The sequence below is a fragment of the Pseudomonas sp. GW822-FHT02D10 genome (assembly GCF_058802345.1).
In genome coordinates, this window is sequence record NZ_JBXAOB010000012.1 from 110,401 (window position 1) to 158,953 (window position 48,553).

General features: G+C 57.1%; 48 protein-coding genes, 2 tRNA genes and 6 pseudogenes (1 of these 56 cut by a window edge). 26 read left to right on the forward strand and 30 right to left on the reverse strand.

From position 1 onward, the window contains the following. On the reverse strand, positions 1-856 hold the start of the coding sequence (emhB, locus tag AC1RPZ_RS19440) for an efflux RND transporter permease subunit EmhB (protein ID WP_493138548.1). The gene continues 2,309 nt to the left of window position 1, outside the view; only the first 856 of its 3,165 coding nucleotides appear in the window; it begins with the start codon at positions 854-856; its stop codon lies off the left edge, out of view. A 3-nt stretch (positions 857-859) separates the two neighbouring features. Next, positions 860-2,017 carry an efflux RND transporter periplasmic adaptor subunit EmhA gene (emhA, locus tag AC1RPZ_RS19445; RefSeq protein WP_493138549.1) on the reverse strand — a complete coding sequence of 386 codons (1,158 nt, stop codon included), beginning with the start codon at positions 2,015-2,017 and terminating at the stop codon, positions 860-862. A gap of 266 nt (positions 2,018-2,283) precedes the next feature. On the opposite strand from emhA, the gene emhR reads away from it, so the two are divergent. Next, a complete protein-coding gene (gene emhR / locus AC1RPZ_RS19450; RefSeq protein WP_493138550.1) occupies positions 2,284-2,916 on the forward strand; it encodes an efflux system transcriptional repressor EmhR in 633 nt (210 codons plus the stop codon). A 213-nt stretch (positions 2,917-3,129) separates the two neighbouring features. Here emhR and AC1RPZ_RS19455 read toward each other — a convergent pair. Further along, positions 3,130-3,318 (reverse strand): annotated as a pseudogene (locus AC1RPZ_RS19455) (IS481 family transposase); the annotation flags it as partial. Between the two features lie 235 nt (positions 3,319-3,553). Between AC1RPZ_RS19455 and tam the strand changes: the two are divergent. After that, a complete protein-coding gene (gene tam / locus AC1RPZ_RS19460) occupies positions 3,554-4,324 on the forward strand; it encodes a trans-aconitate 2-methyltransferase (protein ID WP_493138551.1) in 771 nt (256 codons plus the stop codon). A gap of 36 nt (positions 4,325-4,360) precedes the next feature. On the opposite strand, the gene AC1RPZ_RS19465 is transcribed toward tam, so the two are convergent. The 4 genes and pseudogenes from AC1RPZ_RS19465 to AC1RPZ_RS19480 all read right to left on the reverse strand — a co-directional run. Further along, entirely contained in the window at positions 4,361-4,768 is a 408-nt protein-coding gene (locus tag AC1RPZ_RS19465; protein ID WP_493138552.1) for a type II toxin-antitoxin system HicB family antitoxin, read from the reverse strand. A gap of 31 nt (positions 4,769-4,799) precedes the next feature. After that, positions 4,800-4,982 (reverse strand): type II toxin-antitoxin system HicA family toxin, encoded by a 183-nt coding sequence (locus AC1RPZ_RS19470; protein ID WP_493138553.1) that lies wholly within the window; start codon positions 4,980-4,982, stop codon positions 4,800-4,802. A 288-nt stretch (positions 4,983-5,270) separates the two neighbouring features. Beyond that, positions 5,271-5,609 (reverse strand): hypothetical protein, encoded by a 339-nt coding sequence (locus AC1RPZ_RS19475; RefSeq protein ID WP_493138554.1) that lies wholly within the window; start codon positions 5,607-5,609, stop codon positions 5,271-5,273. Between the two features lie 134 nt (positions 5,610-5,743). Further along, positions 5,744-5,959, reverse strand: a pseudogene (locus tag AC1RPZ_RS19480) (IS5/IS1182 family transposase); the annotation flags it as partial. A gap of 148 nt (positions 5,960-6,107) precedes the next feature. Here AC1RPZ_RS19480 and AC1RPZ_RS19485 point away from each other — a divergent pair. The 5 genes from AC1RPZ_RS19485 to AC1RPZ_RS19505 are packed head-to-tail and all read left to right on the forward strand — an operon-like array spanning position 6,108 to position 11,164. Continuing rightward, positions 6,108-7,586 (forward strand): c-type cytochrome, encoded by a 1,479-nt coding sequence (locus AC1RPZ_RS19485; protein ID WP_493138555.1) that lies wholly within the window; start codon positions 6,108-6,110, stop codon positions 7,584-7,586. A 42-nt stretch (positions 7,587-7,628) separates the two neighbouring features. Then, the gene (gene ctaD, locus AC1RPZ_RS19490) at positions 7,629-9,404 is read left to right on the forward strand and encodes a cytochrome c oxidase subunit I (RefSeq protein ID WP_493138625.1); all 1,776 of its coding nucleotides are present in this window, start codon (positions 7,629-7,631) and stop codon (positions 9,402-9,404) included. Continuing rightward, the gene (locus AC1RPZ_RS19495; RefSeq protein ID WP_493138556.1) at positions 9,401-10,093 is read left to right on the forward strand and encodes a cytochrome c oxidase subunit 3; all 693 of its coding nucleotides are present in this window, start codon (positions 9,401-9,403) and stop codon (positions 10,091-10,093) included. Before ctaD ends, AC1RPZ_RS19495 begins: the two co-directional genes overlap by 4 nt. Positions 10,094-10,099: 6 nt before the next feature. Then, positions 10,100-10,813 (forward strand): heme-copper oxidase subunit III family protein, encoded by a 714-nt coding sequence (locus AC1RPZ_RS19500; RefSeq protein WP_493138557.1) that lies wholly within the window; start codon positions 10,100-10,102, stop codon positions 10,811-10,813. A 33-nt stretch (positions 10,814-10,846) separates the two neighbouring features. Then, positions 10,847-11,164 (forward strand): cytochrome C oxidase subunit IV family protein, encoded by a 318-nt coding sequence (locus tag AC1RPZ_RS19505; protein WP_493063506.1) that lies wholly within the window; start codon positions 10,847-10,849, stop codon positions 11,162-11,164. A gap of 52 nt (positions 11,165-11,216) precedes the next feature. Here AC1RPZ_RS19505 and AC1RPZ_RS19510 read toward each other — a convergent pair whose 3' ends face one another. The 7 genes and pseudogenes from AC1RPZ_RS19510 to AC1RPZ_RS19540 form a co-directional block, all read right to left on the reverse strand. Further along, positions 11,217-11,771, reverse strand: coding sequence for a magnesium transporter (locus tag AC1RPZ_RS19510; RefSeq protein ID WP_493138558.1), 555 nt, complete (start codon positions 11,769-11,771; stop codon positions 11,217-11,219). 492 nt (positions 11,772-12,263) lie between these two features. Continuing rightward, positions 12,264-12,467 (reverse strand): annotated as a pseudogene (locus AC1RPZ_RS19515) (short-chain dehydrogenase); the annotation flags it as partial. Next, positions 12,403-14,017 (reverse strand): annotated as a pseudogene (locus AC1RPZ_RS19520) (Fic family protein). The pseudogenes AC1RPZ_RS19520 and AC1RPZ_RS19515, both read right to left, overlap by 65 nt. Positions 14,018-14,345: 328 nt before the next feature. Next, a tRNA-Gly gene (locus AC1RPZ_RS19525) sits at positions 14,346-14,419 on the reverse strand. Between the two features lie 249 nt (positions 14,420-14,668). Continuing rightward, positions 14,669-15,553: an alpha/beta fold hydrolase gene (locus tag AC1RPZ_RS19530; RefSeq protein ID WP_493138559.1), complete on the reverse strand. Its 885-nt coding sequence runs from the start codon at positions 15,551-15,553 to the stop codon at positions 14,669-14,671. A 313-nt stretch (positions 15,554-15,866) separates the two neighbouring features. Further along, positions 15,867-16,559: a 16S rRNA pseudouridine(516) synthase gene (locus AC1RPZ_RS19535; protein WP_493138560.1), complete on the reverse strand. Its 693-nt coding sequence runs from the start codon at positions 16,557-16,559 to the stop codon at positions 15,867-15,869. Positions 16,560-16,603: 44 nt separating this feature from the next. Then, on the reverse strand, positions 16,604-16,810 hold the full coding sequence (locus AC1RPZ_RS19540) for a cysteine-rich CWC family protein (protein ID WP_493138561.1): 207 nt from the start codon (positions 16,808-16,810) through the stop codon (positions 16,604-16,606). Positions 16,811-17,049: 239 nt separating this feature from the next. Here AC1RPZ_RS19540 and AC1RPZ_RS19545 point away from each other — a divergent pair, with 239 nt between their 5' ends. Both AC1RPZ_RS19545 and AC1RPZ_RS19550 read left to right on the forward strand, forming a co-directional pair. Continuing rightward, positions 17,050-17,286, forward strand: coding sequence for a hypothetical protein (locus tag AC1RPZ_RS19545; protein WP_493138562.1), 237 nt, complete (start codon positions 17,050-17,052; stop codon positions 17,284-17,286). Positions 17,287-17,535: 249 nt separating this feature from the next. Further along, on the forward strand, positions 17,536-17,970 hold the full coding sequence (locus tag AC1RPZ_RS19550; protein ID WP_493138563.1) for a hypothetical protein: 435 nt from the start codon (positions 17,536-17,538) through the stop codon (positions 17,968-17,970). A gap of 54 nt (positions 17,971-18,024) precedes the next feature. Here the strand turns inward: AC1RPZ_RS19550 and dspII are convergent, their stop codons facing one another. Next, positions 18,025-19,137, reverse strand: coding sequence for an enoyl-CoA hydratase/isomerase DspII (dspII, locus tag AC1RPZ_RS19555; RefSeq protein ID WP_493138564.1), 1,113 nt, complete (start codon positions 19,135-19,137; stop codon positions 18,025-18,027). Between the two features lie 131 nt (positions 19,138-19,268). Between dspII and ung the strand changes: the two genes are divergently transcribed. Then, a complete protein-coding gene (gene ung, locus AC1RPZ_RS19560; protein WP_123428115.1) occupies positions 19,269-19,961 on the forward strand; it encodes a uracil-DNA glycosylase in 693 nt (230 codons plus the stop codon). A gap of 96 nt (positions 19,962-20,057) precedes the next feature. Here the strand turns inward: ung and AC1RPZ_RS19565 are convergent, their stop codons facing one another. From AC1RPZ_RS19565 to AC1RPZ_RS19580, 4 genes are read right to left on the reverse strand one after another with little or no spacing between them, the layout of a single operon-like run. Next, complete coding sequence (locus AC1RPZ_RS19565) at positions 20,058-21,095, reverse strand: AbrB family transcriptional regulator (protein ID WP_493138565.1); 1,038 nt, start codon at positions 21,093-21,095, stop codon at positions 20,058-20,060. Then, positions 21,088-22,602 carry a tripartite tricarboxylate transporter permease gene (locus tag AC1RPZ_RS19570; protein ID WP_493138566.1) on the reverse strand — a complete coding sequence of 505 codons (1,515 nt, stop codon included), beginning with the start codon at positions 22,600-22,602 and terminating at the stop codon, positions 21,088-21,090. Before AC1RPZ_RS19570 ends, AC1RPZ_RS19565 begins: the two co-directional genes overlap by 8 nt. Before the next feature lies 1 nt (position 22,603). Beyond that, positions 22,604-23,062, reverse strand: a complete 459-nt coding sequence (locus AC1RPZ_RS19575) for a tripartite tricarboxylate transporter TctB family protein (protein ID WP_493138567.1) — start codon at positions 23,060-23,062, stop codon at positions 22,604-22,606. Between the two features lie 57 nt (positions 23,063-23,119). Then, entirely contained in the window at positions 23,120-24,109 is a 990-nt protein-coding gene (locus AC1RPZ_RS19580) for a Bug family tripartite tricarboxylate transporter substrate binding protein (RefSeq protein WP_493138568.1), read from the reverse strand. 231 nt (positions 24,110-24,340) lie between these two features. On the opposite strand from AC1RPZ_RS19580, the gene AC1RPZ_RS19585 reads away from it, so the two are divergent. Both AC1RPZ_RS19585 and AC1RPZ_RS19590 read left to right on the forward strand, forming a co-directional pair. Continuing rightward, positions 24,341-25,012 (forward strand): response regulator, encoded by a 672-nt coding sequence (locus AC1RPZ_RS19585; protein WP_493138569.1) that lies wholly within the window; start codon positions 24,341-24,343, stop codon positions 25,010-25,012. Further along, entirely contained in the window at positions 25,005-26,390 is a 1,386-nt protein-coding gene (locus AC1RPZ_RS19590; RefSeq protein WP_493138570.1) for a sensor histidine kinase, read from the forward strand. The genes AC1RPZ_RS19585 and AC1RPZ_RS19590 overlap by 8 nt, the downstream gene beginning before the upstream one ends. A 119-nt stretch (positions 26,391-26,509) precedes the next feature. On the opposite strand, the gene AC1RPZ_RS19595 is transcribed toward AC1RPZ_RS19590, so the two are convergent. Together AC1RPZ_RS19595 and ygfZ are read right to left on the reverse strand one after the other, a co-directional pair. Then, entirely contained in the window at positions 26,510-27,331 is an 822-nt protein-coding gene (locus AC1RPZ_RS19595; RefSeq protein WP_493138571.1) for an HDOD domain-containing protein, read from the reverse strand. 36 nt (positions 27,332-27,367) lie between these two features. After that, positions 27,368-28,309, reverse strand: coding sequence for a CAF17-like 4Fe-4S cluster assembly/insertion protein YgfZ (ygfZ, locus tag AC1RPZ_RS19600; RefSeq protein ID WP_493138572.1), 942 nt, complete (start codon positions 28,307-28,309; stop codon positions 27,368-27,370). A 149-nt stretch (positions 28,310-28,458) separates the two neighbouring features. Here ygfZ and AC1RPZ_RS19605 point away from each other — a divergent pair, with 149 nt between their 5' ends. After that, complete coding sequence (locus tag AC1RPZ_RS19605; RefSeq protein ID WP_019692540.1) at positions 28,459-28,713, forward strand: FAD assembly factor SdhE; 255 nt, start codon at positions 28,459-28,461, stop codon at positions 28,711-28,713. Beyond that, positions 28,697-29,149 (forward strand): protein YgfX, encoded by a 453-nt coding sequence (locus AC1RPZ_RS19610; protein WP_493138573.1) that lies wholly within the window; start codon positions 28,697-28,699, stop codon positions 29,147-29,149. Before AC1RPZ_RS19605 ends, AC1RPZ_RS19610 begins: the two co-directional genes overlap by 17 nt. Here the strand turns inward: AC1RPZ_RS19610 and nadB are convergent. Further along, complete coding sequence (nadB, locus tag AC1RPZ_RS19615) at positions 29,118-30,734, reverse strand: L-aspartate oxidase (protein WP_493138575.1); 1,617 nt, start codon at positions 30,732-30,734, stop codon at positions 29,118-29,120. The two genes, AC1RPZ_RS19610 and nadB, sit on opposite strands and share 32 nt — an antisense overlap. Positions 30,735-31,291: 557 nt before the next feature. Between nadB and rpoE the strand changes: the two genes are divergently transcribed. The 4 genes from rpoE to AC1RPZ_RS19635 all read left to right on the forward strand — a co-directional run bounded on the left by rpoE (position 31,292) and on the right by AC1RPZ_RS19635 (position 35,134). Beyond that, positions 31,292-31,873 (forward strand): RNA polymerase sigma factor RpoE/AlgU, encoded by a 582-nt coding sequence (rpoE, locus tag AC1RPZ_RS19620; protein ID WP_493138577.1) that lies wholly within the window; start codon positions 31,292-31,294, stop codon positions 31,871-31,873. Positions 31,874-31,904: 31 nt separating this feature from the next. Further along, positions 31,905-32,492: a sigma-E factor negative regulatory protein gene (locus AC1RPZ_RS19625; RefSeq protein ID WP_493138578.1), complete on the forward strand. Its 588-nt coding sequence runs from the start codon at positions 31,905-31,907 to the stop codon at positions 32,490-32,492. Positions 32,493-32,500: 8 nt separating this feature from the next. Further along, positions 32,501-33,457: a MucB/RseB C-terminal domain-containing protein gene (locus tag AC1RPZ_RS19630; protein ID WP_493138579.1), complete on the forward strand. Its 957-nt coding sequence runs from the start codon at positions 32,501-32,503 to the stop codon at positions 33,455-33,457. A gap of 246 nt (positions 33,458-33,703) precedes the next feature. Then, positions 33,704-35,134 carry a DegQ family serine endoprotease gene (locus AC1RPZ_RS19635; RefSeq protein WP_493138581.1) on the forward strand — a complete coding sequence of 477 codons (1,431 nt, stop codon included), beginning with the start codon at positions 33,704-33,706 and terminating at the stop codon, positions 35,132-35,134. Between the two features lie 64 nt (positions 35,135-35,198). Here the strand turns inward: AC1RPZ_RS19635 and AC1RPZ_RS19640 are convergent, their stop codons facing one another. After that, positions 35,199-36,632 carry a M48 family metalloprotease gene (locus tag AC1RPZ_RS19640; protein ID WP_493138583.1) on the reverse strand — a complete coding sequence of 478 codons (1,434 nt, stop codon included), beginning with the start codon at positions 36,630-36,632 and terminating at the stop codon, positions 35,199-35,201. A 97-nt stretch (positions 36,633-36,729) separates the two neighbouring features. Here AC1RPZ_RS19640 and AC1RPZ_RS19645 point away from each other — a divergent pair, with 97 nt between their 5' ends. After that, positions 36,730-36,969 (forward strand): sulfurtransferase TusA family protein, encoded by a 240-nt coding sequence (locus AC1RPZ_RS19645; RefSeq protein ID WP_071551439.1) that lies wholly within the window; start codon positions 36,730-36,732, stop codon positions 36,967-36,969. A gap of 31 nt (positions 36,970-37,000) precedes the next feature. Beyond that, the gene (locus AC1RPZ_RS19650) at positions 37,001-38,071 is read left to right on the forward strand and encodes an AI-2E family transporter (RefSeq protein ID WP_493138585.1); all 1,071 of its coding nucleotides are present in this window, start codon (positions 37,001-37,003) and stop codon (positions 38,069-38,071) included. A gap of 25 nt (positions 38,072-38,096) precedes the next feature. Here the strand turns inward: AC1RPZ_RS19650 and AC1RPZ_RS19655 are convergent, their stop codons facing one another. Together AC1RPZ_RS19655 and AC1RPZ_RS19660 are read right to left on the reverse strand one after the other, a co-directional pair. Further along, entirely contained in the window at positions 38,097-38,570 is a 474-nt protein-coding gene (locus AC1RPZ_RS19655) for a peroxiredoxin (RefSeq protein ID WP_493138587.1), read from the reverse strand. 10 nt (positions 38,571-38,580) lie between these two features. After that, positions 38,581-39,141, reverse strand: a complete 561-nt coding sequence (locus tag AC1RPZ_RS19660) for a glycine cleavage system transcriptional repressor (RefSeq protein WP_493138589.1) — start codon at positions 39,139-39,141, stop codon at positions 38,581-38,583. Positions 39,142-39,469: 328 nt separating this feature from the next. Here AC1RPZ_RS19660 and dapA point away from each other — a divergent pair, with 328 nt between their 5' ends. The 6 genes from dapA (at position 39,470) to AC1RPZ_RS19690 (ending at position 44,239) form a co-directional block, all read left to right on the forward strand. Beyond that, the gene (dapA, locus tag AC1RPZ_RS19665; RefSeq protein ID WP_123428074.1) at positions 39,470-40,348 is read left to right on the forward strand and encodes a 4-hydroxy-tetrahydrodipicolinate synthase; all 879 of its coding nucleotides are present in this window, start codon (positions 39,470-39,472) and stop codon (positions 40,346-40,348) included. 17 nt (positions 40,349-40,365) lie between these two features. Next, a complete protein-coding gene (bamC, locus tag AC1RPZ_RS19670) occupies positions 40,366-41,481 on the forward strand; it encodes an NlpB/DapX family lipoprotein (protein WP_493138591.1) in 1,116 nt (371 codons plus the stop codon). A gap of 4 nt (positions 41,482-41,485) precedes the next feature. Beyond that, positions 41,486-42,244: an MBL fold metallo-hydrolase gene (locus tag AC1RPZ_RS19675; RefSeq protein ID WP_493138593.1), complete on the forward strand. Its 759-nt coding sequence runs from the start codon at positions 41,486-41,488 to the stop codon at positions 42,242-42,244. A 28-nt stretch (positions 42,245-42,272) separates the two neighbouring features. Continuing rightward, complete coding sequence (purC, locus tag AC1RPZ_RS19680; RefSeq protein WP_493138595.1) at positions 42,273-42,986, forward strand: phosphoribosylaminoimidazolesuccinocarboxamide synthase; 714 nt, start codon at positions 42,273-42,275, stop codon at positions 42,984-42,986. A gap of 84 nt (positions 42,987-43,070) precedes the next feature. After that, positions 43,071-43,160 (forward strand) — tRNA-Ser (locus AC1RPZ_RS19685). Positions 43,161-43,915: 755 nt separating this feature from the next. Further along, complete coding sequence (locus AC1RPZ_RS19690; RefSeq protein WP_493138597.1) at positions 43,916-44,239, forward strand: AAA family ATPase; 324 nt, start codon at positions 43,916-43,918, stop codon at positions 44,237-44,239. 264 nt (positions 44,240-44,503) lie between these two features. On the opposite strand, the gene AC1RPZ_RS19695 is transcribed toward AC1RPZ_RS19690, so the two are convergent. From AC1RPZ_RS19695 to AC1RPZ_RS19715, 5 genes and pseudogenes are all read right to left on the reverse strand, one after another. Further along, positions 44,504-44,830, reverse strand: coding sequence for a hypothetical protein (locus AC1RPZ_RS19695; protein ID WP_493138599.1), 327 nt, complete (start codon positions 44,828-44,830; stop codon positions 44,504-44,506). A 50-nt stretch (positions 44,831-44,880) separates the two neighbouring features. After that, positions 44,881-45,330: a hypothetical protein gene (locus AC1RPZ_RS19700; RefSeq protein ID WP_493138601.1), complete on the reverse strand. Its 450-nt coding sequence runs from the start codon at positions 45,328-45,330 to the stop codon at positions 44,881-44,883. 254 nt (positions 45,331-45,584) lie between these two features. Next, a complete protein-coding gene (locus tag AC1RPZ_RS19705; RefSeq protein WP_493138605.1) occupies positions 45,585-45,977 on the reverse strand; it encodes a hypothetical protein in 393 nt (130 codons plus the stop codon). Between the two features lie 494 nt (positions 45,978-46,471). After that, a pseudogene (locus tag AC1RPZ_RS19710) lies at positions 46,472-46,603 on the reverse strand (transposase); the annotation flags it as partial. 188 nt (positions 46,604-46,791) lie between these two features. Beyond that, a pseudogene (locus AC1RPZ_RS19715) lies at positions 46,792-47,964 on the reverse strand (IS3 family transposase). Positions 47,965-48,553 lie beyond the last annotated feature (589 nt).

Genomic DNA, 48,553 nt, shown 5'->3' on the forward strand with positions numbered 1-48,553 from the left:
CCGGCTTGCCGTTGAACTGAGCGCTGATGCTGTAGTTCTCGCCGCCCAGGCCAACATCGGCGACGTCTTTCAGGCGAACCTGCGAGCCGTCCTTGTTGACCCGGAGCAGGATTTCCTTGAATTGCTCGGCTGTCTGCAAGCGGGTTTTGCCGATAATCGTCGCGTTCAGCTGCGTACCAGCCAGGGCGGGCAGGCCGCCGAGTTGACCCGAGGAGACCTGAATGTTTTGTGCAGCAATGGCGGCTTTGACATCGACCGGGGTCAGGTTGAAGTTGTTCAACTTGGCCGGGTCGAGCCAGATACGCATGGCGTACTGGGCACCGAACACCTGGAAGTCACCGACACCGGCCGTCCGCGAGATCGGGTCCTGCATGTTGGAGACGATGTAGTTCGCCAGGTCGTCGCGGGTCATGCTGCCATCTTGCGAGACCACGCCGATGACCATCAGGAAGTTTTTCACGGACTTGGTCACGCGGATACCCTGTTGCTGCACTTCTTGCGGCAGCAGCGGGGTGGCCAGGTTCAGTTTGTTCTGGACCTGAACCTGCGCGGTGTCGGAGCTGGTGCCCTGCTCGAAGGTCGCGGTAATGGTCATGCTGCCGTCGGAGTTACTTTCCGAGGACACATAACGCAGGTTATCGATACCGTTGAGCTGCTGCTCGATCACCTGCACCACGGTGTCCTGCACGGTTTGTGCGGAAGCACCTGGGTAGGTGACGGAGATGGCGATCGCCGGCGGGGCGATGCTCGGGTACTGGTTGATCGGCAATTTGAGGATCGATAGAGCTCCGACCAACATGATCACCAGGGCAATTACCCAGGCGAAAATCGGACGGTCGATAAAAAATTTCGACATGGTTTACTCCGCTTTGCCGCCCGCTACTTTGTTTGTTGCCTGCGCAGGGGCCGGGTTTTTCGCTGCTACGTTAGTCGCGTCGCTGACTTTGACTACAACACCCGGTCTGACGAATTGCAGACCTTCGGTGATCAGACGATCGCCAGCCTTGAGGCCGTCTTCAATCAGCCATTGGCTGCCAACCGTGCGGCTGGCCTTGAGCTGACGCAGTTCGACCTTGTTGTCCGCACCGACCACCAGAGCGGTTGGCATACCTTTGAGGTCACGGGTCACACCTTGTTGCGGGGCAAGAATCGCCGCCGCATTCACGCCGGCTTGCAGTTGTGCATGAACGAACATGCCTGGCAGCAAAGTGTGATCAGGGTTCGGGAACACTGCGCGCAAGGTCACGGAACCGGTGGTCTGGTCAACCGACACTTCGGAGAACTCAAGCTTGCCCTGTTGTTTGTACTGGCTGCCGTCTTCGAGGGTCAGCTTGACCATGGCGGCATTCTCGCCAGCCTTTTGCAGGCGACCGCTTTCCAGTTCGCGGCGCAGTTCCAGCAGCTCGACCGAGGACTGGGTCACGTCGACGTAGATCGGGTCCAGTTGCTGGATGACCGCCATGGCATCGGTCTGGCCATTGCTGACCAGCGCGCCTTCGGTGACCGAAGAGCGGCCGATGCGACCGGAAATCGGCGCGTAAACCTTGGTGTAGCGCACATTGATCTGCGCGCTTTGCAGGGCGGCTTCCGATTGCAACCGGTTGGCCACGGCCGTGTCGTATTCCTGACGGCTGACGGCTTGCTCGTTGACCAGTTGTTTGTAGCGATCAGAAATCGATTTGGTCGATTGCAGGTTGGCTTGCGCACTGTTCAGCGTGGCCTGATAGATCGAAGGATCGATCTGGTAAAGCTGCTGGCCTTCCTTGACTTCGCCGCCTTCTTTGAACAGGCGCTTGAGAATGATGCCATTGACCTGTGGGCGAACTTCCGCGATGCGGTAGGCCGTGGTGCGGCCCGGCAGTTCGGATGTCAGGGTAAAGGCTTGAGGTTGAAGGGTTACGACGCCGACCTGAGGGGCTGGAGCGGCAGGGGCCGCTTCTTCCTTTTTACATCCGCTGAGCAGCGATGCCAGGGCGACGGCAGTAACCAGAGCGGTAACAGCTGGCTTGAATTGCATGAAGATCCTCGGGTCAGGCGCGCAAATTGCGCACAAGAAAAGTGGAAAGGTAAAAAAACTGTGCTGACTGGATAAGTAGCTTGCTAATGAATATACTTACGTTCATGGTTGTTTGTAAATAGCCTGGCCAAGTAACTATCCGGTTACAAAAGTCGATGCAAGGTATGAATTGTAGGCCGGGGACGAAACCCCAGATAGCTCACCCCACATTTGTTCAGGCGGTGTACGGACATCGCTGAAGCATTCTTGATTGAGGTTTTACTGCCATGGTCCGTCGCACCAAAGAGGAAGCTCAAGAAACCCGAAGCCAGATACTCGAAGCGGCAGAGAAAGCCTTTTACGAACGAGGCGTGGCGCGTACGACGCTGGCGGATATCGCCACCCAGGCCGGCGTTACGCGCGGAGCCATCTACTGGCATTTCAGCAATAAGGCGGATCTGGTTCAGGCCATGCTCGACAGCTTGCATGAGCCGCTGGATGAGATGGCCAGGGCGAGCGAAAGTGAAGAGGAAGACGACCCGCTGGGCTGCATGCGCAAGCTGCTGATTCATTTGTTTCATCAAGTTGCCCTGGACCCGAAAACCCGACGCATCAATGAGATTCTGTTTCACAAGTGCGAATTCACTGATGAAATGTGTGACCTGCGCCAGCAGCGCCGCGCGGTCAGCCTGGATTGCAATGTGCGAATCGCCCTGGCCCTGAGTAATGCGGTGAATCGGGGGCAGATGCCGGAAAACCTGGACACTGCCCGCGCGGCCATCAGCCTGCATGCTTACGTCGATGGCATCCTGTATCAGTGGCTGTTGGCCCCCGACAGCTTTCAACTGCACACCGAAGCCGAGCGTTGGGTCGATACAGGGTTGGACATGCTGCGCTTGAGCCCTAGCCTGCGTAAATGAAACAAAATGCGTAATTGGATCTGATTATGTCAACAGGTGAGTCGCGTGACAGCTGCTTTTATATACGTATGCTCGCCAGGTTGATAGGTAGCGAGCTACGTATTTTGTAGGGATTTTGTTTCGAGTGTGTGAACGTCTGTAATCGTCACAGCGCTCATGAAGGGATCAACCACATAGGTAACAAATCAGTTCAAGCACATAGGTAACACCCGATCACTTACTTCTGATTACTTTGAGTGTTACATAAGCATCCTTGGCATCCTTGGCATCCTTTTCATCGATACGACCCAACACTGCCGGCCCAAAAACGATGTCCCAAACACCCCCACTTATACTCTCCAACCCGACTATTTCATGCTTAAGCACATAACCCACATAATTCCTGAGCCGGCCTTTGTTCATCTCGATCAGTAGTGCGAAGCCCAGGGATAGCGGTCTTTATCACGCTCCGTAGATGTTTTGAGTCATGGAGCATTTCTCATTGATCGTGGTGTATTCGGCGGCGGCGCGGTCCAGTTGTTTCAACCGGTTACCGAGTCTTGACGAAGTTGACGAGGTCGTCGCTTACTGGCGCCCCATGAGCGAAGCGCAGAGTCTAGCGCGTCGCTCACATCCTGACCCGTCACAGGAGTACGCGATGAGCTGGTCCGCCAAACAGTATGTGGCTTTCGAAGATGAGCGCACGCGCCCGGCGCGTGATTTGCTCGCTGCTGTCCCCAACACCGATGCGCGTTCGGTGATCGACGTCGGTTGCGGCCCCGGCAACTCCACCGAATTGCTCGTGCAGCGTTTTGCCAATGCCACGGTGCGTGGGCTGGACAGCTCGGCCGACATGATCGACGCCGCCCGCAAACGCTTGCCGGACGTACGTTTTGACACCGACGATATCGCCACTTGGAGCGAGCCCGGCCCATTCGACGTGATCTTCGCCAACGCGGTGTTCCAGTGGTTGCCCGACCACGCCACGCTGTTGCCGTCGTTGGTGGCCAAGCTCGGTCCGGGTGGCAGCCTGGCAATTCAAATGCCCGACAACCTCGATCAACCGTCGCATCGGATGATGCGTGAAGTCGCCAGCAGTGGTCCTTGGGCCAACAAACTGGCGGACGTCGCCGGGCAACGGACGAGCCTGGACGATGCCAATACTTACTACCAGATGCTGTGTTCGTGCTGTTCGCGGGTCGATGTATGGCGCACTACGTACCATCATCCGCTGGCGGGCGGTCCTGCGGCTGTGGTTGAGTGGTTCAAGGGCAGCGGTTTGCGGCCGTTTCTTGAACCGCTCGACGAGGTGGAAAAGGCGCAGTACCTTGAGCAGTATCTGGCAGCGTTAGAACCGTTCTTCCCGGTATTGGCCGATGGTTCGGTGCTGCTGCCGTTCCCGCGTTTGTTCATTGTCGCAACCCGCTAAGAACCATTGTTGCATTAGTCCTTGAGACCGCTGCTTTCAGCCCTGTTGCAACACTTTCAATGCTGCCGAGGCCAGAAAGCCAGAGCGGCTTTTCTCCTCCGGGTGATGCAGCACGTATTCGTCAATACGGGTCAGCAAATAGCCGGGCAGGGTGATGTTGAGTTTCTGCGCCTTGCCCAGGTACTTGGTGACATCGATGTCCACCAGTGCCCATGTGACACCAGCGTACTGCGGATTGGCCGCGTGCACGGTGACTTTGTTGGCGGGCGGAATCGCCGAGCCGTCTTCGGCGAGTATCTCGAAATGGCCTTCGATGGCTTCGCGCGTCATGGCGATTGCATCGTCCAGGTCTTCGCCGGCCGAAAAGCAGCCCGGAATATCCGGCACTTCCACGCCCCAGGCGTGTTCGTCATCGCCCATTGAAATCGCAATTGGGTAAAGCATGTTCGTTGTCCTCTGGGTGCTGTGCGCCGATTCAATACAGCAGGGCCTGTTGCAAGATGCTGATGGCAGTCTTGGTCAGTAAATCCTTTTTCGGGTGCGGGACGGTAACCAGACCGGGCTTCGTTGGATGCTTGAAGTGGTGGTGACTGCCTCTGACCCGTACCAGGTACCAGCCGTCTGCGACGATTTGGGTTATCAAATATCGGCTATTCACATCACTTCCCTGTGCTGTGTAGGTGGTTACTATACCTACTGAAATTATATTATCAACACTATAACCACCGCTGGCAGCGCCAGAATGGATGAGTGGTAGGGAACAGTGTAGAAACCGCCGCAAGGCGCAGCGTTCGGGAACAGCGCGGGAGTGTTTCTGATTCCTTCAAGACCCGCGCAACGCATGTTTTTGCTAAAAAACGCACATAAAAAAACCGGCCACTGAGGACCGGTTTTTTGTGTCTCTGCATCCGAGACCGCGGTGTTCAAGCCGAGAATCACGTAGTCGCTACTCAAGCAGCTGATCAATCAAAACCGCGTTGGTATAGATCAAGCTTCCATCGCTCGCTCGATGCCCGACCAGATGGAACTGACCGCGCTCGTCGTGCAAATAGACGCGCATTTGGCAGTCGGACAAAGGGCCGTATCCCTCAGGCAGGATCAAACCCATTGAGCTCATGTCGACATCGACCATGGCTTCAGGCTCATGGGTCTTCTGTAGGTGTTCTTCAGCTTCCTCCAGGCGCAGATGGAGGGGGGCAGCGACGTCAAAATGGATCTCTCCCACCGGGGTGGACTTTTGGTTGCCGCTGATTTTGCACCAGCCTTCGATCGTCAGGGCACTCATAGCGGAGCCTCCAGTTTATCGATTGCAATGCCGTCACTTATCTTGACCACTACGCTTAGGCAGGGTTCGTCTTTTGGGGCCGCTTCTGGCCGATCTCTGCCGTCCGTAATCAGAAATTAAGTATAGCTGGCGACCGGGCCTCGCTTGCCGTCCTTATTTTGGGTCGAGCTCGGCGCATTGATAAGTGTGGCGTCGACGATGATGCCCTGGCGCAGCGACAGCCCGCGATCGCCCAAGTCGCCGTTGATCACCGCCAGAACTCCGCCCGCCTACTCGTGCTTCTCCAGCAAACGGCGGAAGTTGAGGAGGGTGGTTTCGTCCGGGGCGCGCTCCAGGCTCAGCCCGGCGTATCCACTATACTTCTTGCTGATGTTGCCATCAGGATGGCTGATGTTTGTCTACCCTGCTTGGGCGTCGGATTAATATTAATTTGACGATGCTGTTGAATGGCGATGCTTTTGAATAACCAACGAGTAACAGGAATAGGATGAAGAGAAAATGGCAGTAGCAATTATCTTGATTCTAATCGTTGTTGCATCAGTGCTGTTCAACATACTAGCGCCTTGGCAGGCGACACCGGCAGCTTCCAACTGGGGGTCAATAGACACCACCCAGTTCATCACCCTGATCATGAGTGGAATATTTTTCATCGTCATCACGGTATTTATGGCGGTAGCCGTGATGCGTTATCGTCACAAGGAGGGGGCCAAGGCGGACTACCAGCCAGGAAATAAAAAGTTGGAATTATGGTTAATTATCGTTACCTCGGTAGGTATTGCCTTGATGTTGGCGCCAGGTCTGGTTGTTTACAGTGATTTTGTCCGGGTACCGAAAAAAGCTTATGAACTTGAAGTGGTCGCCCAGCAGTGGCAGTGGGCCTTTCGTTTTCCCGGCCAGGACGGGAAGCTGGGCAGGTCGGATATCAAGTATGTTGATTCCACCAACCCCTTCGGCCTTGACCCCAAGGATCCTGCTGGGCAGGACGATGTGCTGATACTAAATAGTGAAGTTCACATTCCGCTCAATCAGCCGGTAAAAGTTTTACTGCGCTCTAAAGATGTGTTGCACGATTTCGATGTACCGCAAATGCGCGGCAAGATGGATATGGTGCCAGGGATGGTGTCGTACTTTTGGTTTACGCCGACTAAAACCGGGAAGTATGAAATCCTTTGCGCTGAATATTGTGGCGTAGGGCATTACAACATGCGCGGCCATATGATCGTGGAAGAACAGAACGTCTTCGATCAATGGCTGAGCAGCCAACCGACTTTTGCGCAGACATTAGCGACAGCTGCCAAGCCCAGCCGGGACAGCGTGCTGGAAAAAGGCCGCCTGTTGGTCGAAAAGCTCGGCTGCAGTGCCTGCCATAGCCAGGACGGCAGTGCCAGTCTCGGTCCGGGATGGAAGGGGCTATTCGGCCGCACCGAACAGCTTGCCGATGGCACCGGTGTGCTGGTCGATGAGGCCTACCTGAAAGCGGCGATCCTCGATCCGAAGGCCCGGCGGGTACAGGGCTACCCACCGGTCATGGTGGCCTATACTCTCAATGACGATGAACTGGGTGCTCTCGTCGCGCTGATCAAATCTCTGGGTACTACGCGCCAAGGCGATGAACTTTCTGCCGGCGAAACGTCGGGCCCAGGTGACGACCTGGCGGCGCAAGGACAGCAGCTGGCCAAGTCGTTCGGCTGTCTGGCCTGCCACAGTGTCGATGGCAGCAAGGGCGTCGGCCCCAGCTGGCAGGGCCTGTATGGCAAGACAGAAACCCTTGACGACGGTACGAGGATAAAGGTCGATGAGGACTATATAAAAGAATCGGTTCTTAAGCCTAACGCCAAAATCGTCAAGGGCTACGCAGCCATCATGCCTACCTTTACGCCGAGTGATAAGGAGTTGAGCGCACTGATCGCTTTTATCAAATCCAAAGCGAATGCCGACGCTGATGCGAGCAAGGCGGAGCCAGGAAAGCAGCCGTAAGCAGCCAGCAATACACCGAAACTTCAGTAGGAGGATGACGTGATGGCCTATGCGGAGCAAGCCGAAACAGAAGCACTGCACGAGCCCAAAAGTTTCCTGACCAAATATATCTGGAGTCAGGACCACAAGGTCATCGCCATTCAGTATTCCTTGACGGCTATATTCGTGGGCATCATCGCCGTGGTGTTGTCCGATTTGATGCGCTTGCAGATAGGCTTCCCCGGTAGTTTGGGGTTCATGGACGCCAGTACGTACTATCAGGCGATGACCATGCACGGCATGATCATGGTCATTTATTTGCTGACGGCCTTGTTTCTGGGTGGCTTCGGCAACTATCTGATCCCACTGATGGTGGGTGCCCGCGACATGGTCTTCCCCTACGTCAACATGCTGAGTTACTGGACCTACCTGCTAGCGGTCCTGGTGTTGCTCGCCGCTTTTTTTGTCCCCGGCGGCCCTACGGGTGCGGGCTGGACGCTCTATCCGCCACAGTCCATTACCAAGGGGACACCGGGGACCGACTGGGGCATCGTACTGATGCTTGTCTCACTGGCGATTTTTATTGTCGCAACCACCATGGGCGGGTTGAACTACGTCACCACGGTGCTGCAGGCGCGCACGCACGGCATGACATTGTTTCGCATGCCGCTCTCCGTATGGGGAATCTTCATGGCCTCGATCATGGCCTTGCTGGCTTTCCCGGCGTTGTTTGTCAGTGCGATCATGACGCTGTTTGACAAGCTGTTGGGCACCAGCTTCTTTATGCCGGCGATCATCTCGCTGGGGCAGCAGCTCGATCACCAGGGTGGCAGCCCAATATTATTCCAGCATCTGTTCTGGTTCTTCGGCCACCCGGAAGTCTATATCGTTGCTCTCCCCGCGTTTGGTCTGGTCTCCGACTTGATCAGCACACATGCGCGTAAAAGTATCTTCGGTTACCGAATGATGGTGTGGGCCATTATTGCGATTGGCGTACTCAGCTTTGTAGTCTGGGCGCACCATATGTATGTCAGCGGAATGAACCCGTACTTTGGCTTTTTCTTCGCCACCACCACCTTGATCATCGCGGTGCCGACCGCACTGAAAGTCTATAACTGGGTGCTGACCCTGTGGCGGGGCGACATCCATCTGACCGTGCCGATGCTGTTTGCCCTGGCCTTTATCGTCACCTTCCTGGTCGGCGGTCTGACCGGGTTGTTTCTCGGCAATGTGATCGTGGATATTCCGCTCTCGGACACCTATTTCGTCGTAGCCCATTTTCATATGGTCATGGGTGTCGCACCGGTACTGGTGGTGTTCGGCGGCATTTATCATTGGTTCCCGAAAGTGACCGGGCGCATGACGAACGACACCCTGGGCAAGCTGCATTTCTGGATTACTTTTCTGGGCACCTACGCCATCTTCTTCCCCATGCACTACTTGGGTTTCCAGGGCATGCCACGCCGCTATTACGCCTATGACAACTACGCGTTCATCCCGCAGTCGGCGCAAGAATTGAATGCCTTCATTACGGTGGTCGCATTGACCGTCGGCGTTTCCCAACTGTTGTTTCTGTTCAACCTGGCCTGGAGTACTTTTAAAGGCAAGCCCGCAGGCAGTAATCCCTGGGGCGCGGCCAGTCTGGAATGGCAAACGCCGAACACCCCGCCGATACACGGTAACTGGGGAGCGAAGCTGCCGGTCGTGCATCGCTGGGCCTATGACTACAGCGTGCCGGGGATAGAACAGGATTTCGTTCCGCAAACGGTCTCCGACGAGGAGCTGGAGCAGATGCGCCAACTCAGTGCCGGAACCAAAATAGCGGATGTTAAAACATGAACAGACTGCTATTGAGAAACACCGACAGCGCTGATCCCGGCGGCAGTTGGAGTCGCGATCCTGAGGGGGGTCAGGCCGCCGAGGGTGCCGATAGAATTCAAAACGCAAGAGTAGGCCTGCGCTTGTTTCTGGCCGTGGTGAGCTCGTTATTCCTTCTCTTCCTGGTCGCCTTTATCGAGCGTTCACAAATGGTCGACTGGCGACCCCTGACGGAGCCCTTGGCGCCGCTAGCCAATCTATGGCAGCTATGGCTGAATTCGGCTTTTCTGGTATTCAGCTGCATTGCACTGCAGTGGTCACGTATAGCCGCACGACAGGCTCGACTGGACGCAACGGTCATTGGCTTTGCAGTGGGGGGCGTATTTGCAGTTGCCTTTCTGACGGGACAACTCTGGGTCTGGCAGCAGTTTGTCGCCTGGGGCTACTTTGTCGCCAGTAATCCGGCCAACAGTTTCTTCTACCTGTTGACCGGCCTGCATGGGTTCCACCTGCTGGGTGGGCTGATCGCCTGGAGCAGAACCGTCGCTAAATTCCTGCACCACGTGCCGTTGCCGCAACTCAGCGCCAGCGTAGAGCTCTGTGCCATCTATTGGCATTACTTACTGGGTCTTTGGTTCGTGCTATTCGCTCTGCTGACCAGTACGCCGGCAACCTATGAAGCCATCGCCAGATTCTGCGGCCTGAGGTAAAAAGCCATGGCATCGCACCCAGCAGCCCCAGTCGAGTCCAGTTCATCCAATCCACCAAGCTCGCTGCCTGCAGCGGGATGGCAGGGCATCGCCAGCGACTGGTCCTCGGATAGGGAGGCTTTCAGGCAGGTCCCCTGGGGCAAGGCGATGATGTGGATATTCCTGCTCAGCGATACGTTTGTATTCACCTGTTTTTTAACCGGCTACATGTCGGTACGCATGACCATCACCAGCGCCTGGCCGAACCCCAGTGAAGTGTTCGCATTGACGATCGGCGGTAGAGAAATCCCACTTATTCTGATCGCCATCATGACCTTTGTGCTGATCAGTAGCAGCGGCACCATGGCGATGGCAGTCAATTTCGCCTATCGCCATGATCGCGCGAAAACCGCTGCCCTGATGCTGGCGACCGCAGCCTTCGGTGTGACCTTCGTCAGCATGCAGGCATTTGAATGGAGCAAGCTCATCGCAGAAGGGGTGCGTCCCTGGGGGAACCCCATGGGGGCGGCGCAATTTGGTGCCAGCTTTTTCATGATTACCGGTTTCCACGGGCTGCATGTGTCAGTCGGCGTCATCTACCTCAGCATTGTGGCGCTGAAAGTATTGCGGGGAGATTATGAGCGCTCCGGAAACTATCAGATCGTCGAGATAGCCGGGCTTTACTGGCACTTCGTGGACTTGGTGTGGGTGTTTATTTTTGCTTTCTTCTATTTATGGTAGATCGTGAACAGATTCTGAAGAGGAGCACTGATGATGGCGCATGCTCAGGGTCAGCAACATCCAATCAGTTTGTACCTTAAAATCTGGGGGCTGTTATTCGTCCTCAGCACGCTGTCGTATCTTGTCGACTATTTTCACTTCCAGGGCTACGTCAGGTGGTCCCTGATTATCACGCTCATGTTGTTGAAGGCAGGTTTAATTGTCTCCATCTTCATGCATATGGCTTGGGAACGGCTGGCCATGGTCTACGCCATATTGGTGCCACCGTTGTGTTTACTGGTGCTCGTCGGACTGATGGCCACCGAGGCGGACTATGTTTTCCTCAGTCGGGTCATTTTCTTCGGCCAATAAGTAACTTCCGGATGGCTTTAAGCCTCCAGGGGCTAGCCCGCAATAAATGGCTTTATATCGTTCGTTTGAACTGATGCCATTTGTGCAGCCAGGCTACTGTCCAGTGGGGGGCCGCTGTTCCCGTACCGGCGATCTTCAGCCTTGGATAATGTCCGATTACCCGGTCCAATATCGATTCCTGATCCGGCTCAACATCCACGAAGAAGATATGTTTACCCTCTTCTACCATCTGTTTAAAACTGCGGAAGTGAGTGTTTGGCACCTGGATACCAAAAAAACCGCCTTCCCAGATGCAGAAGCCCACTATAACAATGGAAAGGAAGATAAAAGGCACCCAGCCTGCGGCGGATTCGGTCCAGCCCAGCCAATAGGCACCGCCAAGGACCAGCGCCGCGAGTGGCACACCGACCACGGCACCAATCTCGCCAGAGTGAACAGCATCCTGTTTCATTAACGAGTTAACTTCGTGGAGGTGATGTTGTTCAACATCAGCAACTTTTTCACTGAGCACATGAATTTGTTCGGTATTGATGCCGTTGGCTTCCAATTCATTTTCAACGGTTTCAAGATCGTCGAGATTATCACTGATGTAATAGTGTCGATTCATGCCACACCTCCCATCTCGTGTTTGCTGTAGACCTCGTCTGTCCTGCAGCCGTCAACTGAGATTTGCAGTCGGTATCTGTACCCGTGGGGAACGTTACACACTTCATGCAATTCGAAAGAAGTATAGCACTCGCTAGCATGCATGGTTTGCGGTGTCAAGATCTAGAGGCGGCGCCAGGGCCTGGCGCGCGCCGACGAATTCTGCATCGCGGCGGCGGTAGCAGGTTCGCCCAACGAGGCCAAAACAGGTCCTGAAATCGGCCAAACTCCAGTTTAGAACTGTCGGAAAACCGGGAGGGCTCAGCACGCTGCATGACATCCGCTTGGGCACGCAGATGCGCGCCAAGGTTGTTTGCCGAGCTCCGGGCGCGATTGGGTCAATAGGCTGCGAATGATGCAGCGGCGACAACATGGCGAATCTTCCGATGCACAGCTAGTGCAACACTTGGTCTATAGAACACAAGGGGCGCCGAAACAGCGCCCCCTTGTGACGTCAGGACGGTTCTGCATCCATGCGTCGCGCAATGACATCCAGCACATCGCAACCGTCGCGCAAAGGTATGCAGCAGAGCAATGCAAAGTCGCTGAGAATGACCGAGTCAGTGGTGATGTCACCCCGCATCGCGAGGTTTTCAAGAATCTGCGTCACGGCTCGGATTCTGTAACTGGCCGTGCTGAGCAGTGAGTGCAGCGGTTGGAATCACTCTGCGCTGCCCCCCCATCTCACGATCCTCAAACGCAGAACGCACGGCCTCCACTACGCGTTCTGCCATGCGCTCATCTTCAAGCTGCGGGTACCCTTTCTTTAGCTTGCCGGACACCACCCAGCCGTTCTCCTTGATGGAGCGGATGATGCGGTTCGCATCCTGGTCTGGCATCTCCAGTACTTCTTTCAGCCGGTCCTGAGCTCGCTGAAAGATCACCAGTACTCTGGCTTCATCCGCCATTTCCTTTCGAATCGTGTGCTCGACGACACGTGCGGTGTACAGGACGTGTTCGGTCAGATCGAGATAGCGCCAGGCAAAGCACGCGTCCTCGTATTCATCGAAGATGAAATTGCTGCGAGTCCCGTCCTCATAGGTCACGAGTTCGCCGAACCGATAGGCCGCTGCGTAACGTCGCATGAACGGTCGCGAGAACACTTCGAGCGTACGGTCGTAGCCGGCCCTGAAGTCGATCGAACTTGTGATTGTGGCTGACACCGGCAATATCACGCCGTCGGGCACTGCCTTATCCCGAATAAGGGTGTCGTTGATCAGGAAGCGATGAATCCGGCCATTGCCATCGCGCATGGGATGTATGTACACAAAGCCAAATGCCAACACAGCGGCACGTGCCACTGACTCCGCACCTCGAGTTGCGACTTCAAACTCGTTGAGTCCTGCCAATAGCTGAGCGAGATCCGCGAAATGTGGGGCAATGTAATGCACGATGTCCTCGTGCATCGTGGCTTGTCCCACAAACACAGGAGAGCGCCGCAAGCCCAGTCCGATAGCATCCCGCCCCAGAATGCCAGCTTGCAGGGACTGCAGGCTGTCGTTGCTCAACGGGTCTTCGATATGACCGCAGTACTGGCCAATGACATGGGCAAACCGCCGGATGCGATCGGCCTGGTCGGCTTCCTTTTCGATGAGAAAGCTCGCGCGTGATTCCTTGAACGTCAGCCAACTGGCCGTACGCATCAGGATGTCGGCACCAAAGGCCTGATCCAACTCATCCAATGCCTTGCGTAGATCGAATTGCAGAGCGTCCTGCACTGCTGCCGTACGGCGAACCAAGGGGCAGAACTCAGCCGTCCCCGGCAGATTGTTATTGACTCGCCAGCGCCGTGTTCGCAGTGCCTTGTGACGAGTCAGGTAATCTTGTGGCGAAAGTACATCAACATAAACCGCCATTGGTCACGTCTGGCACATCCAGACGTTGCCCTGTCAGCCATTCGTAGAGGAATCCCGTGCGGCGGGCATACTGGCCGAATGGCTCCCGCCGACACCAGTCTTCGATAGGCTGCGGACCTATGGCCGCAAACAGGCGGGCGAAGAACTCGAGATGGATTTCTTCGTACTTGAGGCCGAATTCGAAATGTCCTGCGAAATCGTCTGCGGGCCGATAGCTTGCCGGATACCGGTTCTCCACATTTCCGTCACTTTCGCGACTGACACGTACAGTGCCGATCATCGAGTCGACCCGTAGGGGCTGTGCCAGTGCGATGTCGTAACGGTTTGCGAGGGTCTTGTAACCGACTTGCATTGACGAAATCCATTACTGGGGCAATAAAAACGCTAACAGAACATCGATCATATGCGAAAACGCTAATTTCCGTAGATATGAAAATGTTAACGCTTGATGAAATTTGATAATAAATCCGTGTTTTTAGAAAAAAACGCTAACAGACTTCAGGGTAGTCGCTAACGCCCCGAGAGCACTTACTCATCGATCAGCGGACAACGGACGAAAGTGGGGGGATGCCTCAGAGCCCGATTCCACCAAATCCCAGACACAAAAAACCGGCCATCAAGGCCGGTTTTTTCTTTACCTGCATCCCCCGTCAAAAAAAGACGTGAGACTGAAATCTGATTGGAGCGGGTGAAGGGAATCGAACCCTCGTTATCAGCTTGGGAAGCTGGAGTAATGCCATTATACGACACCCGCTCAGAGCGGCTGACTTTGTACCAGATGTGGCCGGGGATTTGAAGTTTTTCTTTGGCAGATCTGTGTTTACGTGGGTTTTTGCAGGTTTGGACGGGCAGGGGCATGCCTCGTCGGCGGCTGGGTTCAGCGCGGGCGATGGGCGGAAATACACAGGGTTTGAAACCGTGTTGCGGTCTGTCGCGGGCAAGCCTCGCTCCTGCAGGTAATGCGTGTACCTAGGAAGACGAGGTTGCTCGCGAGGACGCTGTTTCAAATGGCCAATGCATGATGGTCCTGGATGAAGTGGGAGCGCGTTCGGCCTTCATGGTGGGCCGGTTTCAGGAAGCTCATCAGTGCATGGCGGCTGTCTCGGCAGGCGGCTTTGTGTTCCATGTCGAGGAAGTGGCCGGTGGCCTGGATAGTACTGAACGTGCTGTGTTGCACATGGTCGCCGAACAGTCGGGCATCACCGGCGGCGGTGTATTCGTCCCATTCACCGTTCATGAACAGCACCGGCACGTCGATTTGCTTGGCGGCCTTGAGGTAGCACTGGCGGTCGCTGTTGAGCACACTGCTGATGTGAAAGTGCATTTGCCCGTATTCGTGTTCGGCCAGGGTGCTGACGTGGCGATAGTTGAAGCGTTTGAACAGCGATGGCAGGTGCTTGCCGATGGTGTTGTTGACCAGGTGGCCGACACGGTCGCCGTCGAGCTTGCCGAGGTAGTCGACACCGCGCTCCAGATAATCGCGCATGTGTTCGTTGACCACCGGCGAGAACGAGCTGATCACGGCTTTTTCGATCCGGCGCGGGCGCTGCGCCAGAGCGATCATAGTGGCTGAGCCCCCCCACGAGAATGACATCACGTGTTCCGCGGCGAAATGGTCGATCAGCTCAAGGAGGATCTGCCCTTCGACTTCCTTGGTGAGCATTTTCTCGTGCCGATTGTGGGCTTTTGACTTGCCCGCGTAGGGCTGGTCGTACAGCACCACATTGAATTGCGGGTGCAGGTTTTTCACGGTTTGTGCAAACGATGCAGTGGTGGCCATCGAGCCGTTGACCAGAATGATGGTCTTCTCTGCGGCGTCTGCGCGATAGAACTCCGTGTAAACCCGGTACTGACCTTGTATATCCAGCACAGCGATTTCTGGCCTCATGTCATAAGACTCCTGGCAAGCGGGTATGCGCGCAATGAGATTGCACGAGCTTTGTGACAGGTAGGCATACGCCTGGAATTTTTGAGCCCATGTCGATCCGGTGGCGGCTGGTCGACGGGTATTGTTATAGGCGGGCAATCTGCCGGGAGAAGGCGGAGCCTGATGGCTCACTACCGGCAAAAAAGTTTCTTAGAAGTATGTTGTGACTCGTCGGTCACATTTGGGCCGACGTCCTGATTCAAGCAGGGGAGGGGCGATCGCGCAAGTGCTGTTAGTAAATTGTTCGACAGCTTCTGCTCAGCGGTCGCTTGCTTCAGATCAGCTGGATCTCTTCGTCGCTCAGTGGGCGGTACTCACCCGGTCTCAATGTGTCATCGAGTACCAGCGACCCCATGCGCTCGCGATGCAGGCGCATGACCTTGTTATCGAAGTGGCCGAACATCCGCTTCACCTGGTGATAACGGCCCTCGACGATGCTCAACCGTGCACATTTTTCGCCCAGCACAACCAGTTCGGCAGGCTGGGTGGTGAGATTCTCAAAGGCGAAGTACAGGCCTTGGGCGAAGGTCTGTGCGTACTCTGGCGTTATCGGTTGTTCGGTTTCGACATAGTAGACTTTTGGCAGTTTGGTCTGCGGTTGAGTCAGGCGCCGCGACCAGGAACCGTCGTTGGTGATCAGCATCAACCCGGTGGTGTTGAAGTCCAGTCGCCCGGCGATATGCAGGTCGTCCCTGTCGGGTTCAAGGATCAGGTCGAGGACGGTCGGGTGTTCCGGGTCGCGAGTGGCGCTGACGCAGCCGGGTGGTTTGTTCAGCATGAAGTAGCGCGGTGGTTTGCCGAGCTGAAGAACTTGATCGTCGCACTCGACACGGCTGAACTCGCGCACTTCAAAATGCGGGTCGCTGACGATCTGCCCGTCGACCTTGATCCGCCGTTCCACCAACAGCAGACGCACCTGTTTTCGGTTGAAGCGGGGCAGGTTGCTGAGGAAACGGTCAACGCGCATGACGGTCGGCAGATCGGAAAAGGGCGCGCATCTTACTCGACGGGCTAGCGAGTTGCTTGCAGTTGCGCCTCGACCTGAGCGCAGCTCGGGCACAGGCACGACTGGTCGCGCAGTTCGGCGGGCAGCGCCAGAAGCACCGCCGGGTCGATAGTCACGGCGTAGCACCAGCAGGCCTGGTCGGCGGTTCGTGGGTCGGCCAGGCTGCAATCGTTACCGGCGCCACAGGCCGGGCAGAGGTCAGGTTTATTCATCGCTGGAGTGGGGCGCTTCTGTGCAGGTTCGGTTACGGTCGGTCAGTTTGGCACGGTACATTGTCTGGTCGGCGCGTGACAGCAGGCTGTGCAAGTTGGACCGGCCGCTGATCTGAAGTTCTGAGCAAAGAGGCACTTGGCGGCTGTGACAGAGTCTTAATCAATGTCAGCCGTTTAGTGTTCCGACTGGCAGCAACCCGCGTTTTCGGGATGTACTGCCTGCGGTCCAGGAGGCCGTCATGTACCGTCGAATCTTGCTTGGTGTGTTGTTTGGCTTGAGTCTTTCCGCCTGTTTTTACTACGCAGAACCCGGCTACTACGGTCCAGAGGTGTACACCGTGCCGGCACCTTATTACTACAGGCCTTATTACTATGGTGGTTACTACTATGGCCCTCGCTATTACGGCGGTTATCGCCATTATTACCATGGTGACCATGACCGCGGGCGCGGGGGAGATCGCCATGAGCACGATTGAAATCAGGTAAGGCGAGCGGGCTCAAATGCTTTTTCAATCCCTTCATTTCACGGCTTTTTGCGGGTAAGGAAGCGCCGTTTTTTCATGCCTGCTTCCAGCGGTCGAGAAGCGTTATCTGTTACTTGTTTCAATGTGTTTCAAAATCGCACCAGATTCCAATTTTGTTGTCAGATATTTCGTCAGTCAGATTCATTGGCTGCCGCCGACCAGCGTCGCTGGTATGGCTCATTCGCGGTCCAGGAGGCCGCCATGTATCGCCGATTTCTTCTCATCGCTTCATTGGGTTTGACGCTTTCTGCTTGTGTACCCTATTACGACGAAGGTCCCGGTAATTACAGCTCTGAGGTCTACACCTCGCCGGCGCCAGCTTATTACTACGGAGGTGGACCTTATTACGCCGCACCCCCTGCGCGTTACTACTCGTCGCCGCGCTACTACGAGCCAGCGCCGCGTTATTACCAAGCCCCGCCGCGTTATTACCAGGCAGCACCGCGAGTCGAGTACCGCGTTTACCAGAACCGTGGCTGGGATGACCGCGACCGCCATGGCTGGGGTCATCGCGAAGAGGGTGGCCATGGCCGCCGGGAATGGGATGATCGGGGGCATCGTGACGGGCGTGATCACGACAGGCATGGTGACCGTGATGGTCGCGATGGCCGCCGCAGTTGGGATGGCCACCGCTAAGCCTTGCAACGAACAAGCGGCGCATTCAGCGCCGCTTTTTTTATGCCTGAAATTTCAGTAACCCGACAAATCCGCCAGCGGATGTCGACCTTCCCAGACCTTATGGAAATGCGCCTGGACCACCGCTTCAGGTATCGTGTTGATGTCCGGCCAATGCCAATGTGGCTTCTGGTCTTTGTCGATCAAGCGAGCACGAACGCCTTCACTGAATTCCGGGTGACGGCAGCAGTTCAGGCTCATGGTGTATTCCATCTGGAATACCTCGGCCAATGAAAGGTGCCGAGCACGCTGGATCTGCTCCCAGACTAGATGAGCGGTCAGCGGGCAACCTTCGTGCAGGGTTTTCGCCGCGCGGGCCAGCAGCAAGTCGCGGTGATCGCGCAACAGACTGATGGCGCGCCAGGCACAGCAAACATCGCTGACATCCAGTAACTCATCAATCTGCTGGCGTCGAGGCAGCCATTGCGCCTCGGGCAGGTGCACGACGGCTTCTTGCTGCAAGGCCTTGAGCAGGCTGTTGAGCTGCATTGGCGTCTGTTCCTGCCAATTCAATTGCAGTAGACCTTCGATGAGTTCTTCCTGCTGTTCATCCAGCAAGAAGCGGTCAGCCAGGTCCAGATCAATGGCGTCGCGTCCGTTCATCTGCGCGCCGGTCAAGCCAAGAAACAGGCCGAGCGTGCCGGGCATTCGCGAGAGAAACCAACTGGCGCCAACATCCGGGTACAGGCCGATGCTGATTTCGGGCATAGCCAGGCGACTGCTTGGGGTGACGATGCGGATACTCGCGCCTTGCAGCAATCCCAGGCCGCCACCGAGGACGTAACCGTGGCCCCAGCAGATCAGCGGTTTAGGGTAGGTGTGCAAGCGAAAATCAAGGTGATATTCCGCCGAGAAAAATTGCGCAGCCAAGGGCGGCACTTCACCAGGATGGGTTCGACAGGCTTCTACCAGGCTGCGCACCTCGCCGCCGGCGCAAAACGCCTTGGCGCCGTTACCGCGTAACAGCACGCAGACAATTTGCGGCTCTTTGGCCCAGGCATCCAACTGATCGCTCAAGGCTCTGATCATCGGCAGCGAGAGGGCGTTCAGGGTTTTTTCGGCATCCAGGCTGGCAATGCCGATACGTGCGCCGTCCGTGCCGGTGAGTTCTTCGAAGTGCAGATTCATTTTGACCTCGATGACTGAATTGAACGTTCAGTATGATCGCTGTATGAGAAAGTGCTGGATCAGTGTCAGATCAATTGACAAGCGCGGTGGGCTTTCCTAGGGTTCGCCCCATTGAATACTCGGGTGTAACCATGACTGCTGAAGACCGTATCAAACTCGAACCGAGCTGGAAGGAAGCACTGCGTGCCGAATTCGACCAGCCTTACATGGCTGAGTTACGCGAGTTTCTGCGGCAGGAAAACGCTGCCGGCAAGGAAATCTATCCGCCGGGGCCGATGATCTTCAACGCCCTCAACTCGACGCCGCTGGACAAGGTCAAAGTGGTGATCCTCGGCCAGGACCCCTACCACGGCCCGGGTCAGGCCCATGGCTTGTGCTTCTCGGTGCAACCGGGTGTACCGGCGCCACCGTCGCTGGTGAACATCTATAAAGAGTTGAAGCGCGACCTGAACATCGACATCCCGAACCACGGTTACCTGCAAAGCTGGGCCGATCAGGGCGTGCTGATGCTCAACACCACCATGACTGTGGAGCGGGCCAATGCCAACGCCCATGCGGGCAAGGGCTGGCAGTATTTTACCGATCGGATTATCGAGGTGGTCAGCGAACATCAGCCCCATCTGGTGTTTTTGCTGTGGGGCGCTCATGCGCAGAGCAAACAGAAACTGATCGACGCCACCAAGCACCTGGTGTTGACCTCGGTACATCCGTCGCCGCTGTCCGCCTATCGCGGATTTCTCGGTTGCGGGCACTTCAGCCGCGCCAACAAGTTTCTTGAACAGAATGGCGAGACGCCGATCGAGTGGCGGTTGCCACCCGTTTGAAAAGCATCGCGAGCAAGCTCGCTCCCACATTGGATCCCTTGCGTGTCGGAAATCCTGTGGGAGCGAGCTTGCTCGCGATGGGGGCACCTCGGTCTATCAGACGGTATCCGGTAACCGGTTCCAATACCTGAACAACGGCTCCGCCAGAAACAGCACAAACAACAACCGCATCACCTGCATCGCTGTGACCAAAGGCACCGAGAGTTGCAAGGTTTCAGCGGTCAGGCTCATTTCCGCAATGCCACCCGGCATCATGCCCAGGGTCAGTGAACGCAGGTCCAGTTGGGTCAGCGCACTCAGCCCCAGCGCCGCCAGTGTAGCGATCAGCATGGTCAGCGCCGTTCCGATCAGGGTCCGGCCCATGAACGACGGTGCGCGACGAAAGAACTGCCGATTGAAGTGACAGCCCAGGCCACTGCCGATCAGCCATTGGCCGATCTGACTGCCGCCATGGGGCAGGCCGATATGCAAATCCCAGCCAATGCTCACCGCCGCGCTCACCAGCAAGGGGCCGAACAGCCAGGGGTTGGGTTGCCGCAAACGTTGCCAGATCCAGGCGAGCAGGGCGCCCGCCGGGAACAGCAGCGCCAGCCAACGCCAATCGACGCTCGCAGGATGCTGTAAAGGAACACCTTCGCCGAGCAGGTATTTGAACGCTGCCGGCACGCAAAGCACCACCACCAGCACCCGAAGACTTTGCCCTGCCGCAACCCGGCTGAGCACGGCGCCATTGCGTGCACCGAGGTTGACCATTTCACCGGAACCGCCCGGCATGCTGGAGAAAAATGCGGTGGCGCGATCTTCGCCGGTGCGCCGCAGCAACCAGACTCCGACCACTGCCGACAGGCTGGTGACCAGTGCGCCGAAGAAGATCAGGCCAAAGTGGCTCATGACCTGCTCGATCACCACCGGGGTGAAGTGCAGACCAATGCCGATGCCCACGATCCACTGGCCGCATTTACGCCCGCCAGGGATCTCTGCCAGTTGCCAGGGTGTCAGGCAGCGCACCAGGATGATCGCCAGCAACGAGCCGACCATCCACGGCAGCGGCCAGCCGATCTGGCTGGCGAGATAACCACCCAGCAGGCCGACCAGCGGTGTTCCCCACCAGCTTTTGAAAGGCCGATCAGACATCGGCGATTGCACGCCGCGCCATGGAGCGTTTGCGCCAGATGCGCAGGATCGGCATCAGCAACATGATTGCAGTCAGTACCCAGCAACCGAAGGTGATGGGGCTCGACCAGAGGATTTCCAGTGCACCATTGGAAATCGACAGTGCGCGACGCAGGTTCTGTTCCATCAACCCGCCGAGGATGAAACCCAGCAGGACCGGCGACAACGGGAAATCGAGCTTGCGCAGGATGTAGCCGAAGATACCGATGCCGATCATCAGGAACAGGTCGAAGGTCGTCGCGTGCACGGCGTAAACACCGATCCCGGTAATGATCGCGATCACCGGCACCAGCGCCCAGTTCGGCACCGCGAGAATGCGGGTAAAGATGCGGATCATCGGGATATTGAGGATCACCAGCATGACGTTGGCGACGAACAACGAAGCGATCAGGCCCCAGACGATGTCCGGTTGCTGTTGGAACAACAGTGGCCCCGGAGTGATGTTGTACAGCGACAGTGCGCCGATCATCACCGCCGTGGTGCCCGAACCCGGTACGCCGAGGGTCAGCATCGGTACCAGCGCGCCGCAGGCTGCACCGCCGATGGCGGTTTCCGGTGCCGCGAGGCCACGTTTGTCGCCCTGGCCGAAGGTGCCGCTGGCGCCAGCGATACGTTTCTCGGTCATGTAGGCAACGGCACTGGCCAGTGTCGCGCCGGCACCTGGCAATACGCCCATGATGAACCCGAGAACGCCGCAACGAATATTCACCACGAACACCGAGGCGGCTTCTTTGAAGTTGAACATCATGCGCCCGGTGGCTTTCACGGCTTCCTGACCGTGATGGGTTTTTTCCAGCAGCAACAGGATTTCACTGATGGAGAACAGGCCCAGCACCAACACCACGAACTGTATGCCGTCAGTGAGGTGGATGTTGTCTCCGGTAAAACGGTAGACACCGCTGTTGGCATCGATCCCGACGCACGACAGAAACAACCCGATCAGCGCGGCGATAAAGGTTTTCAGCGGTCGATCACCGGCCATGCCACCGAGGCAGACAATGGCGAAGACCATCAGCACGAAGTACTCCGCCGGGCCGAAGGCGATGGCCCATTTCGCCAGCAGCGGGGCGAACAGCACCATGCCGCAGGTGGCGATGAACGCACCGATGAACGAGCTCCAGGCCGACAACGACAGCGCCACCCCGGCCATGCCCTGGCGAGCCATCGGGTAGCCGTCGAGGGTGGTCATGACCGTGGATGCTTCGCCCGGGATGTTCAGCAGAATCGAGCTGATCCGCCCGCCGTACTCGCAGCCCAGGTACACCGCCGCCAACAGGATCAATGCGGACTCCGGTGGCAGGCCGAGGGCGAAAGCGATCGGGATCAACAACGCCACGCCGTTGATCGGCCCCAAGCCCGGCAATAGGCCGACCACTGTGCCGATCAGGGTGCCGCACAACGCGGTGACCAGGTTGTAAGGGGTCAATGCGACGCCGAAACCCTGGCCGAGGTAGTTAAGGGTATCCATATCAGTTCTCCAGAACGTCGAGCAGACCCAACGGCAGTGGCACGTCCATCAACCGGTCGAACAGCACGTACAGACTGACGCTCATCAAGCTGGTGATCACCACGCTGGGCAACCAGCGGCCACCATACAAACGGGCCATCGGTACGCCGATGAGGATGCTGGAAACAATGAAACCCAGTGGTTCGAAGGTGCCTGCGAATACCAGCAACAGAACGACACAGATACCGATCTTGGTCAGGGTTTCACGGTCCAGTGGTGGCTCGTCTTCGCTGTGTTTGATCGGCGCAGGGCGAAACACCATGTACAGCAGTGCCACGCTCATCAAACCGAGCATCAACAACGGGAAGGCTCTTGGGCCGACGGGTTCATAGGAAAAAGCCGCCTGATAGGGCCAGGCCATCAGTGCCAGGCCAATGCAGACCAGCAACAGCGCCGAGGCAAAAATGCGTTGTAAGAGCATGACAAACTCCTGGGCCAGCCCCTTGAGGCGCAGGGGCTGGCCGTGAGACAGAGGCGATTACTGAATCAGGCCGAACTCTTTGGCCAGCAGTTTGTAGTCCGCTACCTGCTTCTTCACGTAGGTGTCCAGCTCTGGGCCGGTCATGGCGAACGGGAACAGTGCACGCTGATTGCGCAGCTTGGCGAACTCTTCCGACGCCAGCAGTTTGTCGAAGGCGTTTTTCCACCAGGCGTATTCCGCGTCGCTGACTTTTGGCCCGAGGTAGAAACCGCGAACCACTGGCCAGACGATGTCGTAGCCTTGCTCTTTGGCGGTCGGAATGTCCTTCATTTCCGGCTCGTCCAGACGCTCGTTGGCGAACACGGCCAGCAGGCGCATGTCACCGCTCTGAATGTGCGGCATGGAGTCGGAGATGTCGGTGCTGCCGACCTGGATGTGGCCACCCAGCAAGGCTGTGGCGATTTCGCCGCCGCCTTCGAGGGCGACGTAACGCAGGTCGCGCGGATTGATCCCGGCGGCCTTGGCGATCAATGCGGTTTGCATCCAGTCCTGGCTGCCAACCGTGCCGCCGGAACCGATCACCACTTTGCTCGGGTCTTTCTTCAACGCCTGAACCAGATCGTCGAGGTTCTTGTAGGGCGAATCGCTTTTCACCGCGATGGCGCCGTAGCTGGTGCCAACCGCCGCCAGCCAGCGCACGGCGCTTTCATCGAAGCGCCCGAATTTGCCTTGGGCCAGGTTCAGCAGCGAGCCGCTGGACCAGGCCACCAGAGTGCCGGCATCCGCAGGGCGCTGGGCAACAACGGCGTTATAAGCCACCGCGCCGACACCGCCGGGCATGTAAGTCACGCGCATCGGTTTGCTTAGCAGCTTTTCGTTCACCAGCGCGCTTTGCGCCAGTTTGCAGGTCAGGTCGAAGCCACCGCCAGGGGATGCCGGGGCGATGCATTCCGGGCGCTTGGGTTCGCCGGCGACGTCGGCCAACAGTGGGCCGGCGAACAGCAGGCAGCTGGCCGCCAGGGCGAATTTGCGCAGTGATGGGTTCATGTGGATCTCCGTAATTATTGTTCTTATTGGCGAAAACGCTTCGAGGCGTTTTTCGGGTATCGACTGCCAGTGTACGGCCGTCGAGACGGTCCCTGACTGGACTCTAGCGATCCAACCTTTCACGAACCTTTCAGCAGGTTTTCACGGTTTTCGGGCTTCACAGCGGCGGATGCGGCTGTAAACTCCGCGCCAAAGAATGGCGTCGACCATCCCCGAATGAGGTAAAGATCCATGCGTGTTCTTCTCGTCGAAGACCATCTGCAGTTGGCCGAAAGTGTTGCCCAAGCGCTCAAGAGCACCGGCCTGACCGTCGATGTGCTGCACGATGGGGTGGCCGCCGACCTGGCCTTGAACAGCGAGGAGTACGCGGTAGCGATCCTTGATGTCGGTCTGCCGCGCATGGACGGTTTCGAGGTGCTGGCGCGTTTGCGCAGCCGTGGAAAAAACCTGCCGGTGCTGATGCTGACCGCCCGCAGCGACGTCAAGGATCGGGTTCACGGGCTCAACCTTGGCGCCGACGACTACCTGGCCAAACCCTTTGAGCTGACCGAGCTGGAAGCGCGGGTCAAGGCCCTGTTACGCCGCAGCGTGTTGGGTGGCGAACGCCAGCAACGCTGTGGCGTATTGGTGTATGACCTGGACACCCGGCGCTTCACCCTTGGCGATGAGTTGCTGACCCTGACCTCCCGCGAACAAGCGGTGCTCGAAGCGTTGATCGCACGCCCTGGGCGAGTGATGAGTAAGGAGCAACTGGCCTCGCAAGTGTTCGGCCTGGACGAAGAGGCCAGCCCCGACGCCATCGAAATCTACGTCCACCGCTTGCGCAAAAAACTCGACGGCCACGCGGTGGCAATCGTGACCTTCAGGGGGCTCGGTTACCTGCTGGAAAGCCGCGATGCATAAGCCCGGCAGTCTGCGCTGGCGGCTACTGTGGAACCTCGCGTTGTTGCTGGTGGTGTTGATGGTCGCCAGCGGTTTGAGTGCCTACTGGAACGGTCGCGAAGCGGCCGATACGGCGTATGACCGAACCTTGCTGGCCTCGGCGCGAACCATCGCCGCCGGCCTTTCCCAGAGAGACGGCAGCCTCAGCGCCGATGTGCCTTACGTGGCGCTGGACACGTTCGCCTACGACAGTGCCGGGCGGATTTACTACCAGGTCAACGACATCCATCAGCATCTGATTTCCGGTTACGAAAACCTCCCCGGACCACCGCCCGGCACGCCGCGAACCGATGACTACCCAGCGCTGGCACGGTTCTATAACGCCATTTACCAAGGGCAGAATGTGAGGGTGGTGAGCCTGCTCAAGCCGGTAACCGAGCCGAACATGAACGGCATGGCGGAAATTCGCGTGGCGGAAACCGATGAAGCGCGCGTGCGCATGGCCCGCAGCCTGATGACCGATACCCTTCTGCGTCTGGGCATGCTGGCGGTGGGGGCGTTGCTGTTGGTGTGGTTTGCGGTGAGCGCGGCATTACGCCCGCTGGAGCGTTTGCGCACGGTGGTGGAAGAGCGGCAATCGGATGACCTTCGGCCTCTGCCGCTGGTGGAAGTGCAGCGCGAATTGTGGCCGCTGGTGCGCGCCCTTAACCACTTCACCGAACGTTTGCGTGGGCAGTTCGAGCGTCAGGCGCAGTTCATCGCCGATGCGGCCCATGAGTTGCGAACGCCGTTGGCGGCCCTCAAGGCAAGGCTGGAATTGGGGTTGCGGGCGAGCGAGCCAGACACCTGGCGCAACACATTGGAGAGCGCTGCTCAAGGCACTGATCGGCTGACTCATTTGGCGAATCAATTGCTGTCGCTTGCACGCGTCGAGAACGGTGCGCGGGCGATTGCCGAGGGTGGGGCGCAGTTGCTCGATCTGAGTCAATTGGCTCGTGAGTTGGGCATGGCCATGGCGCCGTTGGCCCACGCGCGGGGCGTTGCTTTGGCGTTGGAGGCTGACGAGCCAGTGTGGCTGCGGGGCGAGCCAACGCTGTTGAATGAACTGTTGAGCAACCTGGTGGATAACGCCTTGGCCCATACGCCCCCCGGCGGCAACGTGATCTTGCGCGTCAGTGCGCCAGCGGTGCTTGAGGTTGAGGATGATGGGCCGGGGATTCCTCTTGAGGAGCGCGACCGGGTGTTCGAGCGCTTCTACCGGCGTAATCAGCAGGTGGCGGGTTCAGGTCTGGGCCTGGCGATTGTCGGTGAAATCTGCCGCGCCCATCTGGCCCAGATCAGCCTGCACGATGGCGCGCAGCGCGGGCTGAAGGTTCGCGTAAGTTTTATCGCCGGGTAATTTTGTCGTGCCTGTTCTGGCGCTATCGCGAGCAAGCTCGCTCCCACATTGGATCCCCTGTGTGTCGGAAATCCTGTGGGAGCGAGCCTGCTCGCGATGGGGGCGCTGCGGTTTCTTGATCAGTAGAACATCGAGCGCGATTCTTCCAGATCGCTGCACACCGCGTTGCTCTCTGGATCAATCCCCAGTTTTTTGAACGCCGGCACGCCGAGTACATCGATTCTGGACAGCGGATGATCGGTGTCCTTGTGGCAATACAGGCTGGCAATCTGCACCAGGTCGACATAATCAACCTGCCTGGACTCGCGCTTGAAGTCCAGATACAGCCCCGGCAGTTTCACCAGCATTTCCGGAAACTCCCAGACCTGCAGCAGCTTGTCACCGAGCAACGGATGAATCTGCTCGATCACATGGTTGAGGCTGACCGGGTCTGACAGCAGCTCGTAGTGGTCTTCGGCGTAGGTGAGAATCGGCAGCACGCCGATCTGATGCACCAGCCCGCCAAGGGCCGCCTGATCCGGTTTCAATTGGGTATGGCTGCGGCACAGCGCATAGCTGACGCCAGCGATTTCCAGACTCTTGCGCCAGACTTCGCGCATCTTCTGTTCCACCACTTCGGAGCGGGCATGGAAAATCTGTTCCATGACCAGACCGATGGCCAGGTTGCTGCTGTAATTGATGCCCAGTCGGGTGATTGCCGTGTGCAGGTCGGTCACTTCCTGAGCCGCACGCAGCAACGGACTGTTGACCACCTTGATCAATCGCGCCGACAGCGCCGTGTCGCGGCCAATGACTTTGCTCAGGGTGGCGACGCTGATTTCCGGGTCTTCGGCAGCCTTGCGAATCTGCAAGGCCACTTCCGGTAACGTTGGCAGAACCAGATCATCGTTATCGATGGCCTCAACCAAATCCTGTTGGACCTTTTCCGCCAGCTCGCTCATTTAGTTTCTCTAGGGTATTGCAAAAAAATGCTGCAATTAACGCTGGATCTCACGATCACGATCCAGTGGGTAAGGCAGGTCGAGCAGGTGCAGGGCCGGGCCCTCCAGGGCGCCAAGGTGCAGGTCGCCACTGTCTGCTGCTTCGGCTTGCAGCACCGCCAACAGCTCGATGCTCTGTTCGGCGCGAGCGGCGATCACCACTTCACCAATGGAACTGCCGTGGGTTGGGGAAAACAGTGCGGTGCCGGGCTCGGGCAGTTCGCTGGCGTCGAGTTGCAGGCGATACAACCGGCGTTTGAGTTTGCCCAGGTACTGCATGCGCGCGACGATTTCCTGGCCGGTGTAGCAACCTTTCTTGAAACTCACACCGCCCACCGCTTGCAGGTTGAGCATTTGCGGAATGAACAGCTCGCGGGTGCTCGGCATGACCTGGCCAATACCTGCGCGGATCTGCCCCAGCAGCCACTGATTGAGCGTGCCTTGCGCCAGTGTTGCCAAGAGCTTTTCGTTCAAGGCTTCAGCCTGGTCGGCAGCAGCCCATAGCTCGGTACGGCCGGGAGAAACGCGAATGGCGATCAAACCGTTATTGCGCGTTACCGAGTCGGTTTCCTGGGGAGCATCGAGGCCAAGGCTGGCCAGCGCCGCATCGGCATCGTTCAGGCCAAAGCGAACCCAGGCGGCGCTTTCGTCGGTCAATTTTGACTTGGAGAACACCGCGTACTTTTTCAGGTCTGCCAGTTGCGGCTCCAGCAGCTCGCTGGCCATCGCCAACAGCACACCGTCACCTTCCAGCAGGATGCGAAAACTCGACTGCATGCGACCTTTCTGGGTGCAGCGAGCACCGAGGCTGGCCTGGGTGTCGCTCAGGTAATTGAGGTTGCAGGTCAATTGTCCCTGAAGGAACTTGCTGGCGTCGGAGCCGCGAACGGCGAGCACGCCTTCATGGGACAAGGTGCAGAAAAAAGCAGAATCGGCCATGGGTCATCGCAGGGTAAAGAGTCTGGAGGACATCATAAGGGGGCGCCCTTGAAATGGGTAGTTCACAAAGGTTCGAGGGGGCCCGACCAAAGCCGACTGTTCGACAGGGATTGGGGCTGTATACTTGCGCTCTATTTGAGGAGCGCTCCATGGTCGAAGATGTTGAACTGAACCGCCTCTATTGGCACAGCCGCCGCGGCATGCTCGAGCTTGATGTGTTGCTTGTGCCGTTTGTCAAAGAGGTCTATCCGCACCTCAACGATGTCGATCGCGAGTGCTACCGCAAACTGCTCGAATGCGAAGATCAGGACATGTTCGGCTGGTTCATGGAACGCGCCGAATCGGAAGATCCAGAGCTGCAGCGCATGGTTCGCATGATTCTGGACCGTGTCCAACCCAAGTAACTCGTTTGAGTGCCGCTGGCATGCCTCACGGCAATTGCTGGCGGCCTATCTTCTCGCCCAGCTGTTCGCGCTGGGTTCGCTGTTTCTTCTCTCTATACCGTTAGGGGCCAGTTTGCTCGGCGTTGCGCTGTGCGTGGCTCACGGTATCTGGATGCTGCCGCGACAGATTCTGCTGACACACCCGCAGGCATTCCGCGGCTTGCGTCGGGACGCTGATGGTTGGCAGTTGTGGAATCAGCTGTCGGGTTGGCAAACAGTGCAATTACGTCCAGACAGCCTGGCGCTACCGTTGGTCGTCGTGTTGCGTTTTCGTTTGCGCGGCGAGCGGCGGGTACGGGCGATCTGTGTGCCGCGCGATGCGCAGGCGGCGGATGTTCACCGACGCCTGCGGGTCCGGCTCAAGTTCAGTCGGCGTAGGTGGGCGGCACCAGAATAGTGTCCAGCGCCTCTGGCAGCATGTTCGGGTAATCGAGGGTGTAATGCAGGCCGCGGCTTTCCTTGCGCTCCATGGCTGAGCGAATCATCAGCTCGGCCACCTGAGCCAGGTTGCGCAGTTCGATCAGATCCCGGCTGACTTTGTAGTTACTGTAGAACTCGTCGATCTCGTCCAGTAGCAGGCGCACACGATGCTGCGCGCGTTGCAGGCGCTTGTTGGTGCGCACGATACCTACGTAGTCCCACATGAACCGCCGAAGTTCATCCCAGTTGTGCGCAATGATCACGTCTTCGTCGGAATCGGTCACCTGGCTGGCGTCCCAGGCGGGCAGGGCGCTTGGAATCGCGACGTGCGGCAACTGCTCAAGAATGTCCGCCGCCGCCGAGCGGGCGTAGACGAAGCATTCCAGCAGCGAGTTACTGGCCATGCGGTTGGCACCGTGCAGGCCGGTGAAGCTGGTTTCGCCAATGGCATACAGGCTTGGCACGTCGGTGCGGCCGTGTTGGTCGACCATGACACCACCGCAGGTGTAGTGCGCGGCCGGAACCACCGGGATCGGCTGCTGGGTGATGTCGATGGAGAATTCCAGGCAGCGTTCGTACATCGTCGGGAAGTGCGACTTGATGAAGGCTGCAGGCTTGTGGCTGATGTCCAGGTACACGCAGTCGATACCCAGGCGCTTCATTTCATGGTCGATGGCCCGGGCGACGATGTCTCGTGGCGCCAGCTCGGCACGCGGGTCAAAACGCTGCATGAAGCGTTCGCCGTTCGGCAGCTTCAAGTGTGCGCCTTCACCGCGCAGGGCTTCGGTAATCAGGAAGCTTTTGGCTTGCGGGTGGTAGAGGCACGTAGGGTGGAACTGGTTGAACTCCAGATTCGCCACCCGGCAGCCCGAACGCCAGGCCATGGCAATACCATCGCCGCAAGCGCCGTCGGGGTTGCTGGTGTAGAGATAAACTTTCGCGGCACCGCCGGAGGCGAGGATCACGAAACGCGCGCCGTAGGTATCGACTTCGCCGGTGCTGCGATTGAGCACGTAGGCGCCAAGGCAGCGATCACCTTCCAGGCCCAGGCGCTTTTCGGTGATCAGATCAACGGCAACCCGTTGCTCCAGCAGCTCAATGTTCGGCCGTTGTCGTGCTTGATCAAGCAAAGTATTGAAAATCGCAGCGCCTGTGGCATCGGCGGCATGAATGATGCGCCGATGGCTGTGGCCGCCTTCGCGAGTCAGGTGAAACTCGAAACCGCCGTCTTCAGGGCTGGACTGTTCGTCACGGGTGAACGGTACGCCCTGATCGATCAGCCATTGAATTGCTTCGCGGCTGTGCTCGACGGTAAAGCGTACGGCGTCTTCGTGGCACAGACCGCCGCCAGCGTTGAGGGTGTCATCGACGTGGGATTCGACGGTATCGGTGTCATCCAGCACGGCAGCGACGCCGCCCTGGGCCCAGTAGGTCGAACCGTTGGCGAGGTTGCCTTTGCTCAGTACGGCAATGCGCAAATGATCGGGCAAAGTCAGTGCCAGACTCAAACCGGCAGCGCCGCTGCCAATCACCAGAACATCGTGTTGAAACTGTTGGCTCATTTCAGGATTCCGCTCAAAGCGACCCGGGTCGGGGTTGGCGCAAGACACCTGAATCGGCGAGTCGAGACAGCCACACAGCGTACTAGTATATAGAGGGGTGGATCGGCACAATAGTCGGGCCTACGTGGCAATGTGAAACTACTGTGACGGAAAAGGCAGGAGGCTGTGTAGGGTGATTTACCGGCCGGATCGACGATAAGGCAGCCTGATCGCCGATGAAACGCTATTTTTCGCCGCGTGGTCATACATTATTCGTTTCGCACGACTATAAAGGTTGGGAACTTTGCCGGGCGTCCAAGCTCAATAGAAGGTTGCCTGAAACAAGGAACAGCGTCGGTTTCACGCAGGATTTGTGTTTTGGTCATTGCGGGTGGATTCGACGACAAGATTATTCGCGCAGCCGGCCCAGCCCGTGCTGCGTCTTTCGTGTGTGCCAAATCAGAGCACGCAGGAAACTTGCTTGGAGGGGGAGAACTTTTGCGAAAAGCCCGAGTCTATGTTTGCAAGCTTGATCGATTAGTTATGCAAGCCTCCTCCGAGCTCATCGAGGAGTGTTCATGCTAACCCAGGAAGAGGATCAGCAGCTGGTCGAGCGCGTTCAACGCGGCGACAAGCGCGCTTTCGATCTGCTAGTGCTGAAATACCAGCACAAAATTCTCGGGTTGATCGTGCGTTTCGTGCACGACACCCATGAAGCCCAGGATGTCGCACAAGAAGCCTTTATCAAGGCCTACCGTGCACTTGGAAATTTTCGCGGCGACAGCGCGTTTTATACGTGGCTTTACCGCATCGCCATTAACACGGCGAAAAACTATCTGGTTTCACGCGGTCGTCGGCCGCCGGATAGCGATGTCAGTTCTGAAGATGCGGAGTTCTACGATGGCGATCATGGCCTCAAGGATCTCGAGTCGCCTGAACGTGCATTGCTGCGTGATGAGATCGAAGACACCGTCCATCGAACCATCCAGCAACTGCCAGAAGATTTGCGTACGGCTTTAACTTTACGTGAATTCGATGGTCTGAGTTACGAGGACATTGCGAGCGTCATGCAGTGTCCGGTGGGTACCGTGCGCTCCCGGATTTTCCGCGCTCGGGAAGCCATCGATAAAGCCCTGCAGCCGTTGTTGCAGGAAAGCTGAGACAGCGGCGACAGCCAAGAGAGGAACCGCCATGAGTCGTGAAGCCCTGCAGGAATCGCTGTCCGCAGTGATGGATAACGAAGCGGACGAACTGGAATTACGTCGGGTATTAAATGCCTTTGACGATGTTGAAACCCGCGAGACCTGGGCCCGTTACCAAGTCGCTCGGGCAGTCATGCACAAGGACCTGCTGATCCCGCGTCTGGATATTGCTTCGGCCGTTTCTGCTGCCCTGGCTGACGAAGCCGTACCGGCAAAAGCCACTCGTGGTCCATGGCGTAGCCTGGGGCGTCTGGCGGTGGCCGCATCGGTGACCCTTGCTGTTCTGGCTGGCGTGCGTCTGTACAACCAGGATGAGATCGCTGGTGTCGAATTGGCCCAGCGCTCCACTCAACCGGCTCTGGCCGTTCCTCAAGTAAAAGGTCCAGCCGTTTTGGCAGGCTACAATGAGAGTTCGGAAGCCACGGGTCCTATGGCCAATGGCGTATTGCAAGGTCAGCCGGGCTGGCACGATCAGCGTCTGCCAGGCTACTTGCGCCAACATGCTCAACAAGCTGCACTAAAAGGCACTGAAAGCGCTCTGCCTTATGCCCGTGCGGCAAGCCTGGAAAACCGTTAAGGAGGATCATGCGCGCCATACCTCTACTTACGCTGTTGCTCACTGGCTGGTTTGTTGTTCCAGCCTATGCCGATGAGGCTCAAGACTGGTTGACCCGTCTGAGTCAGGCCGAACAACAGCAAAGCTTCCAAGGTACTTTCGTCTACGAGCGTAACGGTAGTTTTTCTACCCACAACATCTGGCATCGCGTCCAGGATGGCAAAGTCCGCGAGCGTTTGCTTCAGCTCGACGGTTCTGCTCAGGAAGTCGTGCGCATTGATGGGCATACTCAATGCGTCAGCGGCAACCTGGTGGCGGGGCTGGGGGATACTCCCGACTCTTCTGCTCGTGCACTTGATCCACAAAAGCTCAAGAATTGGTACGACCTTGCCGTCATCGGCAAGTCGCGTGTGGCTGGGCGCCCGGCGGTGATTGTTTCACTGACGCCGCGTGATCAGCATCGTTATGGTTTTGAATTGCACCTTGACCGCGAAACCGGTCTGCCGTTGAAGTCATTGCTGTTGAATGACAAGGGGCAGTTGCTGGAGCGTTTCCAGTTTACCCGGTTGGATACTGACGCACCGGCTGAGCGTGATCTGCAAGCCAGTTCCGAGTGCAAGGCTGTGGCGCTCGACAGCGACAAGGCATTAGCGGTGAAAACCGCTCAGGCATGGCATTCCGACTGGTTGCCACCAGGCTTTGAACTTAGCAGCAGTAGCGCGCACAAGGATCCGGAGACCAAAGTCCAGGTCAGCAGCCTGATGTATGATGATGGTCTGGCGCGTTTTTCGGTATTCCTGGAGCCGCTCAATGGCGCAGTGGTTACCGATACACGTACTCAGTTAGGCCCGACCGTCGCGGTCTCACGGCGTTTGACAACGCCGGATGGCGAGATGATGGTCACCGTAGTCGGTGAGATTCCGATCGGTACCGCTGAGCGGGTTGCGCTCTCTATGCGTACCGATGCCACTGCGGCCAAGCAGTGAGTTGATCCAGTGATACTCATCGAGCACGAGTTGATTGTGAAGGGGCCAGCAATTGTCCATTCCACAATTGAGATGTCGAAATGTTTGGTGAGCATTTCAATTTGCAAAATCCCCGAAAATTTTCTATAGGTCAGAGCCCCACGGCTCTGGCCTTGTTTGTTGTTCCCGGAACAAAAGTACCGGTGTATGTTTCCCGGTATTCCTTGCTCCATATCGCTTAACCATGCTCGTCGTAACGGGAGCCGTATGTCGATACCACGTTTGAAATCCTACCTCTCCATTTTTGCCGCTGTATTGGTACTCGGTCAGGCGGTCGGTGCCCAGGCGGCCGAACTGCCTGATTTCACGCAGCTGGTCGAGCAAGCCTCGCCTGCGGTGGTGAACATCAGTACCACGCAGAAACTGCCGGATCGCAAGGTCTCCAGTCAGGATATGCCGGACCTGGAAGGCTTGCCGCCGGCGCTGCGCGAGTTTCTCGAGCGTGGCATGCCGCCGCAGCAGCGTTCGCCTCGTGGTGGTCGCCAACGTGAAGCGCAGTCCCTGGGTTCGGGGTTCATCATCTCGTCGGATGGCTACATCCTGACCAACAACCATGTGATCGCTGACGCAGATGAAATCCTCGTGCGCCTGGCTGATCGCAGTGAACTCAAGGCCAAACTGATCGGCACAGACCCACGCTCTGACGTGGCCCTGCTGAAGATCGATGGCAAAGACCTTCCGGTTCTGAAACTGGGCAAATCCCAGGACCTGAAAGCCGGACAATGGGTTGTCGCCATCGGTTCTCCGTTTGGTTTTGACCACACCGTGACCCAGGGCATTGTCAGCGCCATTGGTCGTAGCCTGCCGAACGAAAACTATGTGCCGTTCATCCAGACTGACGTGCCGATCAACCCGGGTAACTCCGGTGGTCCGCTGTTCAACCTGGCGGGCGAAGTGGTGGGGATCAACTCGCAGATCTACACCCGTTCCGGTGGTTTCATGGGGGTGTCGTTCGCGATCCCGATCGATGTCGCCATGGATGTTTCCAATCAGCTGAAAAGTGGCGGCAAAGTCAGCCGCGGCTGGTTGGGTGTGGTCATTCAGGAAGTGAACAAGGATCTCGCCGAATCCTTCGGTCTGGAGAAACCGGCCGGTGCGCTGGTGGCTCAGATCCAGGACGGTGGCCCGGCCGCCAAAGGTGGTTTGCAGGTCGGTGACGTGATCCTGAGCATGAATGGTCAGCCGATCGTCATGTCAGCGGATCTGCCGCATCTGGTAGGCGCGCTCAAGGCGGGTGAGAAAGCAAATCTTGCAGTGATTCGTGACGGCAAGCATAAAAACGTCGAGCTGACGGTTGGCGCGATTCCGGAAGAAGGCAAAGAGCTCGATACCCTGGCCAAGCCTGGTGTCGAGCGCAGCAGCAATCGACTGGGCGTAGCCGTGGTCGAATTGAGCGAAGAGCAGAAGAAAGCCTACGACCTCAAGGGCGGCGTGGTGATCAAGGAGGTTCAGGACGGTCCTGCTGCCCTGATCGGCCTGCAGCCAGGCGACGTGATTACTCACTTGAACAATCAGGCGATTGGTTCGACCAAGGAGTTCACGGAAATCGCCAAGGCACTGCCGAAGAACCGCTCGGTGTCGATGCGGGTCTTGCGTCAAGGCCGTGCCAGCTTCATTACCTTCAAACTGGCCGAGTAAAGCGATTAGTCGCTGAATAAAAAAACGCCTCGAAAGAGGCGTTTTTTTATGGGTCAAAGAAATGTCAGCCCATCATGTCCTTGATCAAGCGCTCTTGCTCCATCAGCTCCCGTTGACGCGCATCGATGCGTGACGACAGTGGGAAGTTGGTGCCGGCGCGGCGTTTGGCGAAGTCCAGTTGCTGGATCGCCTGACGGTAGTCGCCGATCAGTGCGAAGTACTCGGCGCGGGCCTGATGCAGACCAATGGTGTTGCCGGACAGGCCACGAGTCTCGGCCACCATGTACCAGACGTCCGGATCGTTCGGGCGGGTCTTGAGCAGGGCTTCAAGGGCTTTCTCGGCGTCAGCCGGGCGGTTCTGCTTGAGCAGCAAGTCGACCCGCACTTGATTCAGCGGATAGTTGCGCGGGTACTGTGCGAGCATCCGGTCGACCCGCGTCTGCGCGTCTGGCAGGCGATTGTTGGCGATGTCCAGATCGACTTGCGCCAGGTTGTAGATGATTTCGTCGGGCGACTTGGCCAGCAATGTCTTGAGGTTCTCGCGGGCGTCGTTGAACTGGCTGCCCTTGATCTGGGCGATTGCCAGGCCATAACGAGCCACGTCGCTTTTCGGGTTTTCATCGAGCTGGGCGCGAAAACGTTTGGCGGCAAGACCTGGCGTGTCTTCATAGAACAACTGGACGCGCGCGCGAATCAATTGGTACGTCAGGCTGTCTTCCTTGCCGCCCGGCTTGGACTGCTCGGCACGGTTGCGGGTGTCGGCGATCCGCGATTCGGTGACCGGGTGAGTCAGCAGGAATTCGGGCGGTTTGGCATCGAAGCGGTACTGGCGCATCAGACGTTCGAACATGGTCGGCATCGAGCGCGGGTCGTAACCGGCTTTCTCGAGGTTGAGGATGCCGACACGGTCGGCCTCCTGTTCGTTCTGCCGGGAGAAGCGCCGTTGTTCCTGAATGGCCGCTGCCTGGGTGCTGGCGATGGCGGCGATACCGGCATCTCCGGCGCCAGCCGCTGCGGCGATGATTCCGCCGAGCAGGGCGGCCATCATCGGGACTTGCATGCGTTGCGAGGCTTCGACGCCGCGAGCGAAGTGGCGTTGCGACAAGTGAGCCAGTTCGTGGGCGAGTACTGAGGCATATTCGCCTTCGGTCTGGGCATTCAGAAACAGACCGCCGTTGACGCCGACAATCCCGCCAGGTGCGGCGAAGGCGTTGAGCTGCGGGCTGTTGATCAGAATGAACTCCAGGCGCCGGTCGTTGACCTGACTGGTTTCCACCAGTTTGTAGACGCTGGTCTCGACGTAATCCTTGAGCTGTGGATCATTGAGCTGTGACACCTGGCTGCGCAGCAGCGCCAGCCAGGCGCGGCCCAGCTGGTATTCCTGCTGTGGCGATACGATGGCAGAACTGGCATCGCCAAGTGACGGCAGGTCGTCGGCGAAGCCCGGTGAGGCTAGCAGGCAAGCGAGCGTCAGCAGGGTGGGGCGCAGAAAAGTCATGCACAAAGCCTTAGTCGACAAAGGCCTTACTGTAGCCGGACACATGCGTTACGACCAGATATTCTAGACCACTTGATTACCTATCCGGAGTGAAGCAATGACTGACGCTGTAGAGCATGACGCCGAACTGGACGCCAGCGGGTTGAACTGTCCGTTGCCGTTGCTCAAGGCCAAGCTGGAACTCAATCGCCTGGCCAGCGGTGCGGTACTCAAGGTCATCGCCACCGATGCGGGTTCGCAGCGCGACTTTCGCACCTTTGCCCGTTTGGCCGGTCATACACTGCTTCGTGAAGAAGACGAGGCTGGCGTTTATCGCTACTGGCTGAAAAAAGCCTGAATTTTGCAGCGTCCATTGTTAAGGAATATTGATGTTCAAAGTGTTACGCGACTGGATTCAGCGCTACTTCTCCGATGAGGAGGCCGTGGTGCTGGCCGTTCTGCTGTTCCTGGCCTTCACCGCGGTCCTGACTCTGGGTGGAATGCTCGCGCCGGTGCTGACGGGGATGGTGCTGGCGTATTTGATGCAGGGCCTGGTCATCACTCTGGAACGCTTGCGCTTGCCGGGTGGTGCGGCGGTCGGACTGGTGTTCGCGTTGTTCATGGGCGTGTTGCTGGTGTTTATGGTCGTGGTGGTGCCGTTGCTTTGGCATCAACTGATTACCTTGTTCAACGAACTGCCGGGCATGCTCGCCAAATGGCAGTCGTTGCTGTTGTTGCTGCCGGAGCGCTATCCGCATCTGGTGTCCGATGAGCAGGTGCTGCAGGCCATCGAAGTGGCGCGGGGCGAGATCGGCAAGTTTGGTCAATGGGCGTTGACGTTCTCGCTGTCCAGCCTGCCGCTGCTGGTGAACATCATGATCTATCTGGTGCTGGTGCCGATCCTGGTGTTCTTCTTCCTCAAGGACCGGGTGATGATCGGGCAGTGGGCGCGCGGGTATCTGCCGCGTGAGCGCGCACTGATCACCCGCGTTGCCGAAGAAATGAACCGGCAGATCGCCAATTACATTCGCGGCAAGGTCATGGAAATGGTCATTTGCGGCGGGGCGACCTACATCGGCTTCGTTGCCCTGGGGCTCAACTACGCCGCACTGCTGGCGCTATTAGTCGGCGTTTCGGTGGTGGTGCCGTATGTCGGGGCGGTGGTGGTGACCGTGCCGGTGCTGCTGATTGCCTTGTTTCAGTGGGGCTGGAGCGACCAGTTCATCTACCTGATGGCGGTCTACGGGATCATTCAGGTGCTGGATGGCAATGTTCTGGTGCCACTGCTGTTTTCGGAGGCGGTCAATCTGCACCCGGTGGCGATCATCTGCGCGGTGCTGTTGTTCGGCGGGCTGTGGGGGTTCTGGGGCGTATTTTTCGCGATTCCGCTGGCTACCCTGTTCAAGGCAGTGCTGGATGCGTGGCCGCGCAAGGAGCCGATTGTCGCGCCCTTACTTTAAGGGCGCGCAACTATAACGAGCCGGCTCAGGCCTTGTTCAGCGCCTGGGCCGCAGCCAATACCGCATCAACGTGGCCTGGCACTTTCACGCCACGCCATTCCTGACGCAGCACGCCATCCTTGTCGATCAGGAAGGTGCTGCGATCAACGCCCATGTATTCCTTGCCATAGAGTTTTTTCAGCTTGATCACGTCGAACAGCTGACAGATGGCTTCGTCCTTGTCGCTGATCAGCTCGAACGGGAACTCTTGTTTGCACTTGAAGTTCTCGTGGGACTTCAGGCTGTCGCGCGACACGCCGAACACTTCGGTGTTGGCTGCGGTGAACTGCGCATACTGGTCGCGAAAGCCCTGACCTTCGGTGGTGCAACCTGGCGTGCTGTCTTTGGGGTAGAAGTAGATCACCACTTGCTTGCCCTTGAGGGCTGCGAGGCTGACGCTCTGCCCGCTGGTAGCAGGCGCTTCGAAGTCGGCGACAGGTTGGTCGATAGCAACGGCCATGGGAGCTTCCTTACATTGGGTTCTGTGGACGCCACGGTTCGATCAGCGCGTCGAGGTTCAGTGCATCGGCGAAATCCAGGAACTGATCGCGCAACCAGCTGATTTGCACGCCGGCCGGCAAGGTCACGGTAAAGGTGGCGTTGAGCATGGTGCCGCCGGTCTGTGGGGCCTGATAGGTGTCGCAGGTCAGGTTTTCCAGCTCGACGTTGTGGTCGATGAAGAACTGGCACAGCTCATTGACGATGTCCGAGCGGTAGGCCGAGCTGACGTAAGCCACATACGGCAAGGCTTGCGGACGGTTTTCCAGCGCGGCACTGCGCACCACATTGACCGTAAAGGCGTGCTTCTTGGCCAGGGTCGGCAAGCCGGCTTCCAGGCGCGCCAGGGCGTCCCAGCTACCGGAGATCTGCAGAACCAGCGCGCTGCATTCGCCGTGGCGAGTCAGGCGGGAGGTGACCACGGCGCAGCGATTTTCATGGCTGGCGCGGCACAGGACGTTAGTCAGCTCCATGGGGTTGGCGCCGAGGGCACTGATGACAAGGAATTGTTCGCGAACTGTGGGGGTGGACATGCAGCATTCCTAAAGCGATGAGCGGTCGGTACGTCTATGGGCCGATTCGTCGGGGTGGGCATCCGGATGCGAAATCAAAAAGCCCGAGCCAGATGGTTGCGACGAGCTCCAGTGAGGCGAGATCGGGTAGGCGGCAACGCAGGATCAGGGCTTCTGAGGCCGAAAATGGAGGCTGGAACCCGGCGTACGAGCCTGTCGGTACTGATCAAAGTCTGAAGGGTAGCGAAAACCGGCGCCTAGGGGAATGGCGCGAGCGCAGTACTTCGCTTGTACAAGCATCTTGGCGCCAGTACCATTACCGCTCTCTTTTTCCGGCAGGAGCGGTTGCATGATTGCGGGCAGTATGGTGGCACTGGTCACTCCCATGGATGCACAAGGTCGTCTCGACTGGGACAGCCTGAGCAAACTGGTGGACTTTCACCTGCAAAACGGCACCCACGCCATCGTGGCGGTCGGCACCACAGGTGAGTCGGCGACCCTCGACGTGAACGAACACATCGAAGTGATTCGTCGCGTGGTCAAGCAGGTAAATGGTCGCATCCCGGTAATCGCCGGCACTGGCGCCAATTCGACGCGCGAAGCGATCGAGCTGACCACAAACGCGAAGACTGCCGGCGCCGATGCGTGCCTGCTGGTAACGCCGTACTACAACAAGCCGACGCAAGAAGGCCTGTACCTTCACTTCAAGACCATCGCCGAAGCTGTCGATATCCCGCAGATCCTCTACAACGTGCCGGGTCGTACCGCGTGCGACATGCAGGCCGAGACGGTCATTCGCCTGTCGACCGTGAAGAACATCATCGGTATCAAGGAAGCCACGGGCGATCTTTCGCGCGCCAAGGCCATCCTCGACGGCGTGAGCAAGGACTTCCTGGTGATTTCCGGTGACGACGCCACCGCAGTCGAGCTGATCCTGCTGGGCGGCAAAGGCAACATCTCGGTCACGGCCAACGTTGCGCCGCGTGACATGGCCGACCTGTGCATCGCCGCCCTGAACGGCGACGCCGTGAAAGCCCGGGCGATTCACGAAAAGCTGATGCCGCTCAATAAAACCCTGTTTATCGAATCCAACCCTATCCCCGTGAAATGGGCGCTGCATGAAATGGGCTTGATGCCGGACGGTATCCGTCTGCCGCTCACCTGGCTCAGCGAAGCCTGTCACGAACCGCTGCGGCAGGCCATGCGCCAGTCCGGCGTATTGGTTTAATTGAGGAAGTACAACGCATGAAGCGAATGGCCGGACTTTCCGCACTTGCCTTGATTATCTCCAGCACCAGTGGCTGTGGATGGATCTGGGGCCCGGAAGGTTACTTCCGTGACCGTGGTAGCGATTACCTGGAAGCGCAACAGACTGCACCGATGCAACTGCCGCCGGATGTCCATACCTCCAAGCGTCTGGACCCGCTGTTGCCGATTCCGCGCAACGTGGCCGATGACACGTTCAAGGGCGAATACATCGTTCCGCGTCCGCAGCCGTTGTCGGCGATTGCCGAGGCCAGCGATTACAGCCTGCAAAAAAGCGGCGACTCGCGTTGGGTCATGGCCCAGCATCCACCGGCTGAAGTCTGGCCAGTGGCTGTGCAGTTCTTCCAGGACAACGGTTTCCGTCTGGATGAACAGCGCCCGCAAACCGGCGAGTTCACCACGGGCTGGCAGCGTCCTGACCAGCTTTCGGCGACGATGGCCAAACGCATGACCAGTGCCGGCATTGCGGCCGACAGCGAAACCCGCGTGCGGGTGCGCATCGAACCCGGCGTGCAGCGCAACACCAGTGAAGTCTACGTGGTCAGCGCCGAGCGCGCTGCCGGCAGCACTTCTGATGTCGCGTTCACCAACCGTTCGGTCAACACCGGCCTGGACGCTGCGCTGATCGACGACATGCTTGCCGGTATGAGCCGTACGTCGGAGAAGGGCGGTTCGGTCTCCATGCTCGCTTCGCGTGATTTCGATACGCCAAACCGTGTCAGCCTGACTGAAGACGGCAGCGGTAACCCGGTACTCAACGTCGGTACCGACCTTGACCGTGCATGGTCGAGCGTTGGGCGTGCGTTGGAGAAGGGCGAATGGCGTGTTGAAGACATCAACCGCAGCCTGGGCCTGTACTACATCAACCTTGCCGAAAAAGCCGAGAAGAAGGACGAGAAGCCTGGTTTCTTCAGCGGTCTGTTCGGCAGCAAGCCGGCCAAGGAAGAAGTTGAAGCCCGTGCCGAGCGTTATCAGGTTCGTCTGAGCAAGGTGGGCGAGAACGTACAAGTGACCGTCGAGAAGAACATCAACACCGTTGCGCCGGCAGAAGTGGCGCGCAAAGTGTTGGGCGTGATTCAGGACAACCTGGGCTGATCAGATGCGTTTCGCCGTTCTCGGCAGTGGTAGCCAAGGGAATGGCACGCTGATAGCCAGTGATGACACGTACGTCCTGGTCGATTGTGGTTTCTCCTTGCGCGAAACCGAAAAACGCCTGCTGCGCCTGGGTGTAAACCCGACGCAGTTGAGCGCGATACTGGTGACCCACGAACATGCCGACCACGTGCATGGCGTGGGTTTACTGTCTCGGCGCTACAATCTTCCTGTCTACCTGAGTCGTGGCACCTTGCGCGGGATGCGCAAACCGGTTGAACCGGCAGGCTTTGTGGCTGGCGGTGAGCAGTTGCAGATCGGCGGGCTGAGTATCGGCGTCATTGCCGTGGCCCACGATGCGCAGGAGCCGACGCAATACGTCTTCAGTGACGGTTCGCGGCGTTTCGGCCTGTTGACCGACCTCGGTTCGTACTGCGCCACGGTGCTGGACGGTTATCGGGATCTCGATGCGTTGATGATCGAAGCCAACCACTGCCGCGACCTGCTGGCCCGCGGTCACTATCCGTACTTTCTCAAGCAGCGGGTAGGCGGTGAACTGGGACATTTGAATAACCATCAGGCCGCAAGCCTGGTGGCCGAGTTGGGCTGGCAGGACCTGCAACACCTGGTACTGGCCCATCTGAGCAGCAAGAACAACCTGCCGCAGCTGGCCCGGCAATGTTTTGTCGACACCCTCGGGTGCGACCCGGACTGGCTGCAATTGGCCGATCAAGATTCAGGGCTCGACTGGCGACATATCGCCTAGCCCATCTACTTAGCAAGCGGAGCCCATCATGGAAAAACGTGAAGAACTCTACCGCGGCAAAGCCAAATCGGTTTACAAGACCGATGACGCTGACCGCTTGATCCTGCTGTTTCGCAACGACACCTCGGCGTTCGACGGCAAGCGTATCGAGCAGCTCGACCGCAAAGGCATGGTGAACAACAAGTTCAACGCCTTCATCATGCAGAAACTCGAAGAAGCCGGCGTGCCGACCCAATTCGACAAACTGCTGGGCGACAACGAGTGCCTGGTGAAGAAGCTCGACATGATCCCGGTCGAATGCGTCGTGCGTAACTACGCCGCTGGCAGCCTGGTCAAGCGTCTGGGTGTCGAAGAGGGCCTGAAGCTCAACCCTTACACCTTCGAACTGTTCCTGAAGGACGACGCCAAGGGCGACCCGTTCATCAACGAATCCCACGTTGTGGCGTTCGGTTGGGGCACCGCCGAGCAACTGGTTCGCATGAAAGAACTGTCGCTCAAGGTCAACGAAGTGCTGAGCAAGCTGTTCGACGACGCCGGCCTGCTGCTGGTCGACTTCAAACTCGAATTCGGCGTGTTCCACGACGGCACCATCGTCCTGGGCGATGAGTTCAGCCCGGACGGCTGCCGTCTGTGGGACAAGGCCACCGGCAAGAAAATGGACAAGGACCGCTTCCGTCAGGGCCTCGGTGACGTTATCGAAGCCTACGAAGAAGTCGCCAACCGCCTCGGCGTACCGCTGTAATCGACGCAAGCATCTGATAGCACGGAAAAAAATTCACTCAGGGGGTTCGCTTCCGGTGAATGTGCTGTTATGATGCGCGCCGTTGGAGAGATGCCAGAGTGGCCGAATGGGACGGATTCGAAATCCGTTGTACCTTCACCGGTACCTAGGGTTCGAATCCCTATCTCTCCGCCATACAAATCAAGGGTTTATATTGAATAAACTCTTAGGTGTCAAAGAGCAGGATTATCAGTGATCCCTCTATGATCCCTCAAAAAGACCCAGCCCTAAAAGCTGGGTTTTTTTTCGTCCCACTACAAGCAATCCCTAAGGTCGCGGCAAGATGAATGATCCAGCCTAGGACATTCGTCACTGTGTATAAGCACGAGCTGGGTGATAAAGGCGGAGTGATGATGATCGTGGCGCGTTGAATGGCTTAAGCGCCTTGTCAGGATTGCGCGCGACCTGCCACGCCGAAGCCAGCTTCGCTTCTACGGTATAGGAAAGATCTCGCCCTTAGCTCGTTCGGGTCCAGATTCGCGAAGCGTTCACCTGATCATGTGCACACTACTCGCAGTTTCAGATAATTTACTGCTGGGGCGCGGTCAAATCTACCGGACGGCATGAACCTATGGATATCGTAAGGCACGTCGTTCTTTGTCGCCTCATGGTTGCTAAAAGATCGGGTCCAATTCCGTCGGCAGATTTCGACTAGCACGTGATGGTTTTAGGAAACCGTGGCAATTGCCACGAATAGGGCCAGTGGATCGTGGCCGGCTAACCGTATCCTTAGGGAGGCTTTGGTTGCATTAGGTGCTGACCGCGCGTGGACGGGGCTGTAGGGCCTGGTATGCGCAATGCGACGGCCACCAGTTCTCGGAGCAATTTGCTCTCCGTGGGCGAAATGGTGCCATTATCGTAGGACATTGAGATCACGCTGAAGGATCAGTATGAAAATCGTAAAACTCACGATCCAAAATTTCCGTGGCATTCGACTGGCGAACCTATTGTTTTATGGCCATACGCTGATGGTCGGAACTAACAATGTCGGTAAGAGCACCATTTGCGAGGCTCTCGACTTTGTGCTTGGTCCGGACCGACTAAACCGATTTCCCCCGATTGACGAGCACGATTTCTACAATGGGCTGTATTTGACTGCTCCACTAGCAGCTGAACAGCTTAGCTGGCCACCATTAATGACCCGCTTAGCGGAAATAGTCCAGGGAGTGGTGCTGGTCGGTATGCGTCGATGGGACGTGTTTAAGTTCACCTAGATTGTGCGGCCTTGTTTGCGTCGTCGGGTATAGCTGCTGAGCAACTAGCTTGCAGTATTTTGCGCCACTAAATTTAGTAGACGCAAAGGGAGCTACCAAAAGGAAAAATTTAAGTACTTTGATGAGCTACCTGTTGAATCAACCTGAGCGAATAAGTTATGGAGCTGACGTATAAGCGCATGGTAGTCCTCTACTGTCTTGTAGGAGGCGCAGAGCCCCGCTGGATACCTTCAGCGAAGCTGGTCTGCATTCAGTTTGTACCACTCATTTAACCTGGAATTTTTCGGGGTTTTGCCAGAAGCTCGTCCAGTTTTTTTGCCGGCTCACAGGAGGAGCTTTCGTCACGGTGATGATGTACTGCTCGTTGCTTATTTTCCAGTACTCGACCAAATCCGTATTCTTAAGTTCTTTGCGAATATCGCTAGGCAAAACTATGCATCCAAAATCATTTACACGCGGCTCTTGGTATATTTTTGGTAGCATATTTTTGTAGGTTTCAGATTCCTCGTCGATATACAGCATGCGGCCTCGTGCTTTTAGGTGTCCGAAATTGTGGCCTTTCATTTCTTTATCTTCGAGTATCAGGCGCAAAAACTCTTCTGTTATAGATTTGATTTTTTGAAGTGAGCTTTTGAGTGATATCAGCCTTTGCTGCCAGGTAAGTCAGTGCAGTCTGTTTCAAGTTTGTAAATAGTGATTTTTGGTGAAGTCCTGTTTAATGTCGGATCTCCCATATTATATGAGTTGCCTTCAACGGTGCGGACTATAAACGTTCTGCTCTCTACGTCTCGGGGATCGGTGATTACCTCAGTTACCACTTCGGAAGTGATGCTGCCGACACCGATGTTTTTGGGAGGAAGAAGCACGCTGAGGTTCGTCAATTCGTAAGTGTTATTAGTTTTCGAGATACCATTGATGAGTTTCTCGAGATCGATAGGATGAGAAAACGCCCAAAACCCCACAGATGCGGATCCCTTACGGCAGGAAGTCACATATGCAACGAGCAAAGGCTCTATCCCATCAGTCATGAAAAGTTCCTTTTTAACCCACCCCGGTTTCGACATGACCTCTTCACTCGGAACGAAGAACATATAATTTCACCTTGCCTATGATTTGCGAGCTTGTCGTTCAGTTAACGTGCTAGCTTCACAACGACCGTAAAGCGTTTTTATCCACCGATGCCTAATAAACTGTATTCCCACGAACAGCGCGAAATCTGCAAGTGGGCCGAGCGACCATGCAGTCGAAAGATCAGCGCTATTTGACGCCAGTAGACATAAGTTGAGTGATGTGGTTGGCTATTGCATGGGTTAAATTAGCATGTCCTCGACATTTAGAGGGTGACCTAAATTAAACTGCCTGGGTCTTTATGGTTGTTGCATCGAGTAGCGACCCAGCCGTTGGACGAAACAGATGTGCCCGGTCCTCTATAAACCTCACATATAGATTCTGAGTTTGCTTTGGCAAGGTCCACAAGCCGACGAATAATGTCGTCGCCATTGCTATGGTAAAATCTGAGGGTGCCAAACTTTTCTTTAACTTGGCGAGCTTCAACTTGCGGGAGGCTATTGGCGTCGATGTGGCTTTGAATTAGCGTACAAAGATTGTCGATAGTTGAAAACCATCCATCCCGACACTCAAATCCAAAATGCGCACTGGCGCAATTGTCATCATGGACTTGAAGTCGAAAAATTTTTGGATGCTTCCTGCACAGTGCTGCTTCAAGTTCAGGGTTCATTGGGGGCGCTCATTAGAGAATCGGTAACATTCCGGCGTCGGTGATGTCGGGCGCTTTAAGTTTCTGTCATAGATCAATCAAGTTTCAAGCAAAATCTGAAAAAAATTATTAACAATGATATTTAGAGAAGCGTGAATTTGGTCATGTTTAGCAGAAATTTACAGGGCTGGCTTAGTGTTTTGAATTTTTCGTTATTTATCCGAGAGGACTTGGCTGGCGAGAGAGAGTCCACCTTGTTCAAATATCATTGTTAATTGGGTTCATGAGTGTCGATTGTTTCTTCCAGATGAGGTTGGTGTACCGCAGCGGCTGAAATTTTACTTGAGTGAAAGCAGCCCTGCGGCCGTCTGCGATGCCTGCTCCCTCCACCTCCTTGAACTCTCATGCGCCCTTACTCAGGCTCGTGGTTCTCGGACGATTGGTCTGCCGCGTTGGGTTGGTAACTGCTGCCGGTCCATTTTTAAACTGACACGATGTATCCAACCTCCCATAGAGTTCAGCCCCGCGAGCTGGCGTAGGATGGTGGTCTCGTACAGCGCTTCCTCCATCGCCGGATCGCTGTAGCCGAACCAGTTCTGTATCAGGTAAACGCGCAGCATCGCCATCAGCGGATACGACGGATGCCCGAATAATGTTCGGGATGGCTGGCAGCCAGATCGGGCAATACCTGCTCCAGCGGCGAGTTTTTCTCGTAGTGTTTCTTGAACTCCATCAGACCGACGACTCATCCCTCCTCCAGCGTTGCATCCGCACATACGGATTTGGGCAGGGGGGTAACTCCCATTCCTACCTCAAGGTCGGTACCCTGCGGTGGTCAACTAATACCGGACACCTCGATAGGTGGTTTCGACGCCATCGCCCGTTCGTAAACGGTCGGTGGCAAATATCCCAGTTTCGAGTGCAACCGCTCGTTGTTGTAAAACCCAACGATGTATTCCGTGATGTCACGTATCGCTTCGGCGTGGTTGGCGTAATCGCGGCGCCATACCCGCTCCATTTTCAAGCTCAGGAAGAAGCGCTCCATCACTGAGTTATCCCAGCAGTTACCTTTACGACTCATGCTTTGCTGCATGTCATTTCGCGCCAGCAACGCTCTGTAGCTCGCACTGGCTACCAGGATCCGAGTGGGCGATCAGACCCGGTGGCGGTTGACGCTGAGCAACTGCCAGCTGCATTGCACTACACACCAGCTCGGCAGGCATGTTCGGGGCCATGGACCAACCCACGATCTTGCGTGAGAACAAGTCCAGTACCACAGCCAGGTACAGCCAGCCGCTACGGGTCCGGATGTAGGTAATGTCCGCCACCCAGGCCTTGTTCACCGCCTCGGGCTCGAATTGTCGATTCAGCACATTTTCGGCAACCGGCAGGTCGTGCTTGCTATCGGTCGTGTGCACGAACTTACGCTTCCAGGCCGAACGCAGGCCGTTGGCGCGCATCAAGCGACGAATTTTATAAGCGCCTATTTCCATACCCTTGGCGCGCAACGCTTTACGCAACGGGCGACTGCCATAGCAGCCGCCACTCGCAGCAAACGACGCCTTGAGTTGCACAGTCACGGGACAAATCGATGCTGGCGCTCCAGCACGCTTGTTGGCCTCGTAGAAACCGGATCGGCTGATACCCAGCAGCCGACAGACATACGCCACCGAATAAGCCTTCTGTTGCAGCTGCCGAACCAAGCGATACGTTACTTCAGCTCGCGGGCAAAGAAGGCGGTGGCTTTTTTTAATACATCGTTATCCATCTTGAGCTGGCGGTTTTCCTGCTCCAGCTGCCGGATACGCTGCTGCTCGGACGTTAGCGGTTTACCGATCCCGGCCTGTCCCAATTGCTCGGCCTCGTACTGTTGAACCCAGCGCCGGACGGCTGTCTCACCAATATTCAGATCGCGGCAGACCTGCGGAACGGTCAGCCCCTGGTCCTTGATCATCTTCACGACTTGCAGCTTGAAGCTGTCGTCGAATGTCCTGCGTTTGTCGGCCATGAAAAACTCCTCGATAGATGCATTTTCCACTTATCGAGGTGTCCGGGGAAATTAGACCACTGCAACCCGCTTCGCGGAAGGGAGCCAGTGAGGGGGGAGTGTCCACCTGATGCATTTCTTTATAGAAACTTGAGGTGGACAGCGTACCGTCAGTACACGGTGATGAACCTGCGTTTGACGACTACTGAGGCTGATAGGCTGCGATCGATCCGAACAGCCTGGCTCCTTCTGCGAAGCAGGTCTGCTGAAAGCACGTAGATCCCGAGACGGCACGACGTAGCTGCCATTCTGTACCGCTGGTCGCAAAAGATGGGTTTGCTTTTGTATGCCCGTTGCAGCACCCATATGTTCATATATAGAGAAGTGGTGCGACTTAGGCGGCGACGGTGGGTTGCTGTAGCGTTATTTGGCCTTCTGCCGCGAGGTGAGGGTGCGCGGCAAATTAAGCTTTTGAAGTCCAAAGAGAAAATTTCAAATATCTCGAAATAACTGCTTGACTGGCTAAGTGGCATCTGTAGAATGCGCGCCTCGGTTGAGACGAAAGATCTTAACCAACCGCTCTTTAACAACTGAATCAAGCAATTCGTGT

Excerpts from the sequence above, each read along its gene's own strand:
- emhA (WP_493138549.1), bottom strand. The coding sequence starts at position 2,017 with ATGCAATTCAAGCCAGCTGTTACCGCTCTGGTTACTGCCGTCGCCCTG.
- emhR (WP_493138550.1), top strand. The coding sequence starts at position 2,284 with ATGGTCCGTCGCACCAAAGAGGAAGCTCAAGAAACCCGAAGCCAGATA.
- tam (WP_493138551.1), top strand. The coding sequence starts at position 3,554 with ATGAGCTGGTCCGCCAAACAGTATGTGGCTTTCGAAGATGAGCGCACG.
- AC1RPZ_RS19465 (WP_493138552.1), bottom strand. The coding sequence starts at position 4,768 with ATGCTTTACCCAATTGCGATTTCAATGGGCGATGACGAACACGCCTGG.
- AC1RPZ_RS19475 (WP_493138554.1), bottom strand. The coding sequence starts at position 5,609 with ATGAGTGCCCTGACGATCGAAGGCTGGTGCAAAATCAGCGGCAACCAA.
- AC1RPZ_RS19485 (WP_493138555.1), top strand. The coding sequence starts at position 6,108 with ATGGCAGTAGCAATTATCTTGATTCTAATCGTTGTTGCATCAGTGCTG.
- ctaD (WP_493138625.1), top strand. The coding sequence starts at position 7,629 with ATGGCCTATGCGGAGCAAGCCGAAACAGAAGCACTGCACGAGCCCAAA.
- AC1RPZ_RS19495 (WP_493138556.1), top strand. The coding sequence starts at position 9,401 with ATGAACAGACTGCTATTGAGAAACACCGACAGCGCTGATCCCGGCGGC.
- AC1RPZ_RS19500 (WP_493138557.1), top strand. The coding sequence starts at position 10,100 with ATGGCATCGCACCCAGCAGCCCCAGTCGAGTCCAGTTCATCCAATCCA.
- AC1RPZ_RS19505 (WP_493063506.1), top strand. The coding sequence starts at position 10,847 with ATGGCGCATGCTCAGGGTCAGCAACATCCAATCAGTTTGTACCTTAAA.
- AC1RPZ_RS19510 (WP_493138558.1), bottom strand. The coding sequence starts at position 11,771 with ATGAATCGACACTATTACATCAGTGATAATCTCGACGATCTTGAAACC.
- AC1RPZ_RS19530 (WP_493138559.1), bottom strand. The coding sequence starts at position 15,553 with ATGAGGCCAGAAATCGCTGTGCTGGATATACAAGGTCAGTACCGGGTT.
- AC1RPZ_RS19535 (WP_493138560.1), bottom strand. The coding sequence starts at position 16,559 with ATGCGCGTTGACCGTTTCCTCAGCAACCTGCCCCGCTTCAACCGAAAA.
- AC1RPZ_RS19540 (WP_493138561.1), bottom strand. The coding sequence starts at position 16,810 with ATGAATAAACCTGACCTCTGCCCGGCCTGTGGCGCCGGTAACGATTGC.
- AC1RPZ_RS19545 (WP_493138562.1), top strand. The coding sequence starts at position 17,050 with ATGTACCGTCGAATCTTGCTTGGTGTGTTGTTTGGCTTGAGTCTTTCC.
- AC1RPZ_RS19550 (WP_493138563.1), top strand. The coding sequence starts at position 17,536 with ATGTATCGCCGATTTCTTCTCATCGCTTCATTGGGTTTGACGCTTTCT.
- dspII (WP_493138564.1), bottom strand. The coding sequence starts at position 19,137 with ATGAATCTGCACTTCGAAGAACTCACCGGCACGGACGGCGCACGTATC.
- ung (WP_123428115.1), top strand. The coding sequence starts at position 19,269 with ATGACTGCTGAAGACCGTATCAAACTCGAACCGAGCTGGAAGGAAGCA.
- AC1RPZ_RS19565 (WP_493138565.1), bottom strand. The coding sequence starts at position 21,095 with ATGTCTGATCGGCCTTTCAAAAGCTGGTGGGGAACACCGCTGGTCGGC.
- AC1RPZ_RS19570 (WP_493138566.1), bottom strand. The coding sequence starts at position 22,602 with ATGGATACCCTTAACTACCTCGGCCAGGGTTTCGGCGTCGCATTGACC.
- AC1RPZ_RS19575 (WP_493138567.1), bottom strand. The coding sequence starts at position 23,062 with ATGCTCTTACAACGCATTTTTGCCTCGGCGCTGTTGCTGGTCTGCATT.
- AC1RPZ_RS19580 (WP_493138568.1), bottom strand. The coding sequence starts at position 24,109 with ATGAACCCATCACTGCGCAAATTCGCCCTGGCGGCCAGCTGCCTGCTG.
- AC1RPZ_RS19585 (WP_493138569.1), top strand. The coding sequence starts at position 24,341 with ATGCGTGTTCTTCTCGTCGAAGACCATCTGCAGTTGGCCGAAAGTGTT.
- AC1RPZ_RS19590 (WP_493138570.1), top strand. The coding sequence starts at position 25,005 with ATGCATAAGCCCGGCAGTCTGCGCTGGCGGCTACTGTGGAACCTCGCG.
- AC1RPZ_RS19595 (WP_493138571.1), bottom strand. The coding sequence starts at position 27,331 with ATGAGCGAGCTGGCGGAAAAGGTCCAACAGGATTTGGTTGAGGCCATC.
- ygfZ (WP_493138572.1), bottom strand. The coding sequence starts at position 28,309 with ATGGCCGATTCTGCTTTTTTCTGCACCTTGTCCCATGAAGGCGTGCTC.
- AC1RPZ_RS19605 (WP_019692540.1), top strand. The coding sequence starts at position 28,459 with ATGGTCGAAGATGTTGAACTGAACCGCCTCTATTGGCACAGCCGCCGC.
- nadB (WP_493138575.1), bottom strand. The coding sequence starts at position 30,734 with ATGAGCCAACAGTTTCAACACGATGTTCTGGTGATTGGCAGCGGCGCT.
- rpoE (WP_493138577.1), top strand. The coding sequence starts at position 31,292 with ATGCTAACCCAGGAAGAGGATCAGCAGCTGGTCGAGCGCGTTCAACGC.
- AC1RPZ_RS19625 (WP_493138578.1), top strand. The coding sequence starts at position 31,905 with ATGAGTCGTGAAGCCCTGCAGGAATCGCTGTCCGCAGTGATGGATAAC.
- AC1RPZ_RS19630 (WP_493138579.1), top strand. The coding sequence starts at position 32,501 with ATGCGCGCCATACCTCTACTTACGCTGTTGCTCACTGGCTGGTTTGTT.
- AC1RPZ_RS19635 (WP_493138581.1), top strand. The coding sequence starts at position 33,704 with ATGTCGATACCACGTTTGAAATCCTACCTCTCCATTTTTGCCGCTGTA.
- AC1RPZ_RS19640 (WP_493138583.1), bottom strand. The coding sequence starts at position 36,632 with ATGACTTTTCTGCGCCCCACCCTGCTGACGCTCGCTTGCCTGCTAGCC.
- AC1RPZ_RS19645 (WP_071551439.1), top strand. The coding sequence starts at position 36,730 with ATGACTGACGCTGTAGAGCATGACGCCGAACTGGACGCCAGCGGGTTG.
- AC1RPZ_RS19650 (WP_493138585.1), top strand. The coding sequence starts at position 37,001 with ATGTTCAAAGTGTTACGCGACTGGATTCAGCGCTACTTCTCCGATGAG.
- AC1RPZ_RS19655 (WP_493138587.1), bottom strand. The coding sequence starts at position 38,570 with ATGGCCGTTGCTATCGACCAACCTGTCGCCGACTTCGAAGCGCCTGCT.
- AC1RPZ_RS19660 (WP_493138589.1), bottom strand. The coding sequence starts at position 39,141 with ATGTCCACCCCCACAGTTCGCGAACAATTCCTTGTCATCAGTGCCCTC.
- dapA (WP_123428074.1), top strand. The coding sequence starts at position 39,470 with ATGATTGCGGGCAGTATGGTGGCACTGGTCACTCCCATGGATGCACAA.
- bamC (WP_493138591.1), top strand. The coding sequence starts at position 40,366 with ATGAAGCGAATGGCCGGACTTTCCGCACTTGCCTTGATTATCTCCAGC.
- AC1RPZ_RS19675 (WP_493138593.1), top strand. The coding sequence starts at position 41,486 with ATGCGTTTCGCCGTTCTCGGCAGTGGTAGCCAAGGGAATGGCACGCTG.
- purC (WP_493138595.1), top strand. The coding sequence starts at position 42,273 with ATGGAAAAACGTGAAGAACTCTACCGCGGCAAAGCCAAATCGGTTTAC.
- AC1RPZ_RS19690 (WP_493138597.1), top strand. The coding sequence starts at position 43,916 with ATGAAAATCGTAAAACTCACGATCCAAAATTTCCGTGGCATTCGACTG.
- AC1RPZ_RS19700 (WP_493138601.1), bottom strand. The coding sequence starts at position 45,330 with ATGTTCTTCGTTCCGAGTGAAGAGGTCATGTCGAAACCGGGGTGGGTT.
- AC1RPZ_RS19705 (WP_493138605.1), bottom strand. The coding sequence starts at position 45,977 with ATGAACCCTGAACTTGAAGCAGCACTGTGCAGGAAGCATCCAAAAATT.